This is a genomic window from Marinobacter similis (assembly GCF_000830985.1).
Classification (GTDB): Bacteria; Pseudomonadota; Gammaproteobacteria; order Pseudomonadales; family Oleiphilaceae; genus Marinobacter; species Marinobacter similis.
Window position 1 is genome coordinate 1,033,974 of sequence record NZ_CP007151.1, and the last position, 57,261, is coordinate 1,091,234.

Genomic DNA, 57,261 nt, shown 5'->3' on the forward strand with positions numbered 1-57,261 from the left:
GCGCATGGAATATCTCCGGTCAGACTGTCAGGTTCGGGTAAATCGGCTGTTAACCTTGGCGAATATTACAGTTAACGGCGCCGGCTGACCACCTTGCCAGGCACCTTCGACCTCCCGGCCAATGCGGGCTTTGCGCTGGCACCGGACAATCTAGAAAATCTTAATAGGAGGTTGTTATGGAGCTTGAGTTAACACACCCATACGACGCGGGTTTGAACGACGTGCTGGGCACGTTTTTCAGTCGGGACCGGATTCTGGAGAAAAATACGCGGGAAGGGTCTCGCAACGTGAAGGTACGGGAGCTGATTCTCGATGAAGCCTCGGCAAGGATAGTCATCGAACGGGAGGTCACCAGTTCCACCGACGTACCGTCGATTCTGGCCAGTTTTCATCGGGAGTGGAACGAGGTCAGCCAGGATGAGCACTGGTTCAGAAAGAGCGAAGACGAGTGGCATTGCGAGTTTCGGGTGCGTATTGACGGTGTGCCGGCCAAGGTCCGGGGCATTATGAAGCTCAAGGGTGACGGCCAGTCCTGTACCAATCAGGTCAGCTTGAAGGTGCGCAGTGATTTACCGCTGATCGGTAAGAAAATTGCCAAATTTTTGGCCGAGGATTCCCGTATCAAGATTGAGGAGGAGTATCAGGCCACGCGCCGGCTGCTGCAGCAGGATTGAACGGCGCCCATAAAAAAAGCCCCACCGATGAGGCAGGGCTTTTCTGCGAGCGTTGAACGCTGGCGTCAGTGCGCCAGCACCCGCGACAGGAACGCCTGGGTACGTTCGTTCTGGGGGTTGTCGAACACATCGTCCGGCTTGCCCTGTTCCACAATCTGGCCTTCGTGAATGTAGATCACGCGGTCGGCCACTTCACGGGCGAAGCCCATTTCGTGGGTAACGACCATCATGGTCATGCCTTCTTTGGCCAGTTCACGCATCACGTCCAGCACTTCACCGATCATTTCCGGATCCAGTGCCGAGGTGGGTTCATCGAACAGCATTAGCCGAGGTTCCATGGCCAGGGCGCGGGCGATGGCGACGCGCTGTTGCTGGCCACCGGACAGCTGGCTTGGAAACTTGTCGGCCTGGTTGCCAATGCCAACACGGTTCAGCAGTCGTTCGGCAGTGGCAGCAGCCACAGTTTCCGACGTGTCCTTGACCTTCTTCGGGGCCAGCATGATGTTCTTTTTCACCGTCAGGTGCGGGAACAGATTGAACTGCTGGAATACCATGCCGACTTCTTTGCGGATCTCGGCCAGGGATTTCGGATTACCGCTCTTGGGCGCAAGCGGGTGACCGTCCACCGTCAGGTGGCCGGATTCAAACTCTTCCAGGCCGTTTACGCAGCGGATCAGGGTCGACTTGCCGGAGCCACTGGCCCCGATGATCACCACCACTTCACCCTTGGCAACGGTCAGGTCGATGTCTTTCAGGACATGCAGCTTGCCGAAGTACTTGTTCATGCCCTTCATTTGTACGATATCAGTCATGATCAGCGTTCCTTCAGACAGAGGCCAGTCCACGCCGCTCAATCAGGCGCAGGATCAGGGATAGCGACAGGGTAATGCCGAGATACATGATCGCGACCACGAAATACACCTCAAACGCCGTGAAGGTGTTGGCAATGTAGATCTGACCCTGGCGTACCAGCTCGCCGACACCAATCACCGAGAACAGCGAGGTGTCCTTGATGCTGACGATGGCCTGATTGCCCAGTGGCGGGATCATCCGGCGCAGGGCCTGTGGCCATACGATGGACCAGAAGGTTTGGCTACGTGACAGGCCAAGTGACAGGCCGGCTTCGGTTTGGCCTTTTGCGATGGATTGCACGCCGCCACGAACCACTTCCGAAATGTAGGCGCCGGAGTTCAGGGCGATAGCCGCAATACCCGCGACTAGTGGGTCGATCGGGCCACCGATCAGGTCGGGCAGGCCGTAGAAAATGAACAGTACCTGCACCAGGATCGGCGTGCCCCGGAAAATCTCGATGTATGCGGTGGCTGGCCAGCGCAGGAACCATTTCTTGTTAATGCTGAGCAAGCCAAAGAGAATGCCCAGTAAAAAGCCAATCAGCAGACCGCCGAAGGAAATCAGCAGTGTGTAGGGGATCCCTTTAATCAAAAACGGGATGGAGTCGATGGCCGCTTGCCAGTCGAACTCAAACTGGAACTCCACAGTGGTATTCTCCAATCAATGAGAAGGGAACCACCGGACTGGCTTCCAGCCCGGTGGCGGTCAGTGGTTTACTTGTCTTCGGGCATGGGGCCGAACCACTTCTCATAGATGGTTTTGTAGGTGCCATCTTCCATCATCGACGCCAGTGCGGCGTTGACTTCGTCCAGCCACTCACTGCCAGCTTTCAGTGCGATGCCGTATTGCTGGCCTTCGTACATGGGGCCAACGGTCTGGACCTTACCGCTGCCTTTGGTACGGGCGAAGTAGCCGACGTTCGGGGCGTCGTAGAACACGGCGTCAACCGCGCCAGACATCAGGGCCAGGTACATGTCGGCACTGCCCGGATACGGGGTAACGCCGGAGTTGTCGTCCAGGTTCTTCATCAGGAAGTCATAGCTGGTGCTGCCAATCTTGGAGCCGATTTTCTTGCCCTCCAGGTCAGCCAGAACTTTGATGTCGTCGTTGCCCTTGGGCACCAACAGGCGCAGGCCGGAATCGTAGTAAGGGTTGGAGAAATCGACGATCTCTTCACGGGCTTCGGTGATGGTCATGCCGGCGATGGCAATGTCGACGTTACCCGTCTGCAGGGCCGGAATAATGCCGTTGAAGTCCATGGTGTTCAGGTCGTATTCAAAACCGGCGCGCTTGGCGACTTCGGCAATGATTTCCATGTCGAAACCGATCATCTCGCCAGTTTCCTGGTCCATCATTTCGAAGGGTACAAAGCTCGGGTCAGTGACCACGCGCAGGGTTTCTGCACTTGCGGTTCCAGCGGCCAGGGTAAGTGCCAGGCTAGCGCCAATAGTTTTCAGCCATTTCGTGTTCATGCTTTCTCCTATTTCTTTTATTAGTGCTCCGTTCGCCGGGTAAGGCGGGCCGAGCAGCATGGCGGATGACCATGGTGACCGGGGAGCGTTTTGGGAACTGCGTCCCGTACACCTTAGCGTATTGCCAAAGGAATTTCAGGAAATCAAATGCTTGGAGGGGCCTTAGATTGAGGCGGCGACAGTCTGGATAGAAAAAGGAAAGCGGTCCGGGCAGATGCCCGGACCGCTAACCGGAATTCAGAAGGAGATTTTTTCCTGCTCGCTGATCCCGAGGTTCTTCCAGATGCTGAGGCTGGGCTCGGCCTGGTTCAGGGTGTAGAAATGCAGCCCCGGCGCGCCGGCCTTGAGCAGCTTTTCACACATGTCAGTTATCACTTCTTCGCCAAACTTGCGGATGCTGTCGCTGTCATCGCCGTATGCTTCGAGCTGCTTACGGATCCAGCGCGGGATTTCGGCACCGCACATGTCTGAGAACCGCACCAGGTTGGAGAAATTGATGATGGGCATGATGCCCGGCACCACCGGAATGGTGACGTCCATCTTCTCCAGACGGTCGATAAAGTAGAAGTAACTGTCCGCATTGAAGAAATACTGCGTGATGGCGCTATTGGCACCGGCCTTTACCTTGCGGGCAAAGTTCTGCAGGTCATCTTCCGCACTGCGCGCCTGAGGATGAAACTCCGGGTAAGCGGCCACCTCCAGGTTGAAGGTGTCGCCACTGTGCTCGCGGATAAACTCCACCAGTTCATTGGCATATCGCATCTCACCGGCCGCACCCATGCCCGAAGGCATGTCGCCCCGCAGGGCGACGATGCGGTTGATGCCGTTCTCCTTGTACACGTCCAGCAGTTCGCCAATCTCCTGGCGGGTACCCCCCACGCAGGAGAGGTGGGGCGCTGTGGAAATGCCCTGCTTGTGCAGGTTGAGCACGGTCTCAATGGTGCGGTCCCGGGTGGAACCGCCGGCACCGAAGGTGACTGAAAAGAAATCCGGGTTCACCTCGGCCAGCTTGTTGCGCACAGTCTGGAGCTTTTCCTTGCCCTGGTCAGTCTTGGGCGGGAAGAACTCGAAACTGAAGCGACGCTTGAACTGTTTCTGACTTTCCATGCTGCCGTCCGATCAGTACTTGTAGCTTTCTGGCTTGTACGGGCCTTCGACCGGTACACCGATGTATTTGGCCTGCTCCGGGGTCATCTTGGTGATCACGCCACCAAAGCCTTCGACCATGGCGCGGGCCACTTCTTCGTCCAGATGCTTGGGCAGAACCTGCACATACACGCCCTTTTCACGGGCATCTTCCGGCAGGTCGGCGAACTTGCGCTCGAACAGGTAGATCTGGGCCAGAACCTGGTTGGCGAAGGAGCCATCCATGATCCGCGACGGGTGACCGGTGGCGTTGCCCAGGTTCACCAGGCGGCCTTCGGACAACAGGATCAGGTGATCGTTGGCGGCCTTGTCGCGATACACCACGTGTACCTGCGGCTTCACTTCGTCCCATTCCCAGTTCTTGCGCATGTAGGCAGTATCGATCTCGTTGTCGAAGTGACCGATGTTGCACACGACAGCGCCAGATTTCAGGGCCTTGAGCATGTGCGAATCGCACACGTTCATGTTGCCGGTAGTGGTGACCAGCAGGTCGGTGTTCTGCAGCAAGTCGCGGTTAACGCCCGCTTCGGTGCCGGTGTTCACGCCATTAATGTATGGCGAGACCAGCTCGAAGCCGTCCATGCACGCCTGCATGGCACAGATCGGATCGGCCTCGGTGACCTTCACGATCATGCCTTCCTGACGCAGGGAGGCGGCGGAGCCTTTGCCCACGTCACCGTAGCCAATCACCAGCGCTTTCTTGCCGGCCATCAGGTGTCGGTGCCGCGTTTGATGGCGTCATTCAGGCTGTGACGGCAACCATACTTGTTGTCGTTCTTGGCCTTGGTGACGGCATCGTTGACGTTGATAGCCGGTACTTTCAGGGTGCCGTCGCGCAGCATTTCCTGCAGACGATGCACGCCGGTAGTGGTTTCTTCGGTAACGCCGTGGCAGTTAGCCAGGATTTCCGGGTATTTCTCGTGGAGCAGGGCGGTCAGATCGCCGCCGTCATCCAGGATCATGTTCGGCTGCCAGCCATCCACGTCGGCACCGACCGTGCGTTCGAGGCACCAGTCGTATTCTTCGTCGGTTTCGCCTTTCCAGGCAAAGACCGGAATGCCCCGTGCAGCGATGGCTGCGGCGGCCTGGTCCTGGGTGGAGAAGATGTTGCAGGATGACCAGCGAACATCTGCGCCCAACTCAACCAACGTCTCAATCAGCACGGCAGTCTGGATGGTCATGTGGATGCAGCCCATGATGTTGGCGCCTTTCAGCGGCTGCTCGGCCTTGTACTTCTCGCGCAGGGCGATCAGGGCAGGCATTTCGCCTTCGGCGATCTTGATTTCCTTGCGGCCCCAGTCGGCCAGGGAAATATCACGGACTTTGTAGTCGTCAAAATTCTTCAGTTGTTCTGCGGGAGTGCTCATGGTGTTCTCCTGTCAGTCATGTCTTAACTTGAGCGTATGCCGTCTGACATACGCCTGAAATTGGTTTAGATACCAGCGGCGTCTTTCAGTGAAGCTGCGCGGTCGGTTTTCTCCCACGGGAACGCGGTAAAGGTTTTGCCGCCCACGGTCATTTCGTACGGCTCACGGCCAAAGTGGCCATAGGCTGCGGTGGCGCGGTACATCGGGTGCAGCAGATCAAGCATGTTGGTGATCGCATAGGGGCGCAGGTCAAAGTGCTCGCGCACCAGCTGAATGATCTTGTCGTCGCTGATCTTGCCGGTACCAAAGGTGTTCAGGGAGATAGAGGTGGGTTCTGCCACACCGATGGCGTAGGACACCTGGATTTCACACTTGTCGGCCAGGCCAGCGGCCACGATGTTCTTGGCGACGTAACGGCCAGCGTAAGCGGCGGAGCGGTCAACCTTCGACGGATCCTTGCCCGAAAACGCACCGCCACCGTGGCGAGCCATGCCGCCGTAGGTGTCGACAATGATCTTGCGGCCGGTCAGGCCACAGTCGCCCACCGGGCCGCCGATCACAAACTTGCCGGTCGGGTTGATGTGGAACTGGGTGTCCTTGTGCAGCAGTTCGGCCGGAAGGGTGTGCTTGACCACCAGTTCCATCACCGCTTCTTTCAAGTCCGCCTGGCTGACGTCTTCGTCATGCTGGGTGGACAGAACCACGGCATCAATGCCTGTTACCCGGCCATTCTCATAGCGGCAGGTAACCTGGCTCTTGGCGTCCGGGCGCAGCCACGGCAGCAGGCCGCTCTTGCGGGCTTCAGCCTGGCGCTCGACCAGGCGATGGGCAAAGGTAATCGGCGCCGGCATCAGCACGCTGGTTTCGTTGCTGGCGTAGCCGAACATCAGGCCCTGGTCGCCGGCACCCTGTTCTTCCGGTTTCTGACGGTCAACGCCCTGGGCGATGTCCACGGACTGCTTACCAATGATGTTGATCACGCCGCAGGTGTCACCGTCGTAACCCACTTTGGAGGAGGTGTAGCCAATGTCCTTGATAACGCCACGAACCAGGTCTTCGAGATCCACCCACGCGTTGGTGGTGATTTCGCCGCCGACAATAGCCACGCCGGTTTTAACCATGGTTTCGCAGGCAACCCGGGCGTGCGGGTCGTCGGTCAGGATGGCGTCCAGTACCGCGTCGGAGATCTGGTCGGCCAGTTTGTCCGGATGGCCTTCGGAAACCGACTCGGACGTAAAGATGCTGTAGTCAGACATAAGGTTGCTCCTCTGTGAGCGATTCATAATCGTGCCGGTGCGTGTCGCGCGACCGATACCGGCGGTCATGTTGTTGATTTTGCCTGGTGTACGTAATACTACGTACGGCCATATCAAAGTTTTTTGATATTCACTATTCGGGCTCGGGCTTCTGTCAGTCCGTGGTCTTCCAGAACTCCCGAACCTGTACCTGAAATCCGTTCCGCAGGCCGATGAACAGTTGCTCGCCTGCCTTCAGTCCTGCCTCCGCCGCCCAGGCGGTCAGCTCTTCCGGCTCAAAGCCGAGCCACAGGTCACCGCAGTTTTCCTTGGCCCAGTCCTGGTCATGGCTGCACAGCTCGCTGATCACGAAGCAGCCGCTGTTATTCATCAGTGCCGCCGCATCGAGAAAAATATCCGCCGGGCTGGGCACGTGGTGCAGCACCATGTTGGCCACCACCAGATCAAAGGCATCGCCCCGGGCCAGCAGGGTATCGGTGACGCCCTCAATCAGGTCGACATTATTAAGTCGCTGATCGATGCAGGTACGGGTGCCTTGGCCAGCATGTCCCGGCTGTTGTCCAGAGCGACGACATGACCGGACAGCTCCGACAGTACCTTCAGGAAGGCACCTTCACCCGGGCCAATCTCCAGGGTGGTTTGCCACGGCTGCCGAGCGGCACGCTTGCGCAGCAGTTCCGCCACCGGCTCGGCGTACAAGTCGAAGGCCGCAATCAGTTCCTGCTGCTCGCGAAACTGATCGGAATGCCGGGCAAAAAACACCTGGGACTGATCCGCCCGCTGGGTCCGGATGGCATCGATCTTCGCCTGCAGATGCGCTGGCAGCGGCACCTTATCGACGGTTTCAAAGATCTGGCGGATGGTCTGATCCGTCAACTTGTCGGTATCCAGATGCAGCGGCCGGCGGTAAAAGATGGCGTTGCCTTCCCGCTGGGGCTCCAACAGGCCGGCCTTGTTCATCACCTTCAAATGGTGCTCATGCCGGACTGGCGCATGTCGAACAGCTGGCTCAGCTCCAGCACGCCAAAGGTATCCCGGCGCAGCACGCGCAGAATCTCCAGGCGCAACGGATCCCCGCTTGCTTTGAAGATCGGGGCCAGGGCGTCCACAGAGGACGTTTCGTTCGCGTGCGTGGTCATGGATGTCATCGTTGGGAAGTGTAGGTGGCTTCGGGTGGTCATTCAATAGCCATATCAAAAAATTTTGATATAGATTTATCATTCTTTGAAATCAGTCCGTTTCGGGAATCCACAGCCGTAGTTTTCAACAATAGTGGTATGCCGATTTGCCCCGGCACATAGTAATCGGCGAAAATACGCGCCTCTTTTTTGAGCAGTTCGAATTCTTTCCTGAAAAATACTGGAGAAACGTCAATGCCGTCTCGTAAAGATCTCGCCAACGCCATTCGCGCGCTGAGCATGGATGCGGTTCAGAAAGCCAAGTCCGGCCACCCGGGTGCGCCCATGGGTATGGCGGATATCGCCGAGGTGCTGTGGAACGATTACCTGAGCCACAACCCGGCCAACCCTCAGTGGGCCAACCGTGACCGCTTCGTGCTGTCGAACGGACATGGCTCCATGCTGCAGTATTCGCTGCTGCACCTGAGCGGTTATGACGTTTCCATCGAAGACCTGAAGAATTTCCGTCAACTGCACTCCAAGACCCCGGGTCACCCGGAGTACGGCTACACGCCGGGTGTTGAGACGACCACCGGGCCGCTGGGCCAGGGCATTGCCAACGCCGTTGGTTTTGCGATTGCAGAAAAGGCCATGGCCGCGCAATTTAACCGTCCGGGCCACGACATCGTGGACCACTACACCTATGCGTTCCTGGGCGATGGCTGCCTGATGGAAGGTATCTCCCACGAAGTGTCCTCGCTGGCGGGCACCCTGGGGCTTGGCAAGTTGATCATGTTCTACGATGACAACGGCATCTCCATCGACGGTGAAGTGGACGGCTGGTTCACCGACAACACCCCGCAGCGTTTCGAATCCTACGGCTGGCAGGTCATTCCGGCCATTGATGGCCACGATGCCGACGCCATCCGCGCCGCCATCGAAGCTGGCCGCGCTAACACCGAGCAGCCAACGCTGATCTGCTGCAAGACCGTGATCGGTTTCGGTTCCCCGAACAAGCAGGGTAAAGAAAGCTGCCACGGCGCTCCGCTGGGCGAAGACGAAATTGCCCTGACCCGCGAGCAACTGGTTGGGAATACGGCGCCTTCGAAATCCCGTCTGAAATCGCAGCGGCCTGGGACGGGCGCGAGAAGGGCGCAGCTGCCCAGTCCGAGTGGGAGCAGAAGTTTGCTGCTTACGAGAAGGCTGAGCCCGAGCTGGCGGCTGAGTTCAAGCGCCGCATGGCCGGCGAACTGCCTGCTGATTTCTCAGAAAAAGCCCAGGCGTACATCCAGGAGTGTCAGGACAAGGGCGAGACCATCGCCAGCCGTAAGGCTCCCAGAACACCCTGAACGCCTACGGCCCGCTGCTGCCGGAACTGCTGGGCGGTTCCGCCGACCTGGCCGGTTCCAACCTGACCATCTGGAGTGGCGTCGAAGCCTGACCAAAGAAGACGCCAGCGGCAACTACATCTATTACGGCGTACGTGAGTTTGGCATGGCCGCCATCATGAACGGCATCGCCCTGCACGGTGGCTTCGTGCCCTACGGCGCCACCTTCCTGATCTTCATGGAATACTGCCGCAACGCCGTGCGTATGGCGGCCCTGATGAAGCAGCGTTCGATCTTTGTCTTCACCCACGACTCCATTGGTCTGGGCGAAGATGGTCCCACGCACCAGCCGGTTGAGCAGCTGGCGAGCCTGCGTACCACTCCGAACATGAGTACCTGGCGCCCGGCCGACACCGTTGAATCTGCGGTAGCCTGGAAAGCCGCGCTCGAGCGTAACGATGGCCCGACCGCCATGGTCTTCTCGCGCCAGGGTCTGCCGGCCCAGGCACGTGATGCCCAGCAGCTGGCCGATGTGGCCAAGGGCGGTTACATCCTGTCCGACAGCGAAGGCACACCGGACCTGATCCTGATCGCCACTGGCTCTGAAGTAGGCCTGGCGCAGGACGCCGCCGCCAAGCTGCGGGAGCAGGGCAAGAACATCCGTGTGGTGTCCATGCCGTCTACCGACGTATTCGATGCCCAGAGCGCTGAGTACAAGCAGAAGGTTCTGCCGCTGGATATCACCAACCGCGTTGCCATCGAAGCCTCCATTGCCGACTACTGGTACAAGTACGTGGGTCTGGACGGACGCGTTGTGGGCATGACCACCTTCGGCGAATCCGCGCCGGCCGGTGAGCTGTTCAAAGAGTTCGGCTTTACCGTCGACAACGTGCTGGAAGTGGCCTCAGAACTGCTGGAAGCCTGATGACCAAGTCCGCGCCGTTTCGAATTGCCATCAACGGGTACGGCCGCATTGGTCAGTGCGTGTTGCGTGCGCTTTATGAAAACGGTTTTCGCGATCACCTGAGGGTGGTCGCGATCAACGAACTCTCGGACATCGACACCATCGCCCACCTGACCCGCTACGATTCCACTCATGGCCGGTTTCGGGGCGAGATCGAGGTGCAGGGCCAGGACCTGATCGTCAACGGCGATCCCATCCGGGTGCTTAGTCACACGGAACCGGCCGAGCTGCCGTGGGATCTGCTCGATGTCGATCTGGTGCTTGAGTGCTCCGGCGCCTATTCCGACCGGGCCACGGCCGAGCGTCACCTGGATGCCGGCGCCAAGCGCCTGCTGTTTTCACAGCCCGCGGAATCAGACGTCGATCGCACCGTGGTCTTCGGCATCAATCAGGACCAGATCGCTGCGACCGATCGGATAGTAGCTGCTGGTTCCTGCACCACCAACTGCCTGGTGCCAGTCATTCAGGTGCTGGATGAGGCCTTTGGTGTCGAACATGGCACCACGACAACCATTCATGCGGCGATGAACGACCAGCCGGTTATCGATGCCTACCATCATCAGGATCTGCGCCGAACCCGTAGCGCCCTGCATAACATCGTGCCGGTCGATACCGGGCTTGCCCGGGGCATAGAGCGATTGCTGCCGCACATGCACGGCCGGTTCAGTTCTGTAGCCATGCGAGTCCCTACCTGAACGTCTCCGCCATTGATATGGTAGTGAACGTTGCCCAGACCACCGACGTGACAGCCGTCAATGAGCTGCTGAAGAAGACAGCGGCGGGCTCACTGAAGGGTATTCTGGGATACACCGACGAACTGCTGGCCAGCTCCGATTTCAACCACGATGCCCACTCGGGTGTGGTGGATGGCGGCCAGACCCGCGTCACAGGCGGAACCATGGTGAAAGTATTGTGCTGGTTCGACAACGAGTGGGGTTTTGCGAACCGTATGCTCGACGTCAGCAAGAGCTGGTTAACCCATCATTCTTAATCTGAAATTTTGTTGAAGGGACGAACACTATGGCCATTAAGAAAATGACCGACCTGAACCTTGCCGGCAAGCGGGTTCTGATTCGCGAAGACCTGAACGTGCCGGTAAAGAACGGCCAGGTGGCAAGCGACGCCCGCATCCGTGCGTCACTGCCCACCATCAAGGCTGCCATGGAGGCGGGTGCAAAGGTCATGCTGATGTCCCATCTGGGTCGTCCGGAAGAAGGCGTGTACGACGAAGCCTCTTCCATGAAGCCGGTTGCAGATCATCTTTCGGGTGTTCTGGGTCAGGACGTTCGCCTGATCAAGGATTACCTGAGCGGTGTTGAAGTCGCCGATGGCGAAGTGGTGCTGTTCGAGAACGTCCGCTTTAACAAAGGCGAAAAGAAAGACGACGAAGCACTGGCCAAGCAATACGCCGCGCTGTGCGACGTTTACGTGATGGATGCCTTCGGCACCGCCCACCGCGCCCAGGCATCTACCCACGGTGTTGCCCGATTCGCACCGGAAGCTTGCGCCGGCCCGCTGCTGGCAGCCGAGCTGGAAGCCCTGGAAAAGGCTCTGGATAAGCCGGCCAAGCCGGTAGTTGCCATTGTTGGCGGCTCCAAGGTGTCCACCAAGCTGGACGTATTGAACGCCCTTGAGAAAGTGTGTGACCAGATCATCGTCGGTGGTGGCATCGCCAACACCTTTCTGGCTGCGGCTGGTCATCCGGTTGGCAAGTCCCTGTGCGAGCATGACCTGATCGACACCGCCAAGGACATCGCCGCCCGGGTCGAAATCCCGCTGCCGGTTGATGTTGTGGTTGCCAGCGAGTTTGCCGAAACCGCAACGGCGACTACCAAAAACATCGAAGACGTGACCGAAGACGACATGATTCTCGACGTTGGCCCGGTCACTGCCGGTCGCTTCGCCAAGGTTCTGAAAGACGCCAAGACCATCCTCTGGAATGGTCCGGTTGGCGTCTTTGAATTCGATCAGTTCGGCAACGGCACCAAGGCCCTGGCCAACGCCATAGCTCATAGCGACGCCTTTTCACTGGCGGGCGGTGGTGACACCGTGGCAGCCGTTGACAAATACGACGTAGCTGACAAGATTTCGTACATTTCCACCGGTGGCGGTGCCTTCCTGGAATTCGTTGAAGGCAAAACACTTCCAGCAGTCGCCGTTCTGGAAGAGCGTGGCGCCGAGTAAAGCAAGCGCCACTGATTAAGCAAGAATCGCAAGGAAGGTGGGGGTGTGTTTCTCGCGGAATCTCGAAGGCCAAGGACGGCCGAAGAGAAGCGCACATGGACGTGCTCGTAGCGTTTCCGCGAGAAACACACCCCCGCCTTCCGCAGCAGACTCCAAAGTCTGCAAAGAATTCAACTGACTCATAAACGTTTTAACCAAGGAGACAACCCATGGCCCTGATTTCGTTGCGGCAAATGCTGGACCACGCCGCCGAGCGTGGTTACGGTGTGCCAGCCTTTAACGTCAATAACCTCGAGCAGATGCGCGCCATCATGGAAGCGGCTGACAAGACCGACTCCCCGGTGATTGTTCAGGCCTCTGCCGGTGCCCGCAAGTACGCCGGAGCGCCTTTCCTGCGCCACTTGATCCTGGCGGCCATCGAAGAGTTTCCGCACATTCCGGTGGCAATGCACCAGGATCACGGCACCAGCCCGGCCGTGTGCCAGCGCTCGATCCAGCTGGGCTTCAGCTCCGTGATGATGGACGGCTCCCTGGGTGAAGACGGCAAGACCCCGACCGACTACGAGTACAACGTCGACGTTACTCGCCGCACCGTAGAAATGGCCCACGCTTGTGGCGTTTCCGTTGAAGGCGAGCTGGGTTGCCTGGGTTCACTGGAAACCGGTCAGGCTGGTGAAGAAGACGGTATCGGCGCAGAAGGCACCCTGGATCACAGCCAGATGCTGACCGATCCAGAAGAAGCCGCCGACTTCGTCAAGAAGACCCACGTTGATGCCCTGGCTATCGCTATCGGCACCAGCACGGCGCCTACAAATTCACCCGTCCGCCGACTGGTGACATCCTGGCTATCGACCAGATCAAGGCCATCCACGCCCGTATCCCGGACACCCACCTGGTTATGCACGGCTCCAGCTCCGTACCCCAGGAGTGGTTGCAGATCATCAACGAATACGGTGGTCAGATTCCGGAAACCTACGGTGTTCCGGTTGAGGAAATCGTGGAAGGCATCAAGCACGGCGTGCGTAAGGTCAACATCGACACCGACCTGCGTTTGGCCAGCACTGGCGCTACCCGTCGCTTCCTGGCCGAGAACCCGGCCGAGTTCGATCCGCGCAAATTCCTGAAAGCCACCATGAAGGCTATGACGGACGTGTGCATCGATCGTTACGAAGCATTCGGCACTGCCGGTAACGCCAGCAGGATCAAGCCGATCAACCTCGAGCAGATGTTCGAGCGTTACGCATCCGGCGAGCTGGACCCGAAAGTCCGTTAAACTGGACCGATAAGCAGGTCCGATAAGCTCAAGAAACCGATGCCTGATAGGCCTCCGCACTGCGGAGGCCTTTTTCGTTGTGCCGCCAGGCCGCCAGGAAAATGACCAGACCGATGGTCGCGGTGGTTGCCCCAACATAGCCGGTGGATGACCAGCCATATCCTGCGGTAATCGCAATCCCGGCAAGCCAGGGCCCCAGGGCATTGGCCATATTGAACGCAGCGTGGTGTGAAGCGGCAGCCAGAGTCTGCGCCCCATGTGCAACATCCATCAGGTGAGTCTGCAGCGCAGGCCCCAAAGCGCCCATCATGGCCACCAGGAAGCAGGCAGCCAACAATGCCGGTAAAGACCCCGTGGTCGATGGAAACGCCAGCAGAATGCCCGCGCTTAGCAGCAGGATGACGCCCACCGCACGGAACCCCAGCCGATCGAACAGCCAGCCCCCCAGCAGATTGCCGATGAAGCCACCCAGCCAAATACCGCAAGGCCAATGGGAATCCAGAACGGGGCCACTTCAGTGACCTCAAGCAGCGTTGGGGCAAGGTAGCTCAACACCGCGAACATGCCCGAAAAGCCGATGGCGCCGATGGCCAGTGCGAACCAGATGCCAGGCTTATTGAACGAGCGGATCTCGCTGAATGAACCCTGGCGTTGCTCGTCCGGATCCGGGGGCAGCACCGAGATCACCATGGTGAGGGTAACGACCGCAATAAGCCCGACAAATGCGTACACGTAGCGCCAATCCAGCGATTGCCCCAACCATGCAGCCAGAGGGTTCCCTATCAGCAGCGCCAGAGTCAGGCCCATCATCACCCTTGCCACGGCTTTCGCCCGCTGATGGGGAGGAACCAGTGATGCCGCCACCAGGGACGCAATACCAAAATAGGCACCGTGCGGCAGGCCAGCGACAAACCGGGCAATCATCACCCCGGTGTAGCCTTCGGCCAGGGCGCTCGCCAGGTTACCTACCGCGTAGAAGGCCATCAGCCAGATCAGCAACTGCCGGCGGAAAAACCGGGCGCCAATGATTGCCAGAACCGGTGCACCGACCACCACGCCCAGTGCGTAGGCACTGATGAGATGACCTACCTGGGGCTCCGTTACACCCAGATCCTGAGACACGTTAGGCATCAGACCCATGATGGCAAACTCGCCGGTGCCGATGGCGAAGCCGCCAAGCGCCAGGGCAAATTCAATCAGGAAGATCTGTAGTCGGGTCATCGATGCGCTAGTCAAAAGAACTCCGTGTCATGGGGCTATCGGGACAAGCCGATCATTGTCGCTGCAAAAGGGCAGGGCTGCCATAAGGGCTACCACAGTGATGCCGCGATTGACCTGCCGCAAGTAGCGCAGCGCTCCTGCTTGTATTTCTGGAATCAGCGACAACTATAGGTATCAGAGAGCGAGAGTTTCAGGCTCAATCGTTGGTCGTGTTTGGGGAACAACATGGACTTTAAAGACTATTACGCCGCACTGGGTGTGAGTGAGTCTGCCTCCCCCGAGGAAATCAAAAAGGCCTACCGAAAGCTGGCCCGCAAATACCATCCGGACGTCAGCAAAGAAGAAAAAGCCGACGAGAAATTCAAGGATGTGGGCGAAGCCTATGAAGTACTGAAAGATCCGGAAAAACGGGCGGAGTATGATCAGCTACGCAAGTACGGTGCACGTGCTGACGGATCGTTTGAGCCACCTCCGGGCTGGCAGAGTTCTTCAGGGTTTGGTGGCGGTGGTTACACCGAGGCCGACGCCCGGGGCTTCAGTGACTTCTTTGAAGAGATCTTCGGGGGCGGCGGCCAGGGTGGCTTTGCCCGTGGCGGCTTTGGTGGCGCAGGCGGCGGTTATCGCCAGCAAATGCGGGGCGAAGACGTGCATGCCCGGCTCGCGCTGTTTCTGGAAGAAGTCTTTCATGGGTGCGAGAAGAAGGTATCTTTCACCGTGCACGAGGCCGATCAGCAGGGGCATTTCAGGCCTCGTCAGAAAACCCTGAATGTGAAAATCCCTGCCGGCATGCGAGATGGTCAGCATCTGCGCCTGAAAGGCCAGGGCTCACCGGGCTTTGGCGGCGGCGAGGCCGGCGATCTGCTGCTGGAAATAGAGTTGGCCCCGCACCCGACCTTTACCGTGGAGGGCAGATGTGTTGGTTACCGTGCCTGTAGCCCCATGGGAAGCAGCGCTCGGGGCCAGTGTTACGGTGCCAACCGTCGGCTCCAGAGTCAGTGTGAAAGTTCCCAAAAACTCATCGAGCGGTCGCAAGCTGAGGCTCAAGGGCAAGGGCCTGCCGGGCAAACATCCGGGTGATCAGATTGTGGTCCTGCAAATCGTGATGCCCGAGCAGCACAGCAAGGACGCGGAGCAGCTTTATCAAAAGCTGGCCGAAGCGGAAAAGCAGTTCAATCCACGCAGCAAGCTGCACCTGTAACCAGGGAGAGACGGCATGGCCAGGAAAGATTCAGTGCTTACCGTTGATGTCGCCGATTCAAGAGTGACCTTTTCGCTTCGCGAGATGTGTGAGCGGGGTGAGTGCCATGCCGAGCTGGTTCTGAAGATGGTCAGTTACGGCATTATTGAGCCAATCGAGCCGACAGCAGCCGACGCCGAACAGAGCTGGGAATTCGATTTGGCATCCCTGATGCGACTGCACAAGGCCATACGGCTGCAGCGGGATCTGAAACTGAATCTGCCCGGGCTCGCCATGTCGTTGGATCTGCTGGACGAAGTGGAAGCCATGCGGCGGGACATCACCCGACTGCGACAGCAGCTACGACATTTATCCCGGGATCAGGGTGGAGACGGCTGAGGTCACTTTTTGTCTGGCAAATTCTGGATCTCTTCATAGATTTTTTCAGCCTCTTCCATCAGCGTGCCATGCGTACGCAAATCGCCGTTGCGCTGCGCGTGCAGGGCTTTTTGCAGTTTGTCCTCATAGGCTTTCTGGAGTTTCTTTTTCGGATCGCCTTTTAAAAATCCCAGCATCTTCGTAATCCCATTCCGTCATAGTGTCCCAAAGCTTTACGTCCCCTGCCCCATAAAGTTCACAAAATCGTCTTCAGGAAAGGCTGGACAACCAGAGAAAATGGGATTAAATTCCCAATCATTGAGTTGGGAAAATAATCCCACAAAGGCGGGTCGGGCTGCCTATCCACACATGTGACAAATCAGCTTGGAGAAACACGATGAATCGCAAACCTTTAGCTATCGCAGTAAAAATCGCCATGACCGGCGCGCTGGCCGGCGTTCTTGCCGCTTGTGGCGGTGGTGGATCTGGGAGCTCGTCGGCCAGTGGTACCTCATCGGGCACCAGTGTCGGGGCGATATCGGGTTTCGGGCAGTGTCTTCGTCAATGGCACCCGTTTCGAAACTTCGGGCAGCGTCACAAGCAATGATGGCCTGGAGCGGGAAGATCAATTGCGCAAAGGCATGATCCTTAAGGTCCAGGGTGACTGGGAAGACGAGGGAGAGGGTCGAGCAGACCGTATCATCTACGACGACACCCTCCGTGGGCCTCTTACTGCTATGAATTGGGATGAAGTAGCCCGCGCCGGAAGCCTGACCATGCTGGGCCAAACCATTTCACTGGACAGCCGAACGGTTTTTCGTGGTGCAACCCCAACGGCAATTGCAGCTAACCCTGACCAATTCAGAGGCCGCGTCAGCGCCTGGCGTCTTGACGACGGCAGCTTCCGGGCAAGTTTTGTAGGTGTTCGCGCCATCGGCTCGGATTTTGATGACGTCAATGAAGTTGAGCTTGAGGGCGTTGTCGCAAACCTGGACACAAGTGCCGAGACGTTCACTATCAATGGAGCTCAGATCGATTACACCAGCGCCGTAGGGGACGATGATTTCTCCATCGACGATCTGGAAAACGGGCTTGTTGTGGAGGTGGAAGGCGTCCTTGCAGGCACCATTGTCATGGCTCAGCAGATCGACAAAGAAGAGGACCTTTTCGGCGATGATGATGACGTTGAAATTTCCGGGAACGTCTCTGATTTTGATCCGCTTAACCGCCAGTTCAGTGTGAATGGTGTCAATGTAAGCTTCGATAACGACACGGAATTTGATGACCTGCGCGAAAGTAGCCTTGCCGATGGCGTGTTCGTGAAAGTCGAAGGGGTTTTCCGTAATGGCCTGCTGTTGGCTGAAGAAATTGAGGCCGGGAATCCGATGCCGAGCTGGAAGGCCGTATTGAATCGATTGATCTGGCAGGAGAAACCCTGGTCGTTAGCGGTATTCGCGTCCAGTTGACCGGCAATACCCTGATTGATGATGACGATGATGGTAGTGACGACCGACGGAGCCGTAACCAGGACCTTCAGAGTTTTCAGGTCGGCGACTATCTTGAAATCGAAGGTCGTCAAAGAAGTTCTGACGGCGGCTTCCTCGAAGCAATGGTTATTGAGCGGGAAGATGACGGCGGTGACGGCAATTTTGAAATTGAAGCCCGGGTGAGTGCAATCGGTGCCGACTCCATCACCATCATGAACCTTGACGTGTTGCGCAATAACTTCAGCTTCAGCGGCGCCGAGGTAGGCGATGAAGTGGAATTCGAGTACCGGGTAACGACGGGTGGCGAGTACGAACTGACCACGAATGTTGAGGTGGAAGACGGAGATGAGAGTTAATCAAAGCAGTTGATCGATCCCGGACTGGTGTTTGCCAGTCCGGTATTCTGGCTTCCGACTCTCCATGGGAATACAATCCCAAATATGAATAAAGCCAATCCCCTGCATCAAGCTCTGTCCCGCATTTTGCGTCCTCTTGCCAGGTTGTTGTTGAGAAACGGCATTCCGTACGGAGAGTTCGCCGAGCTGTTAAAGCGCGCGTACGTAGAAGCTGCGTTGGAAGACTTTCCGGATGGTCGGCGCAGGCCAACGGATTCTCGTGCTGCCGTGATGACCGGTTTAACCAGAAAGGAAGTGAAACGCCAGCGGGAGATATTGACCGGGGAAGATGCGGGCGCAAGAGACGTGCTGCATACCAATCGGGCCTCCCGCGTGGTGTCCGGATGGGTGCACGACGCAGTCTTCCAAGCCAGGGACGGGGAACCCGCAATGCTGGCTTTCGATGGGCCGGGTAGTTTCAGTGAGCTGGTCAAACGTTATAGCGGCGATATGCCGCCCCGTGCCGTGCTGGATGAACTGCTTCGGGTGGGGGTGGTTTCAGTCGACGCGGAATCGGGTGGCCTTGTCCTGAAGCAGAGAGCCTACGTTCCAGCCGGAGACAGTGCGGAAATGCTCCAGATTTTTGGCGAGGACGTATCTGACCTCATAGCGACCATTGATCATAATCTGGTCAGCGACGAGTCTGGCCAGGGACCGCTGTTCCAGCGAACTCTGACCTACGACAACATTCCTCCGGAGGTCATGGAAAGCTGGCGCAAGCACGCTGCTGCCCAGTCTCAGGTGCTGCTGGAACAGCTTGATACGTGGCTGGGACCCCACGACAGAGACATCTCGGGGCAACAGCCTGGCAGTGTGTCTGGGGATTCTGTGCGCACGGGTGTGAGCATTTTCTTTTTCGAAGAACCTTCCGGCAGAGTCCGGTAACGGGGAGAACAGGTATGACATGGCAACTCCGCAATCGCGTTATTCGGCTAGCCGCAGGCTCGGTGGCTCTTGGTGTGCTCTCAGCTTGTGGCGGTAGCAGTGGTGGCGGAGTGAGCGTGGCAGATGGCGGCATACGGGGGACCGGCTCTAGCGTTGGCCCGGTCTCCGGATTCGGGAGTGTGTTTGTAAACGGGGTGAAGTTCAGTACGGACAGCATCCAGAACCGGGAAGTTGAGAGTAACGACGGCATCACCACGGAGGGCCTGGTTAGTAAGGGCATGATCCTCAGGGTGGAAGGTGAATGGCGCGATGATGGCACTGGTACGGCTGACCGGCTGAGTTATGACGATACGTTGCGCGGACCGGTCGATAACGTCGTTGCCGACCTTAGCGGAGCCGGTGAATTTGTCGACGTCACTGTCATGGGGCAGTTGGTTCGGGTTAACCGTCAAACTGTTGTGCGCGGAACTACCTTTGCAACTCTGCTTGGCAATCCGTCCATAACCGATCATGTCCGTGTAAGTGCCTGGCGTCAGGCTGATGGTTCCTACCGAGCGGGCTACTTGGAGGTAATTGCGCCGGATCAAACCGACGTTGAGTTGGAGGGTAGCGTTACAGCTGTCGACACAACCCAGAACGAATTAACGATCGGGACCATAACCGTCCAATACGATGAAACCAGTGTCATTTTCGGCTCCGGCCTGACCGAAGCCGATTTGGGCGCTGCATCGGCTTTGGAGGTTGAGGGCAGGTTGGCCGGTAATATTCTGACTGCGACGACGATCGATCGGGATGATGGCCGGCGCTTCAGTCGCAACAGCGTCGACGATATTCAGTTAACCGCAACCATCGATACAGGCTATTCGGCTTCCGGATCGGGTGCTCGTCCGGGCGAATTCCGGGTTGGCGATCTTACCGTTCGGGTAACGGATACGACTGAACTGGACGACAACATTACCCTTGCCGATCTGGCCGAAGGCCTTCTGGTGCAAGTGGAAGGAACCTTCCTCTCTGACAGCGTCCTCGAGGCCAGCGACATCGAGTTGCGGGATAGCAATGCGGAAGTCGAGGGGGTGGTTTCGGTGGTCGCTGACAACGCGTTCTTCATTGGCGGGGTCGAAGTCCGGGTAGTGCCGACTACGACGTTTACTGTTGATGACGGCTCCGATGTCACGCTCCAGACCCTGCCTATCGGTTCGACCACAGTCGAGGTGGAAGGTGTCGAGAGGGAGCAGGACAACAACATCTTCATAGAAGCATTGAAGGTGGAGGTTGACGATGAGCCGGCTAACATCAACGACCGCAATAGCTTTGAGCTTGAGGGTAAGCTTCGCGGAATCTCCCCGTTCCCGGGAACCGTCACGGTACTTGGCATACAGATCAACGACTCCACTGCCGATTACGATGGCGGTTCGAGAGCCGGCATTGTTGACGATTTCGAAAACACCAGTGAGACCATCGTGCTGGAGGTTGAGTACCGAAGTTCTGGCTCGGGCTTTATTGCTGACGAGATCGAACGAGAAGAAAACGACAATGACTGACTACAAAATCCGTACATAAAATAGCCCCGTTTCGGCCCGGCTTTTGCTATACGTAATGGCATACGATGTGTATGGACACTGTTAACGAACGTGCAGGATGCACAAAGCACTAACGCTAGCGGAGCCAGTATGTCATTTCGTTTTCTTCAGCGGTTTCTTTCGAGCCGCCTTCTCCGGCCGGTTTTTGTCGTTCTGGTGGCAGCGGGCCTGGTCCAGGTGCTGCTCAGCCAGTGGCTGATTTCGAATCAGGTTGAGCGCCTGGTAGAGACCGCCGGTTCAGCGCTCGAGGCCAGCAGCAACCAGGTTAGCGACTCCTTCGGAGAGACCCGTGAAGACGTGCGCGGTCGCCTGCAGACCATGCGGGAGAAGAGCATTGATGAACTTGCCAATGCCTTGACCCAACAGCAAACCGAGCAACAGCAACGGGTTTCAGGCAATGTTCGTACGGCGGTCATGGCTGAGGCGCAGGGGCTGGCCAATGTCCTGGCGGCGGTTGCTGCACCATTGATCTGGGATCGTGACATTCCTCGCCTGACCGATCTGGTTGAGCTGGCCGACGCCCGGGAATCGGTGCTGTTTGCCATCTACTACGATCAGTACGACAAGCGCATGACCCGTTATGTCGATCGCACCGACGATCGCGTGCGCACTCTCATGGAGCAGGGTGAAGGGCGCGGTGCGGCAAATAAGGTCCTCGATGCGGCAAGCCGTGACCCCAACGTGGTGATTATTACCGCCGACATTGCGCCCCAAGGTTCGGCCATTGGTCAGCTCAAGTTGGGTCTGTCTCTTGAGGGTATCAACCAGGATCTGGCGCAGCTGGAACAGGAATTCAGCGCCACCATCACCGGCAGTATCGACGCCTCCCGCCAGACCCTTGAAGCCGAAACCGAGCAGGTCAATCAGCGGCTGCAACAACAGTTGGCCGCCATGGACGCCGATACCCAGGCGCGGATCCAGAGCACCGTAGAGTCACTGAATGATGAAGCTTCCAGCTTGGCCGCCAACCTTTCGATCCTGCTGTCGGCTCTATTGTTGTGCTGATCATTCTGGTGGCCGCGGTATTGGGTGGTGGGCTCTTGCCTCGAGTGTTGCGCCTCGATGCTGCGATCTGGAGTATCGCCGATGGCGAGGCCGATCTGACCCGTCGGGTCACCCTCAAAGGTAAGGACGAGTTGACTGAAATGGCGCGCGGCATGAACCAGTTCATCGCCCGGATTCAGGAGCTGGTGTCTGATGTGAAGGCGTCTGCGGAATCTGCCGCCGGTCAGGCCCGGGAGCAAGGCGAAATCAGCCAGGACGCCGTTGCTGCGGTGAATCATCAGCAGCGGGAAGTGGCAGAGGTATCCGAAACCATGGCCGCCATGTCCCAGAGCATCTCGGAAGTGGCGGACAGCATTCAGGAAGTCGCCGGCTCGGTGCAGACCATCGGTGCTGAGAGCGAGGCCACCGCCAGTATCTCCCGGGATGTGCGTGAGCGTCTGGATGCGGTAGTGCGACAGGTTGAGAAAGCGGTTGAGGCGGTGAACGCGCTCAACACTCAGAGCACCGAGATAACGTCGGTGCTGTCGGTGATTGGCGCGATTGCGGAACAAACCAATCTGCTGGCACTGAACGCCGCAATTGAAGCGGCGCGGGCCGGGGAATCCGGTCGAGGCTTTGCCGTGGTGGCCGATGAGGTGCGCACGCTGGCCAGCCGGACCCAGGAGTCCACCACCGAAATCGAAGGCATCATTGCGCGCTTGCAGCGGGGCAGCCATGAAGCGGTGTCGGTGATCGATCAGGTATCGGGACAGGTTGCCGATTCCTCAACCGAGTTCCGCAAGGCCGATGAGCACTTTGAGGAGATCAATCAGTTGCTGGGCAACCTTCAGGAGCGAGCGCTGACGATTTCCTCCGTTGCCGAGCAGGAAGGGCGCCATGCCGGCAAGGTTAGCGTCAGCGTTGAAGACATTGCCCGATCGTCCGAAACCACCGTTGAAGCCATCCACAGGTCCGACAATGCCAGTCAGAAGATTGGTGAATTACTGGCGGCGCTTCAGCCAAGCGTCCCAGTTCCGGGTTTAACTCGGGCAGGGTGAACAAGATCGGGCACCTTCGGGTGCCCGTTTCTGTTATTGGCCCAGGCGCGAATGGGCTTTGGCGTATTCCGCCTTCAGGCGATTAACCAGGGCCTGGACACTGACCACATCGTGAATCTGGCTCACACCCTGGCCGGCGGACCACACGGTTTTCCAGGCCTTGGCCTCGTCGCTTACCGGCTTCAGCTTCTCGCCATAATCGATCTCACCGGCCTGGTTCAGTTTATCCATCGGGTAACCGGCGGCTTCGAGGCTCTGACGCATGAAGCTGGCGGGAATACCCGACACCACCGGGGTGTGGATGATGTCTGCCGACACCGCCTCGATAATCATGTTGCGGTATGCATCCTCAGCCTGGGACTCCTCGGTGTTGATGAACCGGGTGCCCAGGTAAGCCAGATCGGCACCCATGGCCTGCGCCGCAAACAGGTCCTCACCGTGGGACAGGCCGCCGGCCAGCAGGATGATGCCGTCGAACACCTCGCGGATCTCATGCACCAGCACAAACGGATTAAGGGTGCCGGCATGGCCACCGGCCCCCGCGGCCACCGCAATAATGCCATCAACGCCGGCTTCCGCCGCCTTGCGGGCGTGGTGCTGGTTGGTAACATCGTGGAATACCAGTCCGCCGTAGCTGTGGACCGCATCCACCACCTGGCTGGCAGCCCCCAGAGAGGTGATCACGATGGGCACCTGGTGTTTTACACACAATTCCAGGTCTGCCTGCCAACGTGGGTTGGTGCGATGCACGATCAGGTTGACGGCATAAGGAGCTACTTGTGCCGATGGGTTTTGCTGGCGGAAACTGTCGAGCTCACTGTTCATCTGCTCCAGCCAGCTTTCGAAGCCTTCACTGGTGCGCTGGTTCAGGGCAGGAAAACTGCCAACCACGCCTTCCTTGCAGCAGGCCAGGGCCAGCTCGGGGCCGGAGATCAGAAACATGGGCGCCGCCACCAGGGGCAGGGAGAGCTGATTGGCAAGGGATGCAGGTAAGGCCATGAGTTTTCCTTAATTTTTGTTGGAACTTTTTTAAGTTATAAAGGATCTTAGCTTGCCTCGGTGGCCGTGAAAACGGTAACCAACGATCGAGTTTTCGGGAATTTCTTCCCCACAATACCTAACGAACAAGAAGGAGCCCGCAATGGGTGAAGCCAAACGTCGCAAGGAAACCGGCGCGCCAGCGCCTCGTAAAGCAAGTAATAGGCCTCTGTATATCGGGGTGGCCTTGCTGGTCCTGGCGGCTGTTGTATTGGGACTGTTCTTTCTCACTGCACAGCCGGAGCCCACGTCTGACGAGCTGCCGGTGGCCGGCGCCAATGCCGATCCGTTCCCCGCTGAACTAGACCAGTACGGTGTCTCTGTAGGGCCGGAGGACGCGCCGGTGGTAGTGCGCGAGTTTGCTGATTATCAGTGTCCGGCCTGTGGCCGGTTCTCGGATGCCAGCCAGAAGCTGAAAGAACAGTACGTGGATTCGGGTAAGGTGCGGTTCGTGTTTTTCGACCTGCCGCTGCAGCAGCACCAGAACGCCATGCCTGCGGCAATGGCGGCCCGTTGTGCCGGCGACCAGAACGGTTACTGGGACATGCACGACCAGCTGTTTGATGCCCAGACCGAGTGGAGCAGCTCCGGCGATCCGGTGGAAACCTTCAGCCGGTATGCCGGCGACCTGGGGCTGGACGAGCGGCGCTTCCGTCGGTGCATGACCACCGAACTGCACCGTGAAGACGTTGAACAGAGCCGTCGTGTGGCCATGCAGCTGCGGGTCAGCAGTACCCCAACAGTGCTCGTGGACAACATTCGCCTGTCTCGTCCCGGTTGGGGGCAGCTATCAGCCGTAGTTGAGCGCGAGCTGAATAGCGCGGCACAATAAGCAGTCAATAGAAGCAGCGAATATGGGCGCTGCGGTCAGCCCGCACTTGATTGCAGGTCAGAGTTGGTTAAAATTTGCGCCCGCTCTGGCTTGCGCCGTTGAGCCAATGACCAAACCCATGCTCCGGATTTACGGTCCGGCCCGCAGGAGATATTGATGAGCAATGATGTTGTTGTCTGCGCGCTGTATAAGTTCGCAGTCCTGAATGATTACAAGACCCTTCGCCAGCCGTTGCTGGACCTGATGCTTGAGAAAGACGTGCACGGCACCCTGTTGCTGGCCCGGGAAGGCATTAACGGCACCATCGCCGGAAGCCGCGAGGGCGTTGATACCATCAAGGCCTGGCTCGGCAACGACGAGCGTTTTGATGGCATCGATTACAAAGAATCCTTTGTCGACATCCAGCCGTTCAAGCGCACCAAGGTGAAGCTCAAGAAAGAGATTGTCACCATGGGCGTGGAGGGCATCGACCCAAAGCGTACCGTTGGCACTTACGTCGATCCCAAAGAGTGGAACAACCTGATTTCCGATCCGGATGTGGTGTTGGTGGATACCCGGAACCAGTATGAAGTTGAGATCGGCACTTTCCAGAATGCCGTGAACCCGGCCACCGATACCTTCCGCGAGTTCCCGGAGTACGTGAAACAGAATCTGGATCCTTCCAAGCACAAGAAGGTGGCCATGTTTTGCACCGGTGGCATTCGTTGTGAAAAATCCACCGCATACCTGAAAGAACAGGGCTTTGATGAGGTTTACCACCTGAAGGGTGGCATCCTGAAGTACCTGGAAGAAGTGCCGGAAGAGCAGAGCCTGTGGCAGGGCGAATGTTTTGTGTTTGATGACCGGGTTACCGTGAATCATTCGCTTGAGCGTGGTGACTACGATCAGTGTCACGCCTGCCGTCGGCCGATTACAGAAGACGACAAGCAGCGTCCGGAGTTTGAGCAGGGTGTCAGCTGTCACCAGTGCATTGATACCCTGACGGAAGAACAGAAAGCCCGCTTTGCCGAGCGTGAGCGTCAGATGCGTCTGGCCGAACAGCGTGGCGAAACCCACGTGGGTGGTGAAGCGGCGCGCATCATCGAAGAGCGCAAGGCCCGGAAAAAGGCCGAGCGCCAGCAACACGCCCAGAAAAGCCAGGCCGGCGAAGCTGCGCAGAATACCTGAGGTATCCGATTCTGCGCAGTCCCGCCGGCTAATAGGGAGAGGTTATGGAGCTCAGAAAAGCAGTCGCGGTTGCATTAATCGGGCTGCGCCGCTGGCCCAAAGCGCCGAGGACAAAGTGGGCGCGGAGTTCGAGTTGGGTGTGCTGATGACATCCGGCAACACTGAGGAAACCAACTTTAATAGCCGGTTCGCGATTACCCAGGAATCAAGCGCTGGCGTAATGGCGCCGAGTTGAGTGCCCGGCACACCGAGGCCGAGGACGAAACCACGGCCGAGCAATATAAAGCCGAAGGCGAGACCAACTACAAGTTCGACGAGCGCCAGTACTGGTTTCTGCGCGGTTCCTGGGAAGACGATCGGTTTTCCGGTTACGCCTTCGAGTCGTCAATCACCGCCGGTTACGGTAACCGGCTTTGGGAATCCGGCGAGCGTTCGTTCTGGAGTGTTTCGACCGGTATGGGTTACCGGTACAACCGACTGGATGAGCCGGACGACGAGGGCAACGAAAAGGAAGACTCGGTCATCGCCCGTTTCGCCACGCAACTCGACTATGCCCTCTCTGATCGTGCCTTGTTTCGTCAGAAGCTCAGCACCGAAGTTGGTCTGGAGGAAAACAACACGATCAGCGAGTCGGAGACCGCCTTGCAGGCGAACGTGGTTGGGAACCTGTCGATGAAACTGCGTTCCGGGTGAAGCACGTTTCCGATCCGCCCGAGGGCAAGGAGCGGACGGACACGGAAACGGCGATCACCCTGCTATACAACTTCTAAGCGTGTTGGCTCAGACGTTGTTGCGCAGCCCCAGCTCATCCGGGTAAGGGGTCAGGTACTGTTGGGCGCTCAGGTAATTCACCGGCTCCCGGCGCTGGGCCATGCGTAGCAACGTCATGGGCACCACCAGGGGAACCTCGCCGCGGTGATATGCGTCCATCTGTTCCAGCATGACCTTCCGGTCTTCCTCGCCCATGGCGTCTTTCAGGTACCCCAACAGATGCTGCATGGCATTGATGTGCGAACCACGGCTGACTTTCTTGCTCATGGCTTCCATGAACAGATGGATATAGCGGTCGGCAATGCTTTCCAGCGGTTCTGATTTCAGGTCGCCGAGCATGGGGCCAAGCTGTCGGTAAATCTTTTCGGAATGGGCCAGTAACTGGAACTTGTGGCGGGTGTGGAAGTTGATCAGAGCTTGGCGGTCAACTGCTCACCGGCGACATTCTGCATCCAGTCGTCGTAGGCGAACACGCGCTCGATGAAATTCTCGCGAATCATGTTGTCGTTCAGGCGACCCTCTTCCTCTACCGGCATCAGCGGGTAGGCCTGTAGCAGCGCATCGGCAAACATGCCGCGGCCGTCGCGGCGGGTGACCTGGCCATTCTCGTTATGGACCTTGATTCTCTCCATGCCGCAGCTGGGAGATTTCGCCATCAGGATATAGCCGCGCAGGTTGGCGAGGGTGGGGATGACGTCATCGATAAATCCTTCCATGGCGGCGGTGTGGTCCGCCTGCCCCTTGGTCTCGATGATACGCATGCCTTCCGGGTATTCCCGCAAGTGGATGGCAGGGCGAGGTACGCCCAACCCTGCTTCCAGCTCTGGGCAGATGGAGCGGAATTCGAAGTGCTTGGACAGGACCTGCGTGCAGTAGCGGGAGTGCTTGTGGCCGCCATCATGGCGGACTTCCTTGCCCAGCAGGCAGGTGCTGATACCAACGGGAATATGGGACACGTATCCTCTCCAATCAATAAAAGGGTTTTTGTAATACGTGATTAAAGTCTAGACCGATCAGCCCGTACGGGTGAAACGGCTTAACTATCCCAGTGCCTGTTTTTCTTCTTTTCCGCCAAGGCCAGGGTGCTTGCGTAAATGGTGCGAACGTCAGTGGCAAACTGCTCCACTGAAAACTCTTCCGCAAATTCCAGTGCCTGTTTCGCCAGTTCCTCGCGCAGGCTGTCTTCTTCCAGCAGGCGCTTCACGGCCTGAACCCACTTGTCTTGCCGCTCCGGCGTCTTGAAGCCGTTGTGGCCGTGCCGAACCACGTCTTCTATACCACTGGAGCGAACCGCCACCACCGGAAGGCCGGCCGCCATGGCTTCCAGAATCACCATGCCCTGGGTTTCTGATTTTGAAGCAAACAGGAAAGCATCACCCAGGCGATACCAGGTTGCCATCTCATCCGGCGGCACCGCGCCCACCAGGGTGAAATATTGTTGCAGGCCCAGGTCATCGATCTTCTTTTGCAGTCGATCACGCTGGTGGCCATCGCCAATCATCAAGAACCGGAATGGCACATCGGTGCTTGCGCGCAGGGTATCGATGGCCTCAATCATGAAATCGATGTTCTTCTCGTTCGAGAGCCGGGAGACGCTGACGAACACCTTCTCCTTGCCCAGTCCCTGCTGTTCCCGCAAGCGCTGAATGTCGTCCTCATTCACCTCCTGAAAGCGCTGGTACTCAATGCCCGTGGGCTGAACATAGGTCGGGGTCTTCACGCCGATCATGCGCAGATACTCTTCCGTGGAGTAGGTCGGCACGATTACGCCATCGCACTTGTTGGCGAAGCGCTTGATCAGGGCGTGGGAGATCAGGTTGCGGAACAGCATGCCGGGCAGGGGCACGAAGTGGGCGTAATGCTCCAGCCGGGTGTGATAGGTGTAGATGGCGGGTACCTTCAAAGTACGCGCATGAACAGTCCCAGAGAGCCGAGCCAGAACGGGTGATGTAGGTGAATAATGTCCGGACGGAAAGCTTTTACCGCCTTACGAATGCGAGCCAGGAAGATATTGGCCAGGCGGAATTCGCGCTTTTCACCCATGGCCAGCAGCGAGGGTACACGTACTACCTGATCCTCGTTTTCCGGCTGGTCCTTGTACCTCGGGGCGACGATCAGGAGCTTGTCGCCCAGCTCAACCAGGCCCCGGCGCAGGCGTTCAATGGAGATGGGCACACCACCAATAAACGGCAGGTAGTTGTTGGTGAACATCGTCACCCGCAATGACTTTTGGAGCCAGGGCGAAGGGTCCAGATCGTAATCGGGATAGTAGTCCTTGCCGATAAAGATGGCGGTGTAGAGCTTGATGGTGATGGCGACAAACACGGCCAGCAGCAGGATGAAATTCAGGTAGCCGGAGTAGATGAGCGAGTAGATGAAAAACCAGAAGCTTTCCAGTTGTTTCAGGATCTCGTGTTGGCCCACCTGCAGCCGTTCCAGGGAGTGGCTGGCGTTGCCATCTGCATCCACGTTCACCTTCACAAAGTGGTAAAAGCTGGTGTCGTTGTTCAGCACCAGGCCGCCGGCACCGCCGGTGGTGATGAACGTGGTGTCTTCGCTGGCGGATTCGGAATAGAGCGACAGGTTGGCTGAGAACACCAGATCAATACTGTGGCGTTTAATTTCCCGCATCAGGGCGCTGCGGAATTCAGGAGGCTGCAGGTAGTCACTGCGTTGATCGAAGGGCGCGTTTGCCTCCGGCTCCATGGGCGGGTGGCCAATAAACAGAATCCGGGCCTTGGAGCTGTCCTGGGCCAGCAGGTCATTGAGCCAGCGGATCTGCCACTTCCACGGAGTCTTGCCGGTGCTGTCCAGGAAAATCAGCCGGCTGTTGCCAGCCAGGATACTGAAGAAATGAGGGCCGAAATGATCGTAGAACCGGAAGCTGCCGAAGTCTTCGTACTCGTGCGCTCCGAAGGTCAGCAGGTAGGGAATGTCTAGGTGCCCCAGGCTGCCATACAGTGCCCGGTACTTGTCTTCGCCACCGCCACTGACCGCGTTGCCCGCTGACACCATGAAATCGATGCCGGAGTCATTCAGCTCAGGAACAATCCGTTCCTCGAAAATGCCGATGGAATTGTTGATGTTGCCCACCACCGCGAAACTGATCGGTGACTCAGGATCGATAGTGCGCTGAATGCGCTCCACCTGTTCGGTGTGCAGGCCCTTGAAGTCCTTCATGAACAGGTTGAGATAGGCCTTGTAGCGACCAGCAAAAAAACGATCAGCAGGCACAGGTAAAACAGCAGCTTCAGTGGATTTCGGAGGATCATCCCGGTTTCCTGCGGTCTTTAATGAGTTCCCTCTGCAGCACGATCAATCCGATGATCATGCCCAGGTATATGGTCAGCAGGCGCCAGCTTACAGTGACCAGCACCAGATGGTTGCCCGACAGAATATCCCGAAAGAAGCTTCCAAATACACCTTCAGAAATGCCGGAAGCCCCGGGTGTGGGCGAAAAATACATAACAAAGGTGGTTACGACCAGCAGCCCCAAAGAGACCACGTAATCAACGGTGTAACCCAGGCTATACATCAACAGGGCCGGGAAACTGAACAAGCTGAGCAGGAACAGGGCAGTGAACAGAATCGACAAGCACACATACAGTTTCTGGCCTTTAAGGTAGTCACCAAAGCTGTCGGAGAACCGGAGCATCTCCCGGCGCGCCTTGAACTGCCAGCGTCGGTGCCGGGCGTCGCTGATCAGGTGGAAACGGTGCAGGGTTACCAGAATCTGGGTCAGGGGCGCGATCAGCCAGTGGGTGCGGAACAGCAGGACCGCGAAAAAGGCCAGATAGATAAAGATGAAGATCGCCAGGGCAACACCAATGGAGCCGGTAATTGTGTGGTCTTTCAGGGCCCGCAGTGTCAGCAGGAAGATGGGGGTCAGGGTGAAGATGAACATCACGGCCAGCACCGTGCGAATGGTGGTGGCCGCGGTTGCCCGGCCCATGGGCACGCCGTGCCGGTGCAGATACCAGATCTGGGCAAAACCGCCGCCGGTGGCCATGGGCGTCACGTTGGAGAAGAACAGGTTGATGAACACCAGCCGGAACATCACTTTGAGCGGCAGCCGGTGCCCCAGGGCGCGCAGGGTGAAATACAGCCGCAGGCATCGGACACAAAGTAAACCAGCAACAGCAGCCCGACCATCAGCAGCGTGGTGGGCGCAATGAGGCGCGGATCGAAAGTAAGGCTGCGCTCGGCAAACTGGTCGTAAACCGCGTACAGACCGACTGCGGTCATGGCGATAAAGATCAGGCTGAAGACTACGAGTCGTCGCCAGGACGTCTGTTTCGAGTAGTCGCTTTCGGAAGGTTCGCTCATGGCGTTTCCGACAGAGCTTGCTGGATCAGGGTCTTCTGATGTTCCGCAAACTCACGAATCAGGGCCTGGGCTGCGTCGCTGTCCCGTGCCAGTACGGCGGCCGGTAACTGGGTAAAGAACTGGCTGGTGTGCTTCAGGCCGGTGCGGTAGCGTTCCGCACTTAGATAGTACGCCCGACTCACCGCTGGTTTGAAATTGGACAGCGCTTCAGTGAGATAGGGGTTGCCGACTACCTGACAACAGGCCTCCATCACACCAAAACTCGCCTCTACGATGGCGGTGATGTTGGCTGACGGCTGCTTGGCCAGCTCCACCGCGTCCGTCACCGCAGCCAGCATGGGCTCGCGATGCTCCTCCTGCCAGCGTTCACACAACCTCGCCACCAGCATCATCAGCAGGTGCATGTAAACGTCATACAGCTCCGAGGCGTGTTCCGCATCCAAACGGGTCGCCGATGCGCCTTTGCGCGGAGTGATGTCCACCAGATGCCAGCGCTCCAGGGTGTAGAGGGCTTCCTTGACTGAGGCTCGACTGACTTTCAGCTCACCGGCCAGCCTGGCTCCTGAATGCGCTCGCCCGGCCGGATTTGTCCGGTCATGATCCGCTCAGCCATGTAATTGGTAATCTGCTCGGCCAAGGTGTTGGGCGCCTGAAAATCCATGAGGGCTCTCTAGCAAGGTGCGTTGAATAAACGGGACATCGGTGCGTGTGAGTCTATCACAGCCTCCTGCCACAAAAGCCACAAGCCCCTGATCCGGCTGGGCTTTCGTGGGCGTGATCAAAAAATGGCCGAAACGAATTGACGACTGATGCATTGTAGGACAATAATGCAGAAAACAAGAGGCGAATAACCCGTCGCCACGAACACAGTCGAAGGAGAGAGCCCAATGAATACCAGCCACCTGTCGATCAGCCGAGAGGCCACGCGCCGAAGAATCCTGCTAACCCTGAAGAAGTACAGCTACCTGATCGCCATGCTCCCGCTGGCATTACCACCTTTGCTGCTGGCGGCCGGGCAGGCGACCAGCCTGGAGAACCTGTTCGCCTGGGGCGTGCCGGTGGTGGTGTTCGGGATCATCCCGGTGCTGGACCTGCTCTTGGGCAAAGACGCCCTGAACCCCGATGAAGAAGTGGATGTGCCGAAGATGAACAGCGAAGCCTTCTACCGGGTCATCACGCTTGGTTGGGTTGCCGGATACGCGGTGCTGCTGGTGTGGGGCATGCTGGAGTTGGCCTCCGGCCAATTCAGTGCGATCGGCGGCATCGGCTGGGTGATTTCCATCGGTATTGTCGGCGGCCTTGGCATCAACGTCGCCCACGAACTGATCCACAAAGACGGCAAACTGGAAACCCGGGCCGGCGGCTTCTTACTTTCCCTGGTCTGCTACGCCGGCTTCAAAGTGGAGCACCTGCGCGGTCACCATGTGCATGTATCCACGCCGGGCGATGCCTCGTCCTCCCGCTACAACCAGTCCCTGTACAATTTTCTGCCCCAGGCCTACCTGCGTAATTTCCTGAACGCCTGGAAACTGGAGGCCCAGCGCCTGGAGCGCAAAGGCGAAAAAGCCTTCAGCTGGCGCAACGAATTGATCTGGTGGTACAGCATCAGCGCCCTGGTATTCATCGCCTTCACTGTCGCCTTCGGCTGGCTTGGGGCCGCCTTCTTCCTGGTACAGAGCTTTGTCGCTTTCACCCTGCTGGAAATCGTCAACTACCTGGAACACTACGGCCTGCACCGCCGCAAACTGGACAACGGCCGCTACGAACGCACCACGCCTGAGCACAGCTGGAACAGCAATTACTTCCTGACCAACGTGTTCCTGTTCCACCTCCAGCGCCACAGCGACCACCACGCCTACGCCAAACGCCGCTACCAGGTACTGCGCCACCACGACATCGCGCCGCAATTACCTGCCGGCTACGCCGCCATGATCGTCCTGGCCACCATTCCGCCTTTGTGGAAGCGGATCATGAATCCCCGTGTTGAGGCTTATTATCGGGGGGAGGAGCATCAGTTGGCTTCTTGAATTTTTGGATTTGGAAGAGGGGCAGCGACCGGGGGTATTTTTCTCCAGAAGAATCGCAAACTCGCTGCGCTCAGACAGCGATTTTCTTCCGAAAAACACCCCCGATCCCCGCCCACGAACTGAACTAAAGGTTGTTCATAAAAAGAAAAATCAGTGGTTTTTATCGGCCAACAATGGAGTTATGTCAGCGGGGGTGTGGGGGTAGTTTCTGCAGGGAAAACCGGGTGTCTGAGCGCAGCGAGTTCCGGTTTCCCGGAAGAAACTACCCCATACCCCTGCCAGCCCCACTAAGCCCAACCCTCAGCCAGACCAACCCCAAATTTAGACCACCCTTGAAATCCCTTTGAAACGCACACAGGTATATTCTTTGAATCCTGCGAATAACGAAGGGAAATACCATGCCCAAGCATTTCGAACAGGCCGCCGGCTATATGAGGATCCCGTACCGGAAACCGAAGGTTACGTCTTCAACCAGACCATGATGCGCATCAAAGATCCCGAGCGCTCCATGGATTTTTACACCCGAGTGATGGGCATGCGTCTGGTTCGCAAGCTGGACTTCCCGGAGATGAAATTTAGCCTGTACTTCCTGGGCTATCTGGATGAGCGTCAGGCTAATCAAGTGCCTTCCGATGACGCTTACCGGACCACGTTTACCTTTGGTCGCGAAGCCATGCTCGAGCTGACCCACAACTGGGGCACCGAGGACGACAACGATTTCGCCTACCACAATGGCAACGACCAGCCCCAGGGATTTGGCCACATTGGTGTCGCAGTGCCCGACGTGTATGCGGCCTGCGAGCGTTTCGAAAAGCTCGATGTCGAGTTTGTGAAGAAGCCAGACGACGGCAAGATGAAGGGACTGGCCTTTATCAAAGACCCGGACGGCTACTGGATTGAAATCCTGCAGCCGGACATGATGCAGAAGCAAAGCAAGAGCTGATACCCGTCAGCCTGCAGTATCGGCACCTTTCTGGGTGTCGGTACCGGCTTTCCCTCCGTAGCGGGATGCCACGATCACCGCTGCCGTCAGAATGAACGCCCCGGCAATGCCGATGGGCCCCAGAATCTCTCCCAGAAATACCCACGCCAATAACGCCACGAACAGCGGTTCCAGGGTCACGATGATGCTGGACAGTGTCGCAGGAGTGGTTTGCATGCCTGCGAAAAAACTCACGTAGCCGATGCAGGTCGGCACCACGCCCACGTACACCACCATCAGCCACTGATGAAACGCCAGGGTATCCAGGCCTTCAAATCCGCCGGAAAGCCACACCACTGGGAACAGGATCAGGGCGGCGGTGAAAAAGCAGATGAACGCGGTTGTGAACACCGGTGTGCCTGCAGAACTGTAGCGGCTGGTCAGGGTAAAACCTGTGTAAACCAGCGCGGCAAAAAGCGCGATCAAAATGCCAGCGAGGCGCAGGGTGCCCGCGGTGTCCATGTCGCTCAGTACCAGCATAGACGTGCCGAAGATGGCGGCGACCAGAGACAGTACAGTAAGAAGCCCCGGTTTTTCGCCGAGCAGCGGCGCGGCCAGCAAGGCAACGAACACCGGCGGCAGGCACAGGGCAATCAGGGTGGCAATACCGGCACCGGTGAGATCAACGGCCAGCAAGTAGCTGCCCTGGTAGAACGCCTGGAACAGGCCCAGTGCAGCCAGCGGGATCAGGGCTTTCTTGCCCAGATGGCGCAGGGAGCTGCCCGGCACCCGGGCTCCGGGATTGGCGCGTTCCAGTTGCCGTTGTTCCCGGCGCATCAGCAGCCAGAAAAACGGCAAGGCGACAGCCAGGCGAAGAAAGCCCAGGGTAATGGCTTCCAGCTCGGTACCGGTGAACAGGAATTTTGCGACTATGCCCGTGGTCGCCCAGAGCAGGGCTGCCAGGGCGATCAGTAGGGCGCCTCGAATCATTCAATAACCAACACAATCAGCTCTTTAGGACCGTGGACACCGTAAGCAAGGGTTTGCTCAATGTCCGCCGTTTTGGATGGCCCGGAGATTAGCAGGGCATTGGTGGGCATGCCAGCTTTCCAGTTCTGGGCCTGCATGGCCTCATGGAAAGTGGTGTACAGCTCGCTGGCGAAAAGTACCGCCACGTGGATCGGCGCCACCAGGCTCATCAGCCGGGGTTCGTCCGAGTTCGGCCACAGAATCAGCGAGCCGGTTTCGGCGATTCCGCCCCGGGTGGAGGTGATGCTGGCATCCACGTCATTGAACAGTACCGTCTGCCAGCTTTCGATGGGCTCGTCGTAGATTAGCAGGTGGGGCAGATCCTCCCGCTCCAGGGTGGCGGACCGGAGCTTCATTCCAATTTCGTGTTCTTTGGGGATCAGCAGATTGCGAGCGCCGCGGGCGCCGAGTATTTCTGCCAGCCGGTCTACCCAGCTGTCCTCGGTGCAGTGGTGCACCTCGCCGTGAACGGATTCGATCATTTTCTCGAACAGGGCAATTCGTTCGGCGGTCGACCAGTCCGGTCGTTTCAGCACCGAAAAATCGCACTCCGGGGCAGTCAGCTCCCCACCCCCGCTGCGGTTGCGCAGGCGCTGCAGAATGGTGTCGCGAGAACTCACTGGCTGCGCTCCTTGAGCTTTTCGTGAAGGGTTTTCGGTGCCAGCTTGGGCGAGGTGCGGAACTGGGTCCAGCCGCCCATCTTGCCGGGCTGCAGCATGCGAAAGCGCGTGGCCAGGTTAGTGCCAAACCGATAGGCGCCGGGGCGCGCGTGCATCCAGCTCCAGCCTTTCCAGATCATGCTTCCACCGCGCTGCGCTTGGCGCCGTGGCCCCGTACCTTGGCCGGGTGCAGCTTGTCGCCATCCACCGATTCCTGGCGCAGGCGCACCAGCAGATCCGGGATGGGGATCTTCACCGGGCACACTTCGCCGCAGGCGCCACAAAGGCTGGAGGCGCTGGGCAGGTGCCGGCCTTCGTCCAGGCCAATCAGATGCGGCATCAGAATCTTGCCGATCGGGCCGGGGTAGGTAGTGCCGTAGGTGTGGCCGCCAACACGGGTGTATACCGGGCAATGGTTCATGCAGGCACCGCAGCGGATGCAGCGCAGGGTGTCGAGCAGTTCGTCGTCCTGATAGATCGACGATCGGCCATTGTCCACCAGTACCACGTGCACTTCTTCCGGGCCGTCCAGCTCTTCGGCCTTGCGGGGCGCGGAGATCATGTTGAAGTAGGTGGTGATGTGCTGGCCGGTGGCAGAACGGGTCAGCAGGGCGAGCAGGGCAGAGACATCCTCAAGATTCGGCACCACTTTCTCGATGCCGGTGACCGCAATGTGGCACTTCGGCACCGTGGTGGTCATGCGGCCGTTGCCTTCGTTTTCCACCAGGCACAGGGTGCCGGTTTCGGCCACGGCAAAGTTCACCCCGGACACGCCGACATCGGCATTCATGAACTTCTCGCGTAGCTGCAGGCGTGCGGCGGCGGTCAGGTATTCAACATCGTTAGAGAGATCAGTGCCGGTTTTTTCGTGCAGCAGTTTGGAGATTTCACCGGTGTTCTTGTGGATCGCCGGCATAATGATGTGTGAGGGCGTTTCCTCGGCCAACTGCACGATGTACTCGCCCAAATCGGATTCCAGGCTTCGATGCCCTGTTCCTCGAGGTAATGGTTCAGCTCCATTTCCTCGGACACCATGGACTTGCCCTTGATCACGGTCTTGGCGTCCCGCGCCTTGCAGATATCGCGTACGATCCGGCAGGCCTCGTCGCCATCTACGGCCCAGTGCACCTTGATGCCGTTCTCGGTCAGCTTCTGCTCCAACTGCTCAAGCAGGTCGGGCAGATTGGCCAGTGCGCGCAGTCGCACGTTGGCACCAAGATCGCGCAGTGTTTCCAGGTCCCATCCTTCAAAAGCGCTTTTGCGTTTGCTCATCAGCCCGTCCATCGCCTTGCGGAAGTTCTGGCGAATTTGCGGGTTGTGCAACGCTTCGTGGGCTCGCGGGTGAAACTCTTTAACATCAACGTGGTGAGGTGAGTGCTGGGTGGTGTCGCTCATGACGGCTCTCCCTTATCGCCGCCGGTGCGGCCCCAAAGGAAACTGAGAATGTGCTGGCCAGACATGGCCTTCTGGTTTTTCTCCGCATAGCCATGAATGTTCATCAGGCAGCCGCAATCGGTGGTGACAAAATCCCTGGCGCCGGTGTCCACCAGGGCGTCCACTTTCTCGCTGACCATGGCGCCGGATATCTCCGGGTGCCGGATGGCAAAGGTGCCGCCAAACCCGCAGCACTCCTCCGCCCGAACCTGTTCCACCAGGTTGACGTTATCCAGCTGGCCCAGCAGCTTCGGCCCTACTTCGGCCACACCCATTTCTCGCCGTGCCGAACAAGAAGTGTGCATGGCTACGGTGGTGGGTTCGCCCACGTCCTTCAGTTTGATGTGGCAAACGTTGAGCAGGAAATCGGTGAGTTCCCAGATCCGGCCGGCCACCTCCGCAGCGCGGACTTCGTCCTCGGTGCCCTTGAACAGATCCGGGTAGTGCTTGCGCATCATGCCGCCGCAGGAACCTGATGGCACCACAATGGGGTAGTCCTCGGGAAACAGGCCCAGCTGGGTCTTGGCGACCGCGCGGGCTTCGTCGTGGTAGCCGGACGTGAAAGCCGGTTGGCCGCAACAGGTCTGGTCCTGCGGGAAAATCACCTCAATGCCTTCGCGCTCGAGCAGCTGAATGCCCGCCATACCCGCATCCGGGTAGAACATGTCCACCAGGCAGGTGCCGAAGAAATACACTTTCGAGGGCTTCGGGGGATAAAGCTTTATGGGGTCAGCCATGGCGCCGATGCTCACGCTCATTAGTGTTGTCATTCCACTAATAATAGGAACCGGGAACGGGTGATGCCAGACGACTTTTGGGTAGGGGTTATTACTTAGGCAGCGGCGAGCGCCGCTGCCTACAGAGCAGATTATTCCACGGTCAGGCGTGCTGCGTTCTTTTCAACCGTGCGCGCGCCAATACCTTTCACATTGGCCAGATCTTGCGGTGCGCTGAAAGGACCATTGGCTTCGCGATAGGCCACAATTGCTTCGGCCTTGCTCTGGCCAACACCGGTCAGTTCGGACAGCGTGGCAACGTCGGCGGTGTTGATATTGATGGCGGCCGGTTCAGCGTGAGCAAAGCCGGTTACCAGGCTGAACAGCAGTACGAGAGTGGCAAAAAAGGGAGTGCGTTTCATGGATAGTGAGTTCCTGATGCTGAGTTGTCGTCTTTTTAGTGTTGTCGGGACGCAAAACAGCCGGAACGAATGCACGGACAGGACCACACTCCTTGTGGCCCCGCTTTCCGTGGCTGACCCTTGTCTGATCCTTCAGACCATGTGCTCATCCTGAGCACTTCATCCTTGCGATCTTCCCTGCAAGCCCCTGATCCTTAGGGCAACTCCAAATCCCTGGAGTTATCGTCCTTGAGCCAACGATCCTTGCTGGCTTGTCATCCCTGACAGATACCATTCTAGCGACGACACGTTTTGGCAACACCGGACAAACGCGCCAGCGCGTGTAAGACATTTCCTACGGCGCTGTAAGCGCGGCTCGTTGGGCTCCGATCAGCACCGAAAACGGGCGCACCAGCATGGGGCGGAGGCACCGGATCGGCGCCCAATAACAAGCATGCTATTTATGCCTAACGTAACTGACTTGTCTCTTTCAGAAATTAATAACTAATTGATAATAAACGAATAATTTATCCATCGTACGGGACTTCTGCACCAGCAAGGTGCAAACGTGCACTGGAGGTATGTGTTTTGGTGCGTTCTGATGGGGCAAAAGCAGTGCTGAGGATGAGGCCTTTGTGCATAACTAGCTGAAATTAAATGGATTATTTTGGTGCTGGAACAACTAATGCAGAGAAGGAGGTGCTTCAGACGAATTGCACAACCTCCCTAAAAACGAAAAGGATGACGAAATGAGCATCAAAAAACACGTGAAACTGGGCCTCTCTGCACTGGCGCTTTCCATCTCTTTTAACTCTCTAGCCGCCGAAGACCCCATCAAAGTCGGCATCCTGCACTCCCTGTCCGGCACCATGGCGATCAGTGAATCCACCCTGAAAGACACCATGCTGATGCTGATCGAAAAGCAAAACGAAGCCGGCGGCGTTCTTGGTCGTCAGCTTGAGCCAGTCGTAGTCGACCCCGCCTCCAACTGGCCGCTGTTCGCCGAGAAAGCCCGCGAGCTGCTGGCGAAAGAAGAAGTAGACGTCATCTTCGGCAACTGGACGTCTGTTTCCCGTAAGTCCGTACTGCCAGTGGTGGAAGAGCTGAACGGCCTGCTGTTCTATCCGGTTCAGTACGAAGGTGAAGAATCCTCCGAGAACGTGTTCTATACCGGCGCGGCGCCCAACCAGCAGGCGATTCCGGCGGTGGACTACCTGATGAACGACATCGGCGTTGAGCGCTGGGTTCTGGCAGGCACCGACTACGTGTACCCGCGAACCACCAACAAAATCCTCGAGACCTACCTCAAGGACAAGGGCGTGGCCGCCGACGACATCATGATCAACTACACGCCGTTTGGTCACTCCAACTGGCAGGCCATCGTCTCCGACATCAAGAAGTTCGGTAACGCCGGCAAGAAAACCGCCGTGGTATCCACCATCAACGGCGACGCCAACGTACCGTTCTACCGCGAGCTGGGTAACCAGGGCATCGACGCCGCCGACATCCCGGTGGTTGCTTTCTCCGTGGGTGAACAAGAGCTGTCCGGTATCGACACCGGCCCATTGGTTGGCCACCTGGCCGCCTGGAACTACTTCATGAGCGTGGACAATGACGCCAACTACGACTTCATCGACGCCTGGGTTGAGTACACCGGCAACGAAGAGGCCGTCACCAACGACCCAATGGAAGCGCACTACATCGGCTTCAACATGTACGTCGAAGCGGTCAAGAAAGCGGGCACGGCTGACGTAGACGCGGTGAAAGACGCCATCATCGGTGTGAGCGTGCCGAACCTCACCGGCGGCTACGCCACTATGATGCCGAACCACCACATCACCAAACCGGTGCTGATTGGCGAAATCCAGGACAACGGCCAGTTCTCCGTGGTCTGGGAAACCGCCTCGACTGTGGCTGGCGATGCCTGGTCTGACTTCCTGCCGGGTTCAAAGGACCTGATCAGTGACTGGCGCAAGCCGCTGTTCTGCGGAAACTTCAACGTGGTTACCGGCACCTGTGGCGGCAAGGTGGCTGCCGAGTAAGGCCTGAGGCCATCCGCAGCCAACTGCGGGCGGGGTCTCGGCTCCGCCCGCGCTTTACCACCGTTTTCGCTCCACCCTCTATTCCCAAGAACAGGACGCAACCATGGGCATCTACCGACTGCTCAGCCATCTGCTGCTCGCCTGCTGTCTGCTCTGGCCCGGCTTTACCCTGGCCCAGGTGCAGTTAGAGAGAACTGAAGCTCAGCAATTACTCACCGCGCTGGCCGATTCTTCCTTTGCCGAAAAGAAAGCGGTGGTGAACCGCATCGCCGGCAGTGGCGACGACCGTGCACGTTACTGGCTGGAATCCTTCGGCGCCAACAAACTCGGGCGCATTGAAGACAGCGGCCAATTCATCATCGTGTTGTCCAACCGCGGCCGTAACTGGACCGTGGAAGACGCATTGACCAAAGAAAACCTGGGCGAGATCTCTCGCCGCGACATCGACACCATTCGCGTCAACAACGCCCTGCGTAACGAACTCGAAGGCATCCTGTCGGTCATCGATCTTAAAAGCTCCGACGAGGATCAACGACTAACCGCCGCCCGCGCCCTCAAAGGCAGCGTGAGTGGCACCCTGGCCGAGCGCCTGCCCACACTGATTGACGAAGAGCAAAGCGCCGACGTGCAGGCCGCGCTCACCGAAGCCCTGGCCATCTACCAGGTGGAAGAGCAGGGCGACATTACCGCCGTGGCCACACTCTCCGGAAGCCTCAATTCTGAAGCTCGCGCCGCCCTGCAACAAGCCATGCGCAGCGACGATCCGGCACTTGCCGCAGCTGCTGCCAAGGCCATGGAAAGCATTGAACAGAAACTAAAGCTGAACCGCGCCGCCGAGACCCTGTATTTCGGCCTGTCTCTCGGTTCGGTGCTGGTGCTGGCGGCCATTGGCCTGGCCATCACCTTTGGTGTGATGGGCGTGATCAACATGGCTCACGGCGAGCTGATCATGCTCGGCGCCTACACCACCTGGGGCATGCAACAACTGCTGCCGGGCCAGCCTGGCCTGGCGCTGGTGCTGTCCATCCCCGCCGGTTTCCTGGTGGCGGCGCTGGCGGGCATCGCCATTGAACGCACCGTGATTCAGCACCTGAAAGGCCGTCCGCTGGAAACTCTTCTAGCGACCTTCGGTGTCAGCCTGATCCTGCAACAGCTGGTGCGCACCGTGGTTTCTCCGCTCAACCGCACCGTGATCACCCCGGACTGGATGAGCGGCTCGCTGATGATCAACGAGGCCCTGTCGCTGACCCTGAACCGCCTCTACGTGATCGGTTTCGCCCTGGTGGTGTTCGCCGGCCTGATGCTGATCATGCGCAAGACCCGGCTCGGCCTGGACGTGCGCGCCGTTACCCAGAACCGGGCCATGGCCCGCTCCATGGGCATCAAGGCCACCAAGGTGGACATCCTTACCTTCGGCCTGGGTTCTGGCGTGGCTGGCCTGGCCGGTGTGGCCCTGTCCCAGATCACCAACGTGGGTCCCAACCTGGGCCAGGCCTACATCATCGATTCCTTCATGGTGGTGGTGTTCGGCGGTGTGGGTAACCTCTGGGGCACTCTGCTGGCAGGCCTGTCGCTGGGCACCATCAACCAGCTTCTGGAACCCTGGGCCGGTGCGGTCCTCGCCAAGATCCTGGTACTGGTTCTGATCATCCTGTTCATTCAAAAACGCCCCCGGGGACTCTTTCCCCAGAAGGGCCGTGCGGCGGAGGGTTAAGGTATGTGGCTAACGCGACCTCTGCGTGAACGCTCCACGCAACTGTTCCTGGGCGTGCTGTTCGCCGCCCTGATTGTCGTCACCGCGTTGCACCTGCTGATGCCGCAGGACAGCGCACTGTATGTGAGTTCCTACACCGTCACCCTGCTGGGTAAATACCTGTGCTACGCCCTGCTGGCGGTGGCGGTGGATCTGGTCTGGGGTTACCTGGGGATTCTCAGCCTGGGCCACGGTGCCTTCTTTGCCCTCGGCGGTTACGCATGGGCATGTACCTGATGCGTCAGATTGGTGATCGCGGCGTTTACGGCGACCCGCTCCTGCCGGACTTCATGGTGTTCCTGAACTGGCAGGAACTGCCCTGGTACTGGCTCGGCTTCGACATGGCCTGGTTCGCCTTCATCATGGTGCTGCTGGCGCCGGGCCTGCTGGCCCTGGTGTTCGGCTTCCTGGCCTTCCGTTCACGGGTGACCGGGGTGTACCTCTCCATCATCACCCAGGCGCTTACCTTTGCGCTGATGCTGGCGTTCTTCCGCAACGAGATGGGCTTTGGCGGCAACAACGGCCTGACCGATTTTAAAGACCTGCTCGGCTTTGACTTGCGCACCGACGCCACCCGCCTCGGTCTGTTCCTGGCCACCGGCATCGCTCTGGCCATCGGCTACGTGATCTGCCGGGGAATTGTCACCAGCAAGCTCGGCCGGGTGAGTGTGGCTTGCCGCGACGCCGAAGCCCGCACCCGCTTCCTGGGTTACCGGGTGGAGCGCGTGCAGCTGTTCGTGTTCGTGGTGTCCGCCATGCTGGCGGGTGTCGCCGGTGCGTTGTACGTACCGCAAGTTGGCATCATCAACCCGAGCGAATTCTCGCCGCTGTTCTCCATCGAAATCGTGGTCTGGGTCGCCCTCGGTGGTCGCGCCACCCTGTACGGCGCAGTCATTGGCGCCATCCTGGTCAACTACGGCAAAACCGTGTTCACCGGCATCATGCCGGACGCCTGGCTGTTCGCCCTCGGCGGCCTGTTTGTGCTGGTCACCGTGTTCCTGCCCAAAGGCATTGCCGGCCTGCTGTTCGACCGTAAGAAAGCCAAGGAAGAACCCGACACCCCGGCGCAGGAGGCCACCGCATGAGCATTTTGCAGCAGCTGACCAACCGCGACCAGGTGTTCGACTTCCTGGCACCGGAAGTCTCACCGGTGGACGTGCGCCACGGCCCCATCCTGTATCTGGAAGACGTGAGCGTGAGCTTCGATGCTTTAAGGCCATCAATAACCTAAATCTCACCATCGACGACGGCGAACTTCGCTGCATCATCGGCCCCAACGGCGCGGGCAAAACCACCATGATGGACATCATCACCGGCAAAACCCGCCCGGACACCGGCTCGGTGTGGTTCGGCAGCCGCCACAACCTGCTCACCAAGAGCGAGCCGGACATCGCCTCCCTCGGCATCGGCCGCAAGTTCCAGAAACCCACGGTGTTTGAAGCCCTCACCGTGTTCGAAAACCTGGAACTGGCGATGGCTGCCGACAAGCGTGTGTTCCCGACACTCACCGCCATCATGAAACCGGAATACCGGGACCGTATCGACGAAGTGGTGGAAATGATCGGCCTGAAGGACCTGCGCGGCGCGCCCGCCGGCATCCTCTCCCACGGCCAGAAGCAGTGGCTGGAAATCGGCATGCTGCTGATGCAACGGCCCCGGCTGCTGCTGGTGGATGAGCCGGTAGCTGGAATGACCGAGCAGGAAATGGAACGCACCGCCGAACTGCTCACCAGCCTCGCCGGCAAACAGTCGGTAGTGGTGGTGGAGCACGACATGGGCTTTGTGCGCTCCATTGCGCGCCAGGTCACCGTGCTGCACCAGGGCAGCGTGCTGGCGGAAGGCACCATGGACCAGGTCTCCAACGACCCGGAAGTGATCAAGGTGTATCTCGGGGAGGAGGCGTAATGTCCAGTGACAACCTGATGCTGAAAGTCGACAAGCTCAACCAGTACTACGGCGAGAGCCACACCCTCTGGGATCTGGAACTGGACGTACCCCAGGGCCAGTGCACCTGCGTGATGGGCCGCAACGGCGTGGGCAAAACCACGCTGATGAAATGCATCATGGGCGAGGAAAGCGTGAAAAACGGTTCCCTGGAATTCGCCCAGGACGTGGAACTCACCCAGAAGAAAATCGAAGACCGCTCCCGCCTCGGCATCGGCTACGTGCCCCAGGGCCGGCAGATCTTCCCGCTACTGACGGTGGAAGAAAATCTGCGCACCGGCCTGGCCGTGCGCAAAGACGGCAGCAAGAAAATTCCCGAGCGCATCTACGAGCTGTTCCCGGTATTGAAAGAAATGAGACACCGCCGCGGCGGCGACCTCTCCGGCGGTCAGCAACAGCAACTGGCCATTGGCCGGGCCTTGGTGATCGAACCGCGCCTGCTGATCCTGGACGAGCCGGGGGAGGGCATCCAGCCCAACATCGTCGCCCAGATTGGCGAGGTCATCCGCAAGCTGATCAAAGAAGACGGCCTGACCGTGTTGCTGGTGGAGCAGAAACTGCCCTTCGCCCGCAAATACGCCGACCGCTTCGCCATTCTCGACCGCGGCCGCCGGGTGGCCGAAGGCGAAATTGCCGGGCTCACCGATGAACTCATCAAGAAGCACCTGACGGTATGACGGTCTTTCAGCGCATAGAGCCCAAAGATGGCACCGCGCCCGATTCCGGCCACTGCTTCGACGCCGGCCGGCGCTGGGCTGCGTCCATCGAGCTGGGCTTCCAGCTGCGCCCGGACGGCGACAACACCGCCACCCGCATGACCGGCATTAGCCACCAGGGACCTTTGCGAGTGCAGCGGCCGTTTTACCCGGAGCCGGAACGGTTGCTGCCACGTGTACCTGCTGCACCCACCGGGTGGACTGGTCAGCGGCGATGCCCTGAGCATCGAGGCCCAGGTAGGCGAGGGCGCCCACACCCTGCTGACCACGCCTGCGGCCGCCAAACTCTACAAAGCCGACAGCCACGGCGTAGCCTGGGCCCAGCACACCAAACTCACGGTCGCCAAGGGCGGCATTCTCGAATACCTGCCCCAGGAAACCCTGGCCTTCGACGGCTCCCGGGGCGAACAGACCACCACCATCGAACTGGAAACCGGCGCCAAATGCCTGGGCTGGGAAATCCTCGCCCTCGGCCGCCCGGCCAGCGATCTGCCGTTCGTTACCGGGCATCTGGAACAGAAGTTCCGCCTGCTCATGGACGGCCGCCCTTTATGGCTGGAACGCCAACCCATGGACCCGGCCCACCCCAGATTCAAAGGCCACTGGGGCCAGGGCGGCGCCACCGTGCAGGCCACCTTGTGGGTAGTGGGCCTGGACGACGAAGCCGGCGCCATCGAAGCACTCAGAGAAACCCTGCCCGAAAACCACCGCTGGGCCGTTACCCGGCGCCGCGGCGTGGTGCTGCTGCGCTACCTGGGGCAGGAACGCAACGAAGCCTGGGCCCTGTGCCAACAAGCCTGGGAACTGCTCCGACCAAGGCTCACCGGGCTGCCGGCGAGCGTGCCCAGAATCTGGCTGACCTGAACGCGACCAAAAAAAAGCTTAAGAGTTAAAAGCGATTAACGAGAGTAACGACTGATGGAACTGACCCCCAGAGACAAAGACAAGCTGATGCTGTTCACCGCAGCCCTGCTCGCCGAACGCCGCAAGGCCAAGGGCCTCAAGCTGAACTACCCGGAAGCCGTGGCCTTGATCAGCGCCGAAATCATGGAAGGCGCCCGCGAAGGCCGCAGCGTGGCTGACATGATGACCGCCGGCACCAAAGTGCTCACCCGTGAAGACGTCATGGAAGGGGTGGCCGAAATGGTGGATGAAGTGCAGGTAGAAGCCACTTTCCCAGACGGTACGAAACTCGTCACCGTCCACAACCCGATAGTGTAAGGAGCCCGCCATGATCCCCGGTGAATACCACCTCAAAGACGGCGACATCGAACTCTGCGCCGGCCTCGAGAGAATTCAGATCGAAGTCGCCAACACCGGCGACCGCCCTGTGCAGATCGGCTCCCACTACCACTTCGCCGAAGCCAACCCGGCCCTGACGTTTGATCGCGCCAAAGCCCGCGGCTACCGCCTCGACGTCGCCGCTGGCACTGCCATCCGTTTCGAACCAGGCCAAAGTCGCGAAGTCACCCTGATTCCATTCAGCGGTAGCCGGAAGATCTATGGTTTCAGAGCTGAAGTCATGGGCCCGCTGGACTCCACGAAATGACTTCGGGGAGCGAGTGGGAATTACTTTCCGAAACTGTGCGGAGCCATGGATGGCGGAGCTCAAGCGCCACATGGATGCGCTTGAGCGGGTTTCGGAAAGTAATTGTCACTTGCTCTCGCACCCAGAATAAGGAAAGAGGCACAGCATGAAAATCACCAGACAAGCCTACGCCGACATGTACGGCCCGACAGTCGGCGACCGCGTAAGACTCGGCGACACTGATCTTTGGATCGAAGTGGAAAGCGACAGCACCCACTACGGCGACGAAGTAAAATTCGGCGGAGGCAAAGTCATCCGCGATGGCATGGGCCAAAGCCAGCTGGCAGACGACACCGTAATGGACACCGTCATCACCAACGCCTGATCCTAGACTGGTGGGGCATCGTCAAAGCCGACGTCGGCCTCCAGAACGGCCGCATCGCCGCCATCGGCAAAGCCGGCAACCCTGACACCCAGCCAGACGTTACCATCGTCATCGGCCCCGGCACCGAAATCATCGCCGGTGAGGGCAAAATCCTCACCGCCGGCGGCATCGACGCCCACATCCACTTCATCTGCCCGCAGCAGGTCGAAGAAGCCCTGATGAGTGGTGTAACCACCATGCTCGGCGGCGGCACCGGCCCGGCCACCGGCAGCAACGCCACCACCTGCACCCCGGGTGCCTGGCACATGGGTAAAATGCTGCAAGCCGTAGACTCCCTGCCCATGAACATCGGCTTCCTCGGCAAAGGCAACGCCTCCCTGCCGGAAGCCCTGGAACTGCAAATCCAGGCCGGCGCCATCGGCCTCAAACTGCACGAAGACTGGGGCACAACGCCAGCCAGCATCGACAACTGCCTCACCGTGGCCGACAAGTACGACGTGCAGGTGGCCATCCACACCGACACCCTGAACGAATCCGGCTTCGTGGAAGACACCCTGGCTGCGTTCAAAGAACGCTGCATCCACACCTACCACACCGAAGGCGCCGGCGGCGGCCACGCACCCGACATCATCACCGCCTGCTCCAAGGATTACGTACTGCCGTCGTCCACCAACCCGACCCGGCCCTACACCGTGAACACCATCGACGAACACCTCGACATGCTGATGGTGTGCCACCACCTGGACCCCAACATCCCGGAAGACGTCGCCTTCGCCGACTCCCGCATTCGCCGCGAGACCATCGCCGCTGAAGACATCCTCCATGACCTGGGCGTGATCTCCATGATCGCCTCCGATTCCCAGGCCATGGGCCGGGTGGGCGAAGTGGTGTGCCGCACCTGGCAGACCGCCCACAAGATGAAACAGCAGCGCGGCCTGCTGCCGGAAGACGAAGCCCTGGGCGCCGACAACCTGCGCGCCAAGCGCTACATCGCCAAGTACACCATCAACCCCGCTATCACCCACGGCATCGGCCACGAAGTGGGCTCGGTGGAAGTGGGCAAACTGGCGGACCTGGTGTTGTGGAGCCCGGCCTTCTTCGGTGTGAAACCCGCCGTGATTCTGAAGGGCGGCATGATCGCCGCCGCGCCCATGGGCGACCCGAACGCTCCATACCCACGCCCCAGCCGGTGCACTACCGCCCGATGTTTGGCGCCTTCGGCAAAGCCGCCAGTGCCACCCGCCTGAGCTTTGTCAGCCAGGCCGCCATCGATGCCGGTATCAAGGAAAAGCTGGGGCTGGATAGCCGCCTGTCCGCCTGCAAAGGCGTTCGCACCGTGCGCAAGGGCGATATGAAACTGAATGCCGAATGCCCGCACATCACCGTAGACCCGCAAACCTACGAAGTGCACGCCGACGGCGAACTGCTTACCTGCGAGCCTGCGACCGAATTGCCGCTGGCCCAGCGTTACCACCTTTTTTAAAAACACAGCTCATGGCTGCTTTAGGAGCCCACATGCTTGAACTTACCCAACGGGTCGGCCCGGTAGAAACCGCTGAAATCCACGACCACCTCACGCTGCCATTCGAGCTGCGAATGCGCGGTCGCCTGCGGGCGAAAACCGACACCGGCTACGACGTCGGCCTGTTCCTCGATCGCGGCCAGGTATTGCGCGAAGGCGCCTTCCTGCAGGCCGAAACCGGCGAGATCGTCCGAATTCGCGCCGCCGATGAGCCGGTGGTTACAGCCCGCATCGAACCCGGCCTGGGCCTGGCGAGATTGTGCTATCACCTCGGCAACCGCCACGTGTCCCTCGCAATAGGCAGCGACGACAGCGCCGTTGATGGAAAAACCGGTTGGGTCCGCTTCCCGCCCGATCACGTGCTGGAAGAGCTGGCCGAGCGCCTGGGCGCCACCCTGGAACACCACCGAGCGCCATTCGATCCGGAACCCGGTGCCTATGCCCAAGCCGGGCAGGGCGAGCATTCCCATTCACACGGGCATAGCCACTCTCATAGTCAGTCTCACAGCCACTCGCACAGCCATGGCCACGGCAATGACCACACTCACTCTCACTGACAGCAGCCAAACCGCCGTGGGCGACCTGGCCTTGCTGGGCCTGCTGCAACTGGTCAGCCCCGCGCTGCCCATTGGCGCCTTTGCCTGGTCTCAGGGTTTGGAAAGCGCCTTTGAGCTGGGCTGGGTGACCAATGAGAACGAACTTGGTGACTGGCTGGAAGGCGTTCTGGAAGACGGCCTGACCCAATGCGAACTGCCGCTTCTGGTACGCCTGCAACAGGCCTGGGCCAACCACGATGGCAGCATGGTAGCCGAGTGGAACGACTGGCTGCACGCCACCCGGGAAACCGCCGAACTGGTGGACGAAGACCTGCGCCTGGGTGCCGCCCTGGTGCGCCTGCTCGGCAGCCTGGAACTGCTGCCGGAAGAAGGCCTGCTGCCCAAAGACCCCGGCTACGTCACCCTGTTTGCCTGGGCCGCCAACGTGCGAACCGTGCCCGCCCGGCAGACCCTGCTCGGCTTCGCCTGGGCCTGGCTGGAAAACCAGCTGGCCGTGGCGTGCAAAGCCATGCCCCTGGGCCACACCGCCGCCCAGCGCCTGACCGAGCGGCTGCGCCCCAAACTGGTGATGGCGGTGGACCACGCCTTACAGAAAGAAGATCACGAACTTGGCCCGGTACTGCCCGGCCTGGCGCTCGGCAGCGCCCTGCACGAAACCCAGTATTCACGGCTTTTCAGAAGCTGAATTACTAAAGAACAGAAACAGGAGAACACGCCATGAAACATTGTCTGAGAGTTGGAGTCGGCGGCCCGGTAGGCTCCGGTAAAACCGCCCTTTTGCGCCAGCTGTGCAAGGCCCTGAAAGACCACTACGACATCGCCGTAGTCACCAACGACATCTACACCCGGGAAGACGCCGACTTCCTCCTGCGCCACGAAGCCCTGGATGCCGACCGCATCCTTGGCGTGGAAACCGGCGGCTGTCCGCACACCGCGATTCGCGAGGATGCCTCCATGAACCTGGCGGCCATCGACGATCTGCAAAGCCGCCACCCGAATCTGGAACTGGTGCTGGTGGAATCCGGCGGCGACAACCTCTCCGCCACCTTCAGCCCGGAACTGTCTGACCTCACCCTGTATGTGATCGACGTGTCCGCCGGCGACAAGATCCCCCGCAAGGGCGGCCCCGGTATCACCAAATCCGACCTGCTGATCATCAACAAGATCGACATCGCCGAACAGGTGCACGCATCCCTAGAAGTGATGGACCGAGACTCAAAGAAAATGCGCGGCGAACGCCCCTTTGTTTTCACCAACCTGTACGACGGAGTAGGGCTGGAAACCATCATCAGTTTCATCCTGGAGCGCGGCATGCTGCCGGAACGCCGCCCCGGAAAAGTCGCTGAACCCGCCTAAACCAACTGATTAACCGCTTAACGCACTATGGAGATACAACCATGAAACTACGCAACCAACTCACCCTTACTGCCAGCCTGATGCTCGCCGCTGGCGCTGCCTGGGGCCATCCGGGGCATGAGGCGATTGGGGATGTTTTGCATATTGAGTATTTGGTGGCGGGCGCAGCGGCCGTTGCGACTGCGGTTTATGCGAAGGTGCGGCTTAAGCGAGACAAGGACGACTAACGTGCTTTTTCTCGTGTAATCGGAGGGCCAGAGGGAGTTTCACAAATGCAGGGGTAGAACTCCTCAAGAAGGTTCCTCTGACGACTGATAAATGCATTTGGAAATGCAGGCGGAAGAAAATGGCCGACAACGTGGTCGGCCATTTATAGTGAAGGCGTAACTACTTCAGTTCGCCAAGCTTTTCATCGGTAATCAGTTAGTACCCTGAGTACCGTCGTCACGAGATTGGAACTCCGAGAAGATGTTGCCAATCAACTGACCAGACGGAGACTGGATAAACAGCATCTCACGCTCATTGTCGTATGGCTTCCAATCCCAGACCAATTGGAGCTGGCCAGCCGTGCGATATGGTAGGTACACGTGAGTATGCATGTTCTCATTGCCCTCATCTTCCCGAGCCATCGGCTCATCCTGCTGGCAGTTGTTTTCGTTGATAAACTCACAAAGCGGCGAGATAAACCAACGGACCTCAAACGCATCCGGTTCTTTATTTACCTCGAAGTGCGACACCGTACCTTCACTAATTTCGCCGTATGTTTTGTACTCATACGTGTCAGTCGTTTCGAAGTCGGCACCAACAAACATTTGCTCAACAACGCCGCCGTCATCATTGTCGTCCATCATGCTGAACACGGTTTCTGCAGGCGCATCACGATAGTCGCCAGCATCCCGGACGAATTCGTTGTTATCCACCCACAACATTTCACCGTTGGACTTCACCATCAGGAACATTTTGTAGGTGAAGGTTCCGCCTTGATCAGCTTCTCGCTCTTCGCTAAAGCGATACAGCATGTCAAATACATCGGCGTCCGAGTAGGAAAGCTCCAACTGACCGCTTTCGTTAACAGCAAACGTCGCGCTGGTCACACAATCGTTGGCTGGTGGCGTAATGGTTTCGTCGTTGAGGAACGACATACGCTCAGAGGTCAGACAAAACGCCGAATCATCGTTGGCATTGCCAAATCGGAAGTAGAACTGCTCCTGGTCGCCGCTGTCGTCGAAGCGGTAGGCCGTCCATGTGTCCTCGCCGGCAAGAAAATCCTTACTGAACGCAAGACGGGTTGGCTGGCCTTCTACCACTGCACCACTGTTGTTGTCATCCAGCTCAACTTCGATCAGGTCGGGGTCTTGGCCATTGGCGATTGCAATCTCGATTGCGTTTTTCGCGTCGCCCAGTGCGGCACCAATGCTTTCTACCTGAACAAGCCCCTGCTTCAATTCGGTGACGACGAAACGCGCCAGAGCATGAGTAACAGCAGCATTGTCTTTAGTGGCCGCATCCTCTTTGGCCTTCACAAAGTCACCGGAGATCAGAGACACATCAACGTTCAGCTGAGCGGCAATATCGTTTAGAGAAGCACCGGTTACTTTGGACAGATGGGTGAACGGCGTAAAAACTTCGGAGCCCACACCGGCGCTCAGGACGAACGTGGAATCAACGATACCGCTGTCGGAATCGCGGGTTTCGCCAGCAACTGCGCGAACCAGCAACTCCTCGCCAGCCAGCGCAGATTCAAGCACAGCCACACCCTGGGCGTTCGTTCGACCAACTGGGCCATTATCCAGTTCGGATTGATCGAGCTTGCCATTAGAAATCACATCAACGTAGATTTCGGCATTTTCCAGGTACCCATCAATCGCCGTAACCGAATATGATCCACCAGTATCCTGATTCGGGTTGCCACCTTCACTATCACCGCCGCTGCCGCTACCTCCGCCGCAACCTACCAGGGCTAGTGCAGCGCTCGATGTAATCGCCAACGCGAGCTTATTCTTCTTAAAAAACATGCTTTCTCCTTAAGCAATTTTTGTTTAGTCATGACCGTGGAACTCCGAACATGACCTATCCGATAGTACCCTATGCAAAATAAATGAGCTTTACACCCAAGCAGCCTCTCGCTGAACATTTTGTGCGCAAAGAAGCTCAAAATAATTGGATATAAATCCTTAAGATTCTGTTTTTTATGGAGTTAAATGGTGTCTGGTTAATTGAGAGGCTCAGGCGCACGATTGTGTTTTTTTACTATTTTTAACGTTTTGGTCTGCCATCGTTGGTTATCTGAGCTCTTTACAATCTACTGAGATGACGCCTGCATTGAATTCAAAGGGGTCAATGACTAGCTGGAACGACGCCAAGGGTTTCGGTTTCATCACGGAGGAGGGCCTTGGTGATCGGATCCTCCCGCACAACGGCTGCTAATCTGTCCAATACAGGCCTGTTGGATTCTAAGCCGTGATCGTCACACCCGATCAATAATCCGACACAACGCCTCCAACCCATCCGTCAGCGCCGCCGGTCCCGGCTGAAGAATAAACGGTGACTTGATCTCATACAGGTGGCCGTTTCTTACTGCGGGAATCTCACCCCAACCGTGCCGCTCGGCCACCTGCCCCGGCCGGAACTTCCGCCCGCACCAGGAACCGATGATGATGTCCGGTTGGCGGCTTATGACGTCCTCAGAGTTCTCGATGATGCGTTCCCTGGCGCCGGGCTCGGCGGCCCGTTCCGGGAAGATATCCTCGCCGCCGGCAATACCGATCAGTTCTGACACCCAGCCTATGCCGGTGATCATCGGGTCGCCCCATTCCTCAAAGTAGACACGCGGGCGGTTTACTTTCGCCCTTTCCGCTCTGATTCGTTCAACCCGGTCGGACAGCTCCTGCGTGTAGGCGTCGGTTCGGTCGGCAAGGCCCAGCATACCGCCGAGGGTTCGGATCATCGACAGGATTCCGGCCACGGTGCGCTGGTTGAAGATGTGCACGGCCACACCGCTGCGCACTAGTTCGGCGGCGATGTCTGCCTGCATGTCGGAGAAGCCCACCACCAGGTCGGGTTTTAACTCCAGGATTTTCCCGATCTTGGCGGAGGTGAAGGCGGAGACTTTGGGTTTTTCCTTCCTTGCTCGCTCCGGCCTTACGGTGAACCCGGAGATGCCGACAATGCGGTCCTCTGCGCCGATGGCGTAGAGGGTCTCGGTGGTTTCTTCGGTAAGGCAGACAATGCGTTGGGGATAATTCATAGGGGTGCGGGCTCTAAATAATTGACGACACGGGACGCGAAGGATTTTACTAGGCTTTGCGGCATCATTTCTTTCATGATGGGAGAACGCTATGGCAGGTGGATGGTCACGGGACGGAGCGGTTCAGGATCAAATTGACGCGAGTGTCGACGACGAAGTGCAACGCGCACGGAGCCAATTAGGCAACGGGGAGAGTGCGGCCTTTTGTGATGAGTGTGACCAGGCGATTCCCGAAGCTCGCCGCCAGGCAATTCCGGGAGTTCGCCTGTGCATTGCCTGTCAGTCCGCTCTTGAAAAGCAGGAGAAGTCGTCGCACGGCATCAATAGACGTGGCAGCAAAGACAGCCAGCTGAGGTGAATACATTTCGGCGCCAGCCATAATTTATCGAGAAAACAAACCCAGCGACAGGCTCTTATTATGCAGTTAGAGAAAGCAAAGAAGCGTATTGCAAAGCAGGTTAAGAAGGGCTTTCACGGCTATCCGTTAGTGTCGCTCGAGTACTTTGGTAAAGGGGACGTCGGTAAAGCGCCGGATACAGCCACTGAAGTGGTAATTTCGTTCACCGAGGAAGAGGGTGCGGATCCGCAGAAGCAAGCGTTTGTGAGTAGCGGCGACGCCCGGGAAGATGAAACGATTCAATCCACTCTCCTGAAAATCATTGAGCGGGCGGATGCTAAAACGGTGACTGAGATTGACGGGGTTTCTAATCTCCCTTCTTGAACTTCGCTATTGCCTCGATCTTGACGCTATTTCCCGCCTGTATGTCGGAAAAACCTAAAAGCAGGCTGGTTCGCCAGCGCCGGCGAAACCAGCCAATTCACACTTAAGGTCATTGAGCGCTGAAGGGAACACAGGTCAATGCTGGTAGACAGCTTTGGCAGCGTCACGTGGAAGAAGGATTTGATGTTGGCTTTCAGTGACGCCGCCATCTGCGCGATGTGCTCACTACGCTGTTGCTTCGCAAGCTGGGTGTAGTAATTCATGTCGATAGTGCCGTCTTCGTTCAGTTTCGGAGCTTGGTAACTCATGATGCTGTGTCCTCGTTTGATAAGTGAGTCATGTCGATAGGGAGCATACTAATGAGTATGAGGCTGTTGAAAAAGCGATCGTTTCTCAGCAGACTAATGAATTAATCTCATCAGTCGAGAAATGTTATGCGCCACCTGCCACCCCTCAATGCGCTTCGGGCCTTTGAATCAGCCGCAAGGAACCTCAGCTTTGCCGCAGCTGGCAAGGAACTTTTCGTGACGGCATCTGCGGTCAGTCATCAGATTAAGACGCTTGAAGAAAATTTGGGACTTTCACTCTTTGACCGAAGCAAGCGAACGGTGGCGTTGACCCCGGCAGGCGAGCAATACCTGACATCTGTCAGGCACGCGTTCGACGAGATTGAGATGGCCACCCAGCGACTGACTGAGAACCAGGAATCCAACGTGGTTAAGATCAGCGTTGCCCCCAACTTCCTCACCCGCTGGCTGATGCCACGCATGGCGCGATTCCAGGCCTTGTACCCGGATATTGAGCTGGAAATTAATGCGTCCATGGGGCTGCTGGACTTCGATCGCACCAGTACCGACATGGCGGTCTATTTCGGGAGTGGTGAATGGGACGACATCGAAGTGCATTTTCTGCGCAGAGTAATGCTGGTGCCGGTGTGTAGCCCGCAGCTATTGGACGGTGAGTTACCGCTGGAAAAGCCTGAAGACTTGGCTAAACACACGTTGATCTATGTCAGCAAGCGGAAGTGGGAGTGGGAAAACTGGCTGCAACAGTCGGGTGTTGATTTTATATCCGCCCGGGGCAGCCTACAGATGTCCAGTGGGCAACTGGCCACGGCGGCGGCCCAGGAGGGCTTGGGAGTTGCGCTGGCTGATAGCACCCTGACGTCCCGTGAGATTAAATCGGGTCAGTTGGTGGTGCCGTTCGACATCCAGCTCGATACGAATCGGGCCTTCTATCTGGTCTACCGCAAACAACGTCCGCTGACCGTCGGGATGAAAGCCTTCAAGGAGTGGCTGATGAGCGAGATGTAGGGCAACCGAAAACTAAAGTTGCGTTTCTTCTCAATACCTCTGCTCGTGGATCCTATACTGCAGACAGACAGAATGCCGACTAGTGCGGCCAGTGACTGAATGTTCGTTATCCGGGAGCTGTAAATGGTGGAAAGCTGGCAGAATTTGCTAGTGGCAATACAGCAAATGAATTTGCAGGGTGTCATCCCGCAGGCTGCGATTCTGGTGATTGCGGGAATGACCGCGCTCTATCTGCATCACCTCATTGCCCGGCTGACTGCTGCTGATACCCAGGGCATGCGGCACCTGACGCAACGCACCATCAACGCCTGGCTTTTCCCATCTCGATGCTGCTGGTGGTTCTGCTTGGTCGCACGCTACTGGTGGCGTTGGAACAAACCTACTGGGTGCTTGATCTGGCTGTTCCGTTGCTGATCTCCTTCGCGCTGATTCGCACCCTGGTTTATATGTTGCGCAAGGGGATGCGAAGCGGCCCCTTGGTCAAAGCGTCGGAAAATGTAATCGGCACCCTCATCTGGCTGGTGGTGGGCTTGCATCTCGTGGGCTTGCTGCCGGGAATACTTGAGGCCATGGATAGTCTGGCCATCTCGGTTGGCGACCTGCGCATATCCCTGTTGGCGGTTATCAAGCTGCTCTTGCTGATGGGCCTTGTGCTAGTGGTTGCCATATGGCTTTCGGGCATTATCGATCGGCGACTGTCCCGGTTGCCGTACCTGAGTCCTGGCGCGGCCGTGGGTTTCTCCAAAGTCAGCAAGCTGGTGCTGATTACCGTTGCGGCACTGTCCGTTCTTAATCTGGTCGGTATTGATCTTACTGCGCTCGCGGTCTTCGGCGGTGCCCTGGGTGTGGGCCTTGGCTTCGGCCTGCAGCGTATTGCCAGCAATTTCATCAGCGGTTTTATTCTTGTGTTCGATCGTTCGATTCGTCCCGGTGATGTGATCAGCATCGGTGAGAAGTTCGGCTGGGTGGTCGCACTGCATGCTCGCTACGTGGTGGTGCGCAACCGCGACGGCGTGGATACACTGATTCCCAACGAAAACCTGATTACCACGGAAGTGATTAATTGGTCTTATTCGGATCCCAACGTACGCCTGAAGATCCCGGTGTCGGTGAGCTACAATGATGACGTGGAGCGAGCCATGGCGATCATGCTGGAGATTGCCCGGGAGCATCCCCGGGTGATTTCGGACCCGGAGCCGGTGTGCCGGTTAACGCAGTTCGGCGACCACGGAATTCATCTGGAAGCCCGGGTCTGGGTCGCAGACCCGCAAGCAGGGTTCGGTAGCGTAAGCTCTGACATCAATCTGGAGATCTGGCGCCGGTTCAAGCAAGAGGGCATCACCATCCCATTTCCGCAACAAGATCTCTACATCAAGGAAGTGCCCGCGAAATAGAAAACCGGAACAGATCATAATCGCTCGCAAGATGACCTGATTGGGTCGAAACTACATCACTCCCTTTACGACAATCACAATGTGAGGGATTTGGCTTGCTGCTTGATTTCCGGCCATGTGCCTGATTATTTCAGCTATTCGACAACGAAAGGCCGATCAACCATGACCGACATCAAACACCTGGTGTGCCCACATTGCCACAAAACGAACCGCGTACCGGCCGACAAGCTGTCCGCTGGAGGCAACTGCGGAGCCTGCAAGCAACCGCTCTGGCCGGGGAATGTGCTGGAGCTGACAGGGCAGAGCTTTGCCGCCCACACCGGGCGCAGCGATGTGCCGGTGCTGGTAGACTTCTGGGCCAGCTGGTGCGGCCCCTGCAAGGCGATGGCTCCCCAGTTCGAGCAGGCTTCAAAGGAATGGCGGGGCAAGGTGCGGTTTGCCAAGCTCAACACCGAGCAGGCGCCGGGGCCCTCTGGCCAGTTTGGTATCCGCAGCATACCGACGATGATCCTGTTCCAGAATGGTCGAGAAATTGCCCGCCAGAGCGGCGCCATGAATCAGGCCCAGATCAGCCAGTGGTTGCAGTCACAGGGTGTTCGTTAGGGCGTCGCAAGTGACGCTCTGTCTGATTTTCGAGTGTGGTTTTCGTAGCTTGTTCTAAA

Annotated in this window: 48 protein-coding genes and 15 pseudogenes (1 of these 63 cut by a window edge); 36 read left to right on the plus strand and 27 right to left on the minus strand. The window is 58.3% G+C overall.

All coding sequences use genetic code 11. The annotated features are described in order from the left end of the window. Positions 1 to 6 carry the beginning of an adenosylmethionine--8-amino-7-oxononanoate transaminase gene (locus tag AU14_RS04690; protein ID WP_041339349.1) on the minus strand. The gene continues 1,344 nt to the left of window position 1, outside the view, so the window shows 6 of its 1,350 coding nt (coding positions 1–6); its start codon is at positions 4 to 6; its stop codon lies beyond the left edge, outside the window. Between the two features lie 170 nt (positions 7 to 176). Here AU14_RS04690 and AU14_RS04695 point away from each other — a divergent pair, with 170 nt between their 5' ends. Further along, a complete protein-coding gene (locus tag AU14_RS04695; protein ID WP_041339352.1) occupies positions 177 to 674 on the plus strand; it encodes a DUF2505 domain-containing protein in 498 nt (165 codons plus the stop codon). Between the two features lie 65 nt (positions 675 to 739). On the opposite strand, the gene AU14_RS04700 is transcribed toward AU14_RS04695, so the two are convergent. The 7 genes and pseudogenes from AU14_RS04700 to AU14_RS04730 all read right to left on the minus strand — a co-directional run bounded on the left by AU14_RS04700 (position 740) and on the right by AU14_RS04730 (position 7,915). After that, on the minus strand, positions 740 to 1,486 hold the full coding sequence (locus tag AU14_RS04700; RefSeq protein WP_041339354.1) for an amino acid ABC transporter ATP-binding protein: 747 nt from the start codon (positions 1,484 to 1,486) through the stop codon (positions 740 to 742). Positions 1,487 to 1,499: 13 nt separating this feature from the next. Beyond that, positions 1,500 to 2,171: an amino acid ABC transporter permease gene (locus AU14_RS04705; RefSeq protein ID WP_041343609.1), complete on the minus strand. Its 672-nt coding sequence runs from the start codon at positions 2,169 to 2,171 to the stop codon at positions 1,500 to 1,502. A gap of 68 nt (positions 2,172 to 2,239) precedes the next feature. Next, on the minus strand, positions 2,240 to 2,998 hold the full coding sequence (locus AU14_RS04710; RefSeq protein WP_052471960.1) for a transporter substrate-binding domain-containing protein: 759 nt from the start codon (positions 2,996 to 2,998) through the stop codon (positions 2,240 to 2,242). 237 nt (positions 2,999 to 3,235) lie between these two features. Beyond that, on the minus strand, positions 3,236 to 4,105 hold the full coding sequence (gene metF / locus AU14_RS04715; RefSeq protein WP_041339357.1) for a methylenetetrahydrofolate reductase [NAD(P)H]: 870 nt from the start codon (positions 4,103 to 4,105) through the stop codon (positions 3,236 to 3,238). A 12-nt stretch (positions 4,106 to 4,117) separates the two neighbouring features. Beyond that, a pseudogene (gene ahcY, locus AU14_RS04720) lies at positions 4,118 to 5,511 on the minus strand (adenosylhomocysteinase). A gap of 65 nt (positions 5,512 to 5,576) precedes the next feature. Continuing rightward, complete coding sequence (metK, locus tag AU14_RS04725) at positions 5,577 to 6,767, minus strand: methionine adenosyltransferase (RefSeq protein WP_041343615.1); 1,191 nt, start codon at positions 6,765 to 6,767, stop codon at positions 5,577 to 5,579. 154 nt (positions 6,768 to 6,921) lie between these two features. Then, positions 6,922 to 7,915 (minus strand): annotated as a pseudogene (locus AU14_RS04730) (ArsR/SmtB family transcription factor). A 225-nt stretch (positions 7,916 to 8,140) separates the two neighbouring features. Between AU14_RS04730 and tkt the strand changes: the two are divergent. The 4 genes and pseudogenes from tkt to fba all read left to right on the plus strand — a co-directional run bounded on the left by tkt (position 8,141) and on the right by fba (position 13,634). After that, positions 8,141 to 10,138, plus strand: a pseudogene (tkt, locus tag AU14_RS04735) (transketolase). Beyond that, positions 10,138 to 11,168 (plus strand): annotated as a pseudogene (gene gap, locus AU14_RS04740) (type I glyceraldehyde-3-phosphate dehydrogenase). Before tkt ends, gap begins: the two co-directional pseudogenes overlap by 1 nt. A gap of 29 nt (positions 11,169 to 11,197) precedes the next feature. Then, positions 11,198 to 12,361 carry a phosphoglycerate kinase gene (locus tag AU14_RS04745; RefSeq protein ID WP_041339360.1) on the plus strand — a complete coding sequence of 388 codons (1,164 nt, stop codon included), beginning with the start codon at positions 11,198 to 11,200 and terminating at the stop codon, positions 12,359 to 12,361. 209 nt (positions 12,362 to 12,570) lie between these two features. After that, positions 12,571 to 13,634 (plus strand): annotated as a pseudogene (gene fba / locus AU14_RS04750) (class II fructose-bisphosphate aldolase). A gap of 28 nt (positions 13,635 to 13,662) precedes the next feature. Here fba and AU14_RS04755 read toward each other — a convergent pair. Further along, positions 13,663 to 14,855, minus strand: a pseudogene (locus AU14_RS04755) (MFS transporter). A gap of 225 nt (positions 14,856 to 15,080) precedes the next feature. Here AU14_RS04755 and AU14_RS04760 point away from each other — a divergent pair. Next, positions 15,081 to 16,053 (plus strand): annotated as a pseudogene (locus AU14_RS04760) (DnaJ C-terminal domain-containing protein). 15 nt (positions 16,054 to 16,068) lie between these two features. After that, the gene (locus AU14_RS04765; protein WP_041339363.1) at positions 16,069 to 16,431 is read left to right on the plus strand and encodes a chaperone modulator CbpM; all 363 of its coding nucleotides are present in this window, start codon (positions 16,069 to 16,071) and stop codon (positions 16,429 to 16,431) included. 2 nt (positions 16,432 to 16,433) lie between these two features. Here the strand turns inward: AU14_RS04765 and AU14_RS19310 are convergent, their stop codons facing one another. After that, positions 16,434 to 16,607: a DUF6435 family protein gene (locus tag AU14_RS19310; RefSeq protein WP_148312716.1), complete on the minus strand. Its 174-nt coding sequence runs from the start codon at positions 16,605 to 16,607 to the stop codon at positions 16,434 to 16,436. 273 nt (positions 16,608 to 16,880) lie between these two features. On the opposite strand from AU14_RS19310, the gene AU14_RS04770 reads away from it, so the two are divergent. From AU14_RS04770 to AU14_RS20635, 6 genes are all read left to right on the plus strand, one after another. After that, positions 16,881 to 17,876 (plus strand): DUF5666 domain-containing protein, encoded by a 996-nt coding sequence (locus tag AU14_RS04770; RefSeq protein WP_236744582.1) that lies wholly within the window; start codon positions 16,881 to 16,883, stop codon positions 17,874 to 17,876. Beyond that, entirely contained in the window at positions 17,861 to 18,253 is a 393-nt protein-coding gene (locus tag AU14_RS20625) for a DUF5666 domain-containing protein (protein ID WP_236744583.1), read from the plus strand. The genes AU14_RS04770 and AU14_RS20625 overlap by 16 nt, the downstream gene beginning before the upstream one ends. Before the next feature lie 84 nt (positions 18,254 to 18,337). Continuing rightward, entirely contained in the window at positions 18,338 to 19,177 is an 840-nt protein-coding gene (locus tag AU14_RS04775) for a DUF6502 family protein (protein ID WP_041339366.1), read from the plus strand. 14 nt (positions 19,178 to 19,191) lie between these two features. Continuing rightward, positions 19,192 to 20,718 carry a DUF5666 domain-containing protein gene (locus tag AU14_RS04780; protein ID WP_041339369.1) on the plus strand — a complete coding sequence of 509 codons (1,527 nt, stop codon included), beginning with the start codon at positions 19,192 to 19,194 and terminating at the stop codon, positions 20,716 to 20,718. A gap of 129 nt (positions 20,719 to 20,847) precedes the next feature. After that, complete coding sequence (locus AU14_RS20630; protein WP_236744383.1) at positions 20,848 to 21,762, plus strand: hypothetical protein; 915 nt, start codon at positions 20,848 to 20,850, stop codon at positions 21,760 to 21,762. After that, on the plus strand, positions 21,756 to 22,799 hold the full coding sequence (locus AU14_RS20635; RefSeq protein WP_236744384.1) for a methyl-accepting chemotaxis protein: 1,044 nt from the start codon (positions 21,756 to 21,758) through the stop codon (positions 22,797 to 22,799). The genes AU14_RS20630 and AU14_RS20635 overlap by 7 nt, the downstream gene beginning before the upstream one ends. Positions 22,800 to 22,832: 33 nt before the next feature. Here AU14_RS20635 and AU14_RS04790 read toward each other — a convergent pair whose 3' ends face one another. Further along, a complete protein-coding gene (locus AU14_RS04790; protein ID WP_041339372.1) occupies positions 22,833 to 23,798 on the minus strand; it encodes an NAD(P)H-dependent flavin oxidoreductase in 966 nt (321 codons plus the stop codon). A 142-nt stretch (positions 23,799 to 23,940) separates the two neighbouring features. On the opposite strand from AU14_RS04790, the gene AU14_RS04795 reads away from it, so the two are divergent. The 3 genes and pseudogenes from AU14_RS04795 to AU14_RS04805 all read left to right on the plus strand — a co-directional run bounded on the left by AU14_RS04795 (position 23,941) and on the right by AU14_RS04805 (position 26,606). Then, a complete protein-coding gene (locus AU14_RS04795) occupies positions 23,941 to 24,669 on the plus strand; it encodes a DsbA family protein (RefSeq protein WP_041339375.1) in 729 nt (242 codons plus the stop codon). Between the two features lie 156 nt (positions 24,670 to 24,825). Beyond that, the gene (gene trhO, locus AU14_RS04800) at positions 24,826 to 25,836 is read left to right on the plus strand and encodes an oxygen-dependent tRNA uridine(34) hydroxylase TrhO (RefSeq protein ID WP_041339378.1); all 1,011 of its coding nucleotides are present in this window, start codon (positions 24,826 to 24,828) and stop codon (positions 25,834 to 25,836) included. A 231-nt stretch (positions 25,837 to 26,067) separates the two neighbouring features. Further along, a pseudogene (locus tag AU14_RS04805) lies at positions 26,068 to 26,606 on the plus strand (DUF481 domain-containing protein). Between the two features lie 10 nt (positions 26,607 to 26,616). Here the strand turns inward: AU14_RS04805 and AU14_RS20640 are convergent. The 7 genes and pseudogenes from AU14_RS20640 to AU14_RS22610 all read right to left on the minus strand — a co-directional run bounded on the left by AU14_RS20640 (position 26,617) and on the right by AU14_RS22610 (position 31,594). Continuing rightward, positions 26,617 to 26,946: a DUF1722 domain-containing protein gene (locus tag AU14_RS20640; protein WP_236744385.1), complete on the minus strand. Its 330-nt coding sequence runs from the start codon at positions 26,944 to 26,946 to the stop codon at positions 26,617 to 26,619. A 71-nt stretch (positions 26,947 to 27,017) separates the two neighbouring features. Further along, positions 27,018 to 27,563, minus strand: coding sequence for a DUF523 domain-containing protein (locus AU14_RS20645; protein WP_236744386.1), 546 nt, complete (start codon positions 27,561 to 27,563; stop codon positions 27,018 to 27,020). A gap of 80 nt (positions 27,564 to 27,643) precedes the next feature. After that, a pseudogene (locus tag AU14_RS24030) lies at positions 27,644 to 29,879 on the minus strand (glycosyltransferase). Next, a complete protein-coding gene (locus AU14_RS04820; RefSeq protein WP_330217979.1) occupies positions 29,876 to 30,718 on the minus strand; it encodes a lysylphosphatidylglycerol synthase transmembrane domain-containing protein in 843 nt (280 codons plus the stop codon). The pseudogene AU14_RS24030 and the gene AU14_RS04820 overlap by 4 nt, the downstream one beginning before the upstream one ends. After that, on the minus strand, positions 30,664 to 30,933 hold the full coding sequence (locus AU14_RS20660; RefSeq protein WP_236744387.1) for a hypothetical protein: 270 nt from the start codon (positions 30,931 to 30,933) through the stop codon (positions 30,664 to 30,666). The genes AU14_RS04820 and AU14_RS20660 overlap by 55 nt, the downstream gene beginning before the upstream one ends. Then, a complete protein-coding gene (locus AU14_RS04825; protein WP_236744388.1) occupies positions 30,930 to 31,415 on the minus strand; it encodes an FCD domain-containing protein in 486 nt (161 codons plus the stop codon). Before AU14_RS04825 ends, AU14_RS20660 begins: the two co-directional genes overlap by 4 nt. A gap of 56 nt (positions 31,416 to 31,471) precedes the next feature. Then, positions 31,472 to 31,594 carry a hypothetical protein gene (locus AU14_RS22610; RefSeq protein ID WP_269079103.1) on the minus strand — a complete coding sequence of 41 codons (123 nt, stop codon included), beginning with the start codon at positions 31,592 to 31,594 and terminating at the stop codon, positions 31,472 to 31,474. A gap of 226 nt (positions 31,595 to 31,820) precedes the next feature. On the opposite strand from AU14_RS22610, the gene AU14_RS04830 reads away from it, so the two are divergent. Both AU14_RS04830 and gloA read left to right on the plus strand, forming a co-directional pair. Beyond that, positions 31,821 to 32,960: an alkane 1-monooxygenase gene (locus AU14_RS04830; protein ID WP_052471961.1), complete on the plus strand. Its 1,140-nt coding sequence runs from the start codon at positions 31,821 to 31,823 to the stop codon at positions 32,958 to 32,960. Between the two features lie 398 nt (positions 32,961 to 33,358). Further along, positions 33,359 to 33,903: pseudogene (gene gloA / locus AU14_RS04835) on the plus strand (lactoylglutathione lyase). A gap of 6 nt (positions 33,904 to 33,909) precedes the next feature. Here the strand turns inward: gloA and AU14_RS04840 are convergent. The 5 genes and pseudogenes from AU14_RS04840 to AU14_RS04860 form a co-directional block, all read right to left on the minus strand. Further along, positions 33,910 to 34,872: a DMT family transporter gene (locus tag AU14_RS04840; protein WP_041339382.1), complete on the minus strand. Its 963-nt coding sequence runs from the start codon at positions 34,870 to 34,872 to the stop codon at positions 33,910 to 33,912. Beyond that, the gene (locus AU14_RS04845; protein WP_041339385.1) at positions 34,869 to 35,531 is read right to left on the minus strand and encodes a LutC/YkgG family protein; all 663 of its coding nucleotides are present in this window, start codon (positions 35,529 to 35,531) and stop codon (positions 34,869 to 34,871) included. Before AU14_RS04845 ends, AU14_RS04840 begins: the two co-directional genes overlap by 4 nt. Then, positions 35,528 to 36,965 (minus strand): annotated as a pseudogene (locus AU14_RS04850) (LutB/LldF family L-lactate oxidation iron-sulfur protein). Before AU14_RS04850 ends, AU14_RS04845 begins: the two are co-directional and overlap by 4 nt. Continuing rightward, complete coding sequence (locus AU14_RS04855) at positions 36,962 to 37,741, minus strand: (Fe-S)-binding protein (RefSeq protein ID WP_041343621.1); 780 nt, start codon at positions 37,739 to 37,741, stop codon at positions 36,962 to 36,964. The pseudogene AU14_RS04850 and the gene AU14_RS04855 overlap by 4 nt, the downstream one beginning before the upstream one ends. Before the next feature lie 131 nt (positions 37,742 to 37,872). Further along, the gene (locus AU14_RS04860) at positions 37,873 to 38,142 is read right to left on the minus strand and encodes a ComEA family DNA-binding protein (RefSeq protein WP_041339388.1); all 270 of its coding nucleotides are present in this window, start codon (positions 38,140 to 38,142) and stop codon (positions 37,873 to 37,875) included. A gap of 728 nt (positions 38,143 to 38,870) precedes the next feature. On the opposite strand from AU14_RS04860, the gene urtA reads away from it, so the two are divergent. From urtA to AU14_RS04925, 13 genes and pseudogenes are all read left to right on the plus strand, one after another. Continuing rightward, positions 38,871 to 40,163, plus strand: a complete 1,293-nt coding sequence (gene urtA / locus AU14_RS04865; protein WP_041343623.1) for an urea ABC transporter substrate-binding protein — start codon at positions 38,871 to 38,873, stop codon at positions 40,161 to 40,163. A 103-nt stretch (positions 40,164 to 40,266) separates the two neighbouring features. Next, positions 40,267 to 41,877 carry an urea ABC transporter permease subunit UrtB gene (gene urtB, locus AU14_RS04870; protein WP_041339392.1) on the plus strand — a complete coding sequence of 537 codons (1,611 nt, stop codon included), beginning with the start codon at positions 40,267 to 40,269 and terminating at the stop codon, positions 41,875 to 41,877. A gap of 3 nt (positions 41,878 to 41,880) precedes the next feature. Continuing rightward, positions 41,881 to 43,001: pseudogene (gene urtC / locus AU14_RS04875) on the plus strand (urea ABC transporter permease subunit UrtC). Next, positions 42,998 to 43,821 (plus strand): annotated as a pseudogene (gene urtD, locus AU14_RS04880) (urea ABC transporter ATP-binding protein UrtD). Before urtC ends, urtD begins: the two co-directional pseudogenes overlap by 4 nt. A 17-nt stretch (positions 43,822 to 43,838) precedes the next feature. Next, a complete protein-coding gene (urtE, locus tag AU14_RS04885) occupies positions 43,839 to 44,537 on the plus strand; it encodes an urea ABC transporter ATP-binding subunit UrtE (protein WP_041343626.1) in 699 nt (232 codons plus the stop codon). Continuing rightward, a pseudogene (locus AU14_RS04890) lies at positions 44,534 to 45,440 on the plus strand (urease accessory protein UreD). Before urtE ends, AU14_RS04890 begins: the two are co-directional and overlap by 4 nt. Before the next feature lie 54 nt (positions 45,441 to 45,494). Beyond that, the gene (gene ureA, locus AU14_RS04895; protein WP_041339397.1) at positions 45,495 to 45,797 is read left to right on the plus strand and encodes an urease subunit gamma; all 303 of its coding nucleotides are present in this window, start codon (positions 45,495 to 45,497) and stop codon (positions 45,795 to 45,797) included. 10 nt (positions 45,798 to 45,807) lie between these two features. Continuing rightward, on the plus strand, positions 45,808 to 46,125 hold the full coding sequence (locus AU14_RS04900) for an urease subunit beta (RefSeq protein WP_041339400.1): 318 nt from the start codon (positions 45,808 to 45,810) through the stop codon (positions 46,123 to 46,125). Between the two features lie 145 nt (positions 46,126 to 46,270). Further along, positions 46,271 to 47,972 (plus strand): annotated as a pseudogene (gene ureC / locus AU14_RS04905) (urease subunit alpha). Between the two features lie 32 nt (positions 47,973 to 48,004). Beyond that, positions 48,005 to 48,568: an urease accessory protein UreE gene (gene ureE, locus AU14_RS18950; RefSeq protein WP_094191154.1), complete on the plus strand. Its 564-nt coding sequence runs from the start codon at positions 48,005 to 48,007 to the stop codon at positions 48,566 to 48,568. Beyond that, on the plus strand, positions 48,546 to 49,253 hold the full coding sequence (locus AU14_RS04915; protein WP_407942818.1) for an urease accessory protein UreF: 708 nt from the start codon (positions 48,546 to 48,548) through the stop codon (positions 49,251 to 49,253). The genes ureE and AU14_RS04915 overlap by 23 nt, the downstream gene beginning before the upstream one ends. A gap of 32 nt (positions 49,254 to 49,285) precedes the next feature. After that, complete coding sequence (ureG, locus tag AU14_RS04920) at positions 49,286 to 49,924, plus strand: urease accessory protein UreG (RefSeq protein WP_041339410.1); 639 nt, start codon at positions 49,286 to 49,288, stop codon at positions 49,922 to 49,924. 41 nt (positions 49,925 to 49,965) lie between these two features. Further along, a complete protein-coding gene (locus AU14_RS04925) occupies positions 49,966 to 50,151 on the plus strand; it encodes a hypothetical protein (RefSeq protein ID WP_041339413.1) in 186 nt (61 codons plus the stop codon). 192 nt (positions 50,152 to 50,343) lie between these two features. On the opposite strand, the gene AU14_RS04930 is transcribed toward AU14_RS04925, so the two are convergent. Together AU14_RS04930 and AU14_RS04935 are read right to left on the minus strand one after the other, a co-directional pair. Beyond that, positions 50,344 to 51,939 (minus strand): hypothetical protein, encoded by a 1,596-nt coding sequence (locus AU14_RS04930; protein ID WP_041339416.1) that lies wholly within the window; start codon positions 51,937 to 51,939, stop codon positions 50,344 to 50,346. A gap of 452 nt (positions 51,940 to 52,391) precedes the next feature. Beyond that, positions 52,392 to 53,171: a cobalamin-binding protein gene (locus tag AU14_RS04935; protein WP_041339418.1), complete on the minus strand. Its 780-nt coding sequence runs from the start codon at positions 53,169 to 53,171 to the stop codon at positions 52,392 to 52,394. Positions 53,172 to 53,262: 91 nt separating this feature from the next. On the opposite strand from AU14_RS04935, the gene AU14_RS04940 reads away from it, so the two are divergent. Beyond that, positions 53,263 to 53,529 carry a DksA/TraR family C4-type zinc finger protein gene (locus tag AU14_RS04940; protein WP_041339421.1) on the plus strand — a complete coding sequence of 89 codons (267 nt, stop codon included), beginning with the start codon at positions 53,263 to 53,265 and terminating at the stop codon, positions 53,527 to 53,529. A gap of 60 nt (positions 53,530 to 53,589) precedes the next feature. Continuing rightward, positions 53,590 to 53,892 (plus strand): hypothetical protein, encoded by a 303-nt coding sequence (locus AU14_RS04945; protein WP_041339423.1) that lies wholly within the window; start codon positions 53,590 to 53,592, stop codon positions 53,890 to 53,892. A 26-nt stretch (positions 53,893 to 53,918) separates the two neighbouring features. Here AU14_RS04945 and AU14_RS04950 read toward each other — a convergent pair whose 3' ends face one another. Then, entirely contained in the window at positions 53,919 to 54,200 is a 282-nt protein-coding gene (locus tag AU14_RS04950) for an RSP_7527 family protein (protein ID WP_041339426.1), read from the minus strand. Between the two features lie 126 nt (positions 54,201 to 54,326). Here AU14_RS04950 and gcvA point away from each other — a divergent pair, with 126 nt between their 5' ends. After that, positions 54,327 to 55,205, plus strand: coding sequence for a transcriptional regulator GcvA (gene gcvA, locus AU14_RS04955; RefSeq protein ID WP_041339429.1), 879 nt, complete (start codon positions 54,327 to 54,329; stop codon positions 55,203 to 55,205). Positions 55,206 to 55,352: 147 nt separating this feature from the next. Here the strand turns inward: gcvA and AU14_RS19765 are convergent, their stop codons facing one another. Further along, positions 55,353 to 55,499, minus strand: a complete 147-nt coding sequence (locus AU14_RS19765) for a hypothetical protein (protein ID WP_201773508.1) — start codon at positions 55,497 to 55,499, stop codon at positions 55,353 to 55,355. A 32-nt stretch (positions 55,500 to 55,531) separates the two neighbouring features. Here AU14_RS19765 and AU14_RS04960 point away from each other — a divergent pair, with 32 nt between their 5' ends. Together AU14_RS04960 and trxC are read left to right on the plus strand one after the other, a co-directional pair. Further along, positions 55,532 to 56,599, plus strand: coding sequence for a mechanosensitive ion channel family protein (locus AU14_RS04960; RefSeq protein WP_052471962.1), 1,068 nt, complete (start codon positions 55,532 to 55,534; stop codon positions 56,597 to 56,599). 162 nt (positions 56,600 to 56,761) lie between these two features. After that, complete coding sequence (trxC, locus tag AU14_RS04965; RefSeq protein ID WP_041339431.1) at positions 56,762 to 57,202, plus strand: thioredoxin TrxC; 441 nt, start codon at positions 56,762 to 56,764, stop codon at positions 57,200 to 57,202. The last annotated feature ends 59 nt before the right edge of the window (positions 57,203 to 57,261 follow it).

Coding starts and splice junctions, on each gene's coding strand:
- AU14_RS04695 (WP_041339352.1), top strand. CDS start 177: ATGGAGCTTGAGTTAACACACCCATACGACGCGGGTTTGAACGACGTG.
- AU14_RS04700 (WP_041339354.1), bottom strand. CDS start 1,486: ATGACTGATATCGTACAAATGAAGGGCATGAACAAGTACTTCGGCAAG.
- AU14_RS04710 (WP_052471960.1), bottom strand. CDS start 2,998: ATGAACACGAAATGGCTGAAAACTATTGGCGCTAGCCTGGCACTTACC.
- metF (WP_041339357.1), bottom strand. CDS start 4,105: ATGGAAAGTCAGAAACAGTTCAAGCGTCGCTTCAGTTTCGAGTTCTTC.
- metK (WP_041343615.1), bottom strand. CDS start 6,767: ATGTCTGACTACAGCATCTTTACGTCCGAGTCGGTTTCCGAAGGCCAT.
- AU14_RS04745 (WP_041339360.1), top strand. CDS start 11,198: ATGGCCATTAAGAAAATGACCGACCTGAACCTTGCCGGCAAGCGGGTT.
- AU14_RS04765 (WP_041339363.1), top strand. CDS start 16,069: ATGGCCAGGAAAGATTCAGTGCTTACCGTTGATGTCGCCGATTCAAGA.
- AU14_RS19310 (WP_148312716.1), bottom strand. CDS start 16,607: ATGCTGGGATTTTTAAAAGGCGATCCGAAAAAGAAACTCCAGAAAGCC.
- AU14_RS04775 (WP_041339366.1), top strand. CDS start 18,338: ATGAATAAAGCCAATCCCCTGCATCAAGCTCTGTCCCGCATTTTGCGT.
- AU14_RS04780 (WP_041339369.1), top strand. CDS start 19,192: ATGACATGGCAACTCCGCAATCGCGTTATTCGGCTAGCCGCAGGCTCG.
- AU14_RS20630 (WP_236744383.1), top strand. CDS start 20,848: ATGTCATTTCGTTTTCTTCAGCGGTTTCTTTCGAGCCGCCTTCTCCGG.
- AU14_RS04790 (WP_041339372.1), bottom strand. CDS start 23,798: ATGGCCTTACCTGCATCCCTTGCCAATCAGCTCTCCCTGCCCCTGGTG.
- AU14_RS04795 (WP_041339375.1), top strand. CDS start 23,941: ATGGGTGAAGCCAAACGTCGCAAGGAAACCGGCGCGCCAGCGCCTCGT.
- trhO (WP_041339378.1), top strand. CDS start 24,826: ATGAGCAATGATGTTGTTGTCTGCGCGCTGTATAAGTTCGCAGTCCTG.
- AU14_RS20640 (WP_236744385.1), bottom strand. CDS start 26,946: ATGCTCGGCGACCTGAAATCAGAACCGCTGGAAAGCATTGCCGACCGC.
- AU14_RS20660 (WP_236744387.1), bottom strand. CDS start 30,933: ATGAGCGAACCTTCCGAAAGCGACTACTCGAAACAGACGTCCTGGCGA.
- AU14_RS22610 (WP_269079103.1), bottom strand. CDS start 31,594: ATGGATTTTCAGGCGCCCAACACCTTGGCCGAGCAGATTACCAATTAC.
- AU14_RS04830 (WP_052471961.1), top strand. CDS start 31,821: ATGAATACCAGCCACCTGTCGATCAGCCGAGAGGCCACGCGCCGAAGA.
- AU14_RS04840 (WP_041339382.1), bottom strand. CDS start 34,872: ATGATTCGAGGCGCCCTACTGATCGCCCTGGCAGCCCTGCTCTGGGCG.
- AU14_RS04855 (WP_041343621.1), bottom strand. CDS start 37,741: ATGGCTGACCCCATAAAGCTTTATCCCCCGAAGCCCTCGAAAGTGTAT.
- AU14_RS04860 (WP_041339388.1), bottom strand. CDS start 38,142: ATGAAACGCACTCCCTTTTTTGCCACTCTCGTACTGCTGTTCAGCCTG.
- urtA (WP_041343623.1), top strand. CDS start 38,871: ATGAGCATCAAAAAACACGTGAAACTGGGCCTCTCTGCACTGGCGCTT.
- urtB (WP_041339392.1), top strand. CDS start 40,267: ATGGGCATCTACCGACTGCTCAGCCATCTGCTGCTCGCCTGCTGTCTG.
- urtE (WP_041343626.1), top strand. CDS start 43,839: ATGCTGAAAGTCGACAAGCTCAACCAGTACTACGGCGAGAGCCACACC.
- ureA (WP_041339397.1), top strand. CDS start 45,495: ATGGAACTGACCCCCAGAGACAAAGACAAGCTGATGCTGTTCACCGCA.
- AU14_RS04900 (WP_041339400.1), top strand. CDS start 45,808: ATGATCCCCGGTGAATACCACCTCAAAGACGGCGACATCGAACTCTGC.
- ureE (WP_094191154.1), top strand. CDS start 48,005: ATGCTTGAACTTACCCAACGGGTCGGCCCGGTAGAAACCGCTGAAATC.
- AU14_RS04915 (WP_407942818.1), top strand. CDS start 48,546: ATGACCACACTCACTCTCACTGACAGCAGCCAAACCGCCGTGGGCGAC.
- ureG (WP_041339410.1), top strand. CDS start 49,286: ATGAAACATTGTCTGAGAGTTGGAGTCGGCGGCCCGGTAGGCTCCGGT.
- AU14_RS04925 (WP_041339413.1), top strand. CDS start 49,966: ATGAAACTACGCAACCAACTCACCCTTACTGCCAGCCTGATGCTCGCC.
- AU14_RS04930 (WP_041339416.1), bottom strand. CDS start 51,939: ATGTTTTTTAAGAAGAATAAGCTCGCGTTGGCGATTACATCGAGCGCT.
- AU14_RS04935 (WP_041339418.1), bottom strand. CDS start 53,171: ATGAATTATCCCCAACGCATTGTCTGCCTTACCGAAGAAACCACCGAG.
- AU14_RS04940 (WP_041339421.1), top strand. CDS start 53,263: ATGGCAGGTGGATGGTCACGGGACGGAGCGGTTCAGGATCAAATTGAC.
- AU14_RS04945 (WP_041339423.1), top strand. CDS start 53,590: ATGCAGTTAGAGAAAGCAAAGAAGCGTATTGCAAAGCAGGTTAAGAAG.
- AU14_RS04950 (WP_041339426.1), bottom strand. CDS start 54,200: ATGAGTTACCAAGCTCCGAAACTGAACGAAGACGGCACTATCGACATG.
- gcvA (WP_041339429.1), top strand. CDS start 54,327: ATGCGCCACCTGCCACCCCTCAATGCGCTTCGGGCCTTTGAATCAGCC.
- AU14_RS04960 (WP_052471962.1), top strand. CDS start 55,532: ATGCTGCTGGTGGTTCTGCTTGGTCGCACGCTACTGGTGGCGTTGGAA.
- trxC (WP_041339431.1), top strand. CDS start 56,762: ATGACCGACATCAAACACCTGGTGTGCCCACATTGCCACAAAACGAAC.